General features: G+C 72.9%; 35 protein-coding genes and 1 riboswitch (1 of these 36 running past the window's edge). Of the genes, 26 read left to right on the forward strand and 9 right to left on the reverse strand.

Annotation, left to right across the window (positions count from 1 at the left end):
* The 4 genes from KUM39_RS15600 to sucD form a co-directional block, all read left to right on the forward strand.
* Positions 1-2,228: the 3' portion of a DUF5682 family protein gene (locus KUM39_RS15600; RefSeq protein WP_308288146.1), read on the forward strand. It extends 286 nt beyond the left edge of the window; 2,228 of the gene's 2,514 nt are visible here — the last part of the coding sequence; the start codon falls outside the window, past its left edge; its stop codon occupies positions 2,226-2,228.
* The gene (locus KUM39_RS15605) at positions 2,225-3,397 is read left to right on the forward strand and encodes a VWA domain-containing protein (protein WP_217786237.1); all 1,173 of its coding nucleotides are present in this window, start codon (positions 2,225-2,227) and stop codon (positions 3,395-3,397) included. The genes KUM39_RS15600 and KUM39_RS15605 overlap by 4 nt, the downstream gene beginning before the upstream one ends.
* A gap of 531 nt (positions 3,398-3,928) precedes the next feature.
* Positions 3,929-5,107 (forward strand): ADP-forming succinate--CoA ligase subunit beta, encoded by a 1,179-nt coding sequence (gene sucC, locus KUM39_RS15610; protein ID WP_217786238.1) that lies wholly within the window; start codon positions 3,929-3,931, stop codon positions 5,105-5,107.
* Positions 5,108-5,134: 27 nt separating this feature from the next.
* On the forward strand, positions 5,135-6,019 hold the full coding sequence (gene sucD / locus KUM39_RS15615) for a succinate--CoA ligase subunit alpha (protein ID WP_217786239.1): 885 nt from the start codon (positions 5,135-5,137) through the stop codon (positions 6,017-6,019).
* Between the two features lie 120 nt (positions 6,020-6,139).
* On the opposite strand, the gene KUM39_RS15620 is transcribed toward sucD, so the two are convergent.
* Positions 6,140-7,222 (reverse strand): helix-turn-helix domain-containing protein, encoded by a 1,083-nt coding sequence (locus KUM39_RS15620; RefSeq protein WP_217786240.1) that lies wholly within the window; start codon positions 7,220-7,222, stop codon positions 6,140-6,142.
* 113 nt (positions 7,223-7,335) lie between these two features.
* Between KUM39_RS15620 and KUM39_RS15625 the strand changes: the two genes are divergently transcribed.
* Positions 7,336-9,012, forward strand: coding sequence for a cell division protein PerM (locus KUM39_RS15625; RefSeq protein WP_217786241.1), 1,677 nt, complete (start codon positions 7,336-7,338; stop codon positions 9,010-9,012).
* Between the two features lie 90 nt (positions 9,013-9,102).
* On the opposite strand, the gene KUM39_RS15630 is transcribed toward KUM39_RS15625, so the two are convergent.
* Entirely contained in the window at positions 9,103-9,834 is a 732-nt protein-coding gene (locus KUM39_RS15630; RefSeq protein ID WP_217786242.1) for a DUF4839 domain-containing protein, read from the reverse strand.
* 137 nt (positions 9,835-9,971) lie between these two features.
* Between KUM39_RS15630 and KUM39_RS15635 the strand changes: the two genes are divergently transcribed.
* Positions 9,972-10,256 (forward strand): DUF7336 domain-containing protein, encoded by a 285-nt coding sequence (locus tag KUM39_RS15635; RefSeq protein ID WP_217786243.1) that lies wholly within the window; start codon positions 9,972-9,974, stop codon positions 10,254-10,256.
* Here the strand turns inward: KUM39_RS15635 and KUM39_RS15640 are convergent.
* Both KUM39_RS15640 and KUM39_RS15645 read right to left on the reverse strand, forming a co-directional pair.
* A complete protein-coding gene (locus KUM39_RS15640; RefSeq protein WP_246620188.1) occupies positions 10,184-11,359 on the reverse strand; it encodes a protein kinase family protein in 1,176 nt (391 codons plus the stop codon). The two genes, KUM39_RS15635 and KUM39_RS15640, sit on opposite strands and share 73 nt — an antisense overlap.
* Positions 11,360-11,532: 173 nt before the next feature.
* Positions 11,533-12,312 carry a hypothetical protein gene (locus KUM39_RS15645; RefSeq protein ID WP_217786244.1) on the reverse strand — a complete coding sequence of 260 codons (780 nt, stop codon included), beginning with the start codon at positions 12,310-12,312 and terminating at the stop codon, positions 11,533-11,535.
* A 292-nt stretch (positions 12,313-12,604) separates the two neighbouring features.
* On the opposite strand from KUM39_RS15645, the gene purN reads away from it, so the two are divergent.
* A complete protein-coding gene (gene purN / locus KUM39_RS15650) occupies positions 12,605-13,243 on the forward strand; it encodes a phosphoribosylglycinamide formyltransferase (RefSeq protein ID WP_217786245.1) in 639 nt (212 codons plus the stop codon).
* Entirely contained in the window at positions 13,240-14,820 is a 1,581-nt protein-coding gene (purH, locus tag KUM39_RS15655; protein ID WP_372455763.1) for a bifunctional phosphoribosylaminoimidazolecarboxamide formyltransferase/IMP cyclohydrolase, read from the forward strand. Before purN ends, purH begins: the two co-directional genes overlap by 4 nt.
* A gap of 70 nt (positions 14,821-14,890) precedes the next feature.
* Here purH and KUM39_RS15660 read toward each other — a convergent pair whose 3' ends face one another.
* On the reverse strand, positions 14,891-15,526 hold the full coding sequence (locus KUM39_RS15660) for an RDD family protein (RefSeq protein ID WP_217786246.1): 636 nt from the start codon (positions 15,524-15,526) through the stop codon (positions 14,891-14,893).
* Between the two features lie 287 nt (positions 15,527-15,813).
* On the opposite strand from KUM39_RS15660, the gene KUM39_RS15665 reads away from it, so the two are divergent.
* From KUM39_RS15665 to KUM39_RS15705, 9 genes are all read left to right on the forward strand, one after another.
* Complete coding sequence (locus tag KUM39_RS15665; RefSeq protein WP_217786247.1) at positions 15,814-16,671, forward strand: bifunctional methylenetetrahydrofolate dehydrogenase/methenyltetrahydrofolate cyclohydrolase; 858 nt, start codon at positions 15,814-15,816, stop codon at positions 16,669-16,671.
* Positions 16,672-16,831: 160 nt separating this feature from the next.
* Complete coding sequence (locus KUM39_RS15670) at positions 16,832-17,284, forward strand: DUF3017 domain-containing protein (protein WP_308288147.1); 453 nt, start codon at positions 16,832-16,834, stop codon at positions 17,282-17,284.
* Between the two features lie 211 nt (positions 17,285-17,495).
* Positions 17,496-18,779, forward strand: a complete 1,284-nt coding sequence (locus KUM39_RS15675) for a DUF2690 domain-containing protein (RefSeq protein WP_217786248.1) — start codon at positions 17,496-17,498, stop codon at positions 18,777-18,779.
* A 382-nt stretch (positions 18,780-19,161) separates the two neighbouring features.
* Positions 19,162-20,151, forward strand: coding sequence for a malate dehydrogenase (locus KUM39_RS15680; RefSeq protein WP_217786249.1), 990 nt, complete (start codon positions 19,162-19,164; stop codon positions 20,149-20,151).
* Between the two features lie 284 nt (positions 20,152-20,435).
* Positions 20,436-21,956, forward strand: coding sequence for an aldehyde dehydrogenase family protein (locus KUM39_RS15685; protein WP_217786250.1), 1,521 nt, complete (start codon positions 20,436-20,438; stop codon positions 21,954-21,956).
* Between the two features lie 151 nt (positions 21,957-22,107).
* The gene (locus KUM39_RS15690) at positions 22,108-23,640 is read left to right on the forward strand and encodes a GMC family oxidoreductase (RefSeq protein WP_217786251.1); all 1,533 of its coding nucleotides are present in this window, start codon (positions 22,108-22,110) and stop codon (positions 23,638-23,640) included.
* Positions 23,637-24,722, forward strand: a complete 1,086-nt coding sequence (locus KUM39_RS15695) for a quaternary amine ABC transporter ATP-binding protein (RefSeq protein ID WP_217786252.1) — start codon at positions 23,637-23,639, stop codon at positions 24,720-24,722. Before KUM39_RS15690 ends, KUM39_RS15695 begins: the two co-directional genes overlap by 4 nt.
* Positions 24,722-26,701 (forward strand): ABC transporter permease, encoded by a 1,980-nt coding sequence (locus KUM39_RS15700; protein WP_217786253.1) that lies wholly within the window; start codon positions 24,722-24,724, stop codon positions 26,699-26,701. Before KUM39_RS15695 ends, KUM39_RS15700 begins: the two co-directional genes overlap by 1 nt.
* A gap of 154 nt (positions 26,702-26,855) precedes the next feature.
* On the forward strand, positions 26,856-27,737 hold the full coding sequence (locus KUM39_RS15705; RefSeq protein ID WP_246620206.1) for an ABC transporter substrate-binding protein: 882 nt from the start codon (positions 26,856-26,858) through the stop codon (positions 27,735-27,737).
* A gap of 117 nt (positions 27,738-27,854) precedes the next feature.
* On the opposite strand, the gene KUM39_RS15710 is transcribed toward KUM39_RS15705, so the two are convergent.
* Complete coding sequence (locus KUM39_RS15710; RefSeq protein WP_246620189.1) at positions 27,855-28,373, reverse strand: carboxymuconolactone decarboxylase family protein; 519 nt, start codon at positions 28,371-28,373, stop codon at positions 27,855-27,857.
* A gap of 46 nt (positions 28,374-28,419) precedes the next feature.
* On the opposite strand from KUM39_RS15710, the gene pdxR reads away from it, so the two are divergent.
* The gene (gene pdxR / locus KUM39_RS15715; protein ID WP_217786256.1) at positions 28,420-29,841 is read left to right on the forward strand and encodes a MocR-like pyridoxine biosynthesis transcription factor PdxR; all 1,422 of its coding nucleotides are present in this window, start codon (positions 28,420-28,422) and stop codon (positions 29,839-29,841) included.
* Between the two features lie 67 nt (positions 29,842-29,908).
* On the opposite strand, the gene KUM39_RS15720 is transcribed toward pdxR, so the two are convergent.
* Both KUM39_RS15720 and KUM39_RS15725 read right to left on the reverse strand, forming a co-directional pair.
* Positions 29,909-30,544: a class II aldolase/adducin family protein gene (locus tag KUM39_RS15720; protein ID WP_217786257.1), complete on the reverse strand. Its 636-nt coding sequence runs from the start codon at positions 30,542-30,544 to the stop codon at positions 29,909-29,911.
* 19 nt (positions 30,545-30,563) lie between these two features.
* Positions 30,564-31,529 (reverse strand): sugar-binding transcriptional regulator, encoded by a 966-nt coding sequence (locus KUM39_RS15725; RefSeq protein ID WP_217786258.1) that lies wholly within the window; start codon positions 31,527-31,529, stop codon positions 30,564-30,566.
* A 217-nt stretch (positions 31,530-31,746) separates the two neighbouring features.
* Here KUM39_RS15725 and KUM39_RS15730 point away from each other — a divergent pair, with 217 nt between their 5' ends.
* From KUM39_RS15730 to KUM39_RS15750, 5 genes are read left to right on the forward strand one after another with little or no spacing between them, the layout of a single operon-like run.
* Positions 31,747-33,066 carry an MFS transporter gene (locus tag KUM39_RS15730; protein ID WP_217786259.1) on the forward strand — a complete coding sequence of 440 codons (1,320 nt, stop codon included), beginning with the start codon at positions 31,747-31,749 and terminating at the stop codon, positions 33,064-33,066.
* A gap of 55 nt (positions 33,067-33,121) precedes the next feature.
* Entirely contained in the window at positions 33,122-34,690 is a 1,569-nt protein-coding gene (locus KUM39_RS15735) for an FGGY-family carbohydrate kinase (RefSeq protein ID WP_217786260.1), read from the forward strand.
* 35 nt (positions 34,691-34,725) lie between these two features.
* Positions 34,726-35,754: an NAD(P)-dependent oxidoreductase gene (locus KUM39_RS15740; protein WP_217786261.1), complete on the forward strand. Its 1,029-nt coding sequence runs from the start codon at positions 34,726-34,728 to the stop codon at positions 35,752-35,754.
* A gap of 41 nt (positions 35,755-35,795) precedes the next feature.
* Positions 35,796-37,313, forward strand: a complete 1,518-nt coding sequence (locus KUM39_RS15745; protein ID WP_217786262.1) for an aldehyde dehydrogenase family protein — start codon at positions 35,796-35,798, stop codon at positions 37,311-37,313.
* Positions 37,310-38,581, forward strand: coding sequence for an MFS transporter (locus KUM39_RS15750; RefSeq protein ID WP_217786263.1), 1,272 nt, complete (start codon positions 37,310-37,312; stop codon positions 38,579-38,581). Before KUM39_RS15745 ends, KUM39_RS15750 begins: the two co-directional genes overlap by 4 nt.
* A 20-nt stretch (positions 38,582-38,601) precedes the next feature.
* Here the strand turns inward: KUM39_RS15750 and KUM39_RS15755 are convergent, their stop codons facing one another.
* The gene (locus tag KUM39_RS15755) at positions 38,602-39,456 is read right to left on the reverse strand and encodes a DMT family protein (RefSeq protein ID WP_217786277.1); all 855 of its coding nucleotides are present in this window, start codon (positions 39,454-39,456) and stop codon (positions 38,602-38,604) included.
* Between the two features lie 199 nt (positions 39,457-39,655).
* Here KUM39_RS15755 and KUM39_RS15760 point away from each other — a divergent pair, with 199 nt between their 5' ends.
* From KUM39_RS15760 to KUM39_RS15770, 3 genes are all read left to right on the forward strand, one after another.
* A complete protein-coding gene (locus tag KUM39_RS15760; protein ID WP_217786264.1) occupies positions 39,656-39,994 on the forward strand; it encodes a hypothetical protein in 339 nt (112 codons plus the stop codon).
* 2 nt (positions 39,995-39,996) lie between these two features.
* Positions 39,997-41,184, forward strand: a complete 1,188-nt coding sequence (locus KUM39_RS15765) for a glutathionylspermidine synthase family protein (protein ID WP_217786265.1) — start codon at positions 39,997-39,999, stop codon at positions 41,182-41,184.
* Between the two features lie 68 nt (positions 41,185-41,252).
* A riboswitch (ZMP/ZTP riboswitch) is annotated at positions 41,253-41,339 on the forward strand.
* A 32-nt stretch (positions 41,340-41,371) separates the two neighbouring features.
* Positions 41,372-42,841, forward strand: coding sequence for a glycine hydroxymethyltransferase (locus KUM39_RS15770; RefSeq protein ID WP_217786266.1), 1,470 nt, complete (start codon positions 41,372-41,374; stop codon positions 42,839-42,841).
* Positions 42,842-43,093 lie beyond the last annotated feature (252 nt).

Consider the following 43,093-nt stretch of genomic DNA (forward strand, 5'->3'; position numbering starts at 1 on the left):
CGATCCGCTGGGCGCTCGACCACGGCGTCCCGGCCCGCTTCATCGACCTGCCCGCGACCCACACGCTGGCCCTCCAGGGGGACGACGGTCCGGACGAGGCACCCCCGGACGCGGACGCGGACGCGGATGCCGACACCGCGCCCGGCCCCGGCGACCTCGCCCTCGACCCGCTCGCCGTGCTCGCGGAGGCCGCCGGGTACGACGACCCCGAGCGCTGGTGGGAGGACGTGGTCGAGCACCGCGGCCCCGGCACCGGCGACCCCTACGCGCCGTTCGCCGCGCTGGAGGAGGCCATGACGGCGCTGCGCGAGCGGTACGGCGACGGGGGCCGCCCGCGTGACGCGGTGCGCGAGGCGTACATGCGGCTCCAAGTGCGCACCGCCCGCAAGGAGTTCGGGGACGCGGTCGCCGTGGTCTGCGGTGCGTGGCACGTGCCCGCGCTGCGCGCGCGGGTCACCGTCACCGCCGACCGCGCCCTGCTCAAGGGGCTGCCCAAGGTGAAGGCCGACCTGACCTGGGTGCCCTGGACGCACCGGCGGCTGGCGCGGGCCGGGGGATACGGCGCGGGGATCGACTCGCCGGGCTGGTACGGGCACCTGTTCCGGGCGCCGGACCGGCCGGTCGAGCGCTGGCTCACCAAGGTGGCGGGGCTGTTGCGGGAGGAGGACCGGATCGTGTCCTCCGCGCACGTCATCGAGGCGGTGCGGCTGGCCGAGACGCTCGCCGCCGTACGCGGGCGTCCGCTGCCCGGTCTGGGCGAGACCCTGGACGCGGTACGGGCCGTGCTGTGCGACGGTTCCGACGTACCGCTGGCGCTGGTGCGGGACCGTCTGGTGGTCGGGGACGAACTGGGTGAGGTGCCGGACAGCGCGCCCGCCGTACCGCTCCAGCGGGACCTGGCCCGTGAGCAGCGCCGCCTGCGGCTCAAGCCCGAGGCGCTGGAACGCGAACTGGAACTCGATCTGCGCAAGGAGACCGACGCGGGCCGCAGCAGGCTGCTGCACCGGCTGCGGCTGCTCGGCGTCGGCTGGGGCGAGCCCGTCCGTTCGCGCGGGAGCACGGGCACCTTCCGGGAGACCTGGCGGCTGCGCTGGGAGCCCGAGCTGTCGGTGCGGGTCGCGGAGGCGGGCGTGTGGGGCACGACCGTACTGAGTGCGGCCACCGCCAGGGCCGGGGCGGACGCCACCGGTGCGGACTCCCTCGCCGGGGTCACCGCGCTCGCCGAGCACTGTCTGCTCGCCGCGCTGCCGGACGCCCTGCCCGTCGCCATGCGGGTCCTGGCCGACCGCGCCGCCCTGGACGCCGACGTCGGCCACCTCGCCCAGGCCCTCCCCGCCCTGGTCCGCTCCCTGCGCTACGGCGACGTACGCGGCACCGACACCCGTGCCTTGGCCGAGGTCGCCGCCGGACTCGCGGAACGCGTCTTCGTCGGCCTCCCGCCCGCCTGCGTCTCCCTCGACGCGGACGCGGCCCGCGAGATGCGCACCCATGTCGAGGCGGTGCACACGGCGGTGGGCCTCCTCACCGAGACCCTGGCCTCCGCCCCGGAAGCCGATGCGTACGGCGAGGGCGCCCGGAGCGTCCCGGCCCCGGCGTCCCCGAGCGAGGGCCCACCCGGCACCGGCACTCCGCACCACGACCTCCGCCCCCGTTGGCGCGGCGTCCTCCGTGCCCTCGCGCACCGGGACACCGTGCCCGGTGTCGTACGGGGCCGGGCCGTGCGGTTGCTCATGGACGAGGGGGAGTTGGAGAGCGCCGAGGTGGGGCGGCTGATGGGGCTGGCCCTGTCGCCCGGTACGGCGCCGGGGGAGGCCGCCGCCTGGGTCGAGGGGTTTCTGGGCAGCGGGGGCGGGACGCTGCTGGTGCACGACACACGGTTGCTGGGGCTGGTGGACGCGTGGCTGACCGGGGTGACGGCGGAGGCGTTCACGGACGTACTGCCGTTGCTGCGCAGGACGTTCGCCGCGTACGAACCGACCGTGCGGCGCACGCTCGGGGAGCTGGTGCGGCGCGGCCCGGCGGACCCGGCCGCCCCCGCGCGGACCACGGACGGCCCGGCCGGGTTCGCCGCCGAACCGGACACCGCCCGCGCCGACGCCGTACTCCCGGTGCTGCGGCTGCTGTTGGGCCTGGAGCCCGGCGACCCGGAGCCGTACGGACCCACGCACCCGGCGCACCCCGCGCCGTACGCACGGACACACGACGACCTCATGGGGGTGGGCGCATGACGACCGGACCGACCACGAGCACCGGTCCCGCCGACGAACGGCTGCGGCGCTGGCGGCTGGTGCTGGGCGGGGAGCGGGCGGACGGCACCGGGCACGCGCTCGCCGGGCGGGACGCGGCGATGGACGGCGCGCTCGCCGCGCTGTACGGCTCGGGCGGCAGGGGCCGCCAGGAGGGCGGGCGTTCGGCGGGCCTCGGGGCGTCCGCGCCGAGCGTGGCCCGCTGGCTCGGGGACATCCGGAGCTACTTCCCGTCCTCCGTGGTCCAGGTGATGCAGCGCGACGCCATCGACCGGCTCGGTCTCGCCGCGCTGCTGCTGGAACCGGAGATGCTGGAGGCGGTGGAGGCGGACGTCCATCTGGTCGGCACCCTGCTGTCGCTGAACAAGACGATGCCGGAGACGACGAAGGAGACCGCGCGTGCGGTCGTGCGGAAAGTCGTCGAGCAGCTGGAGAAGCGGCTCGCGTCCCGCACCCGTGCCACCCTCACCGGCGCCCTGGACCGCAGCGCCCGCGTCAGCCGCCCCCGCCACCACGACATCGACTGGAACCGCACGATCGCGGCCAACCTCAAGCACTACCTGCCCGAGTACCGCACGATCGTGCCGGAACGCCTCGTCGGGTACGGGCGGGCGGCGCGCTCGGTGAAGAAGGAGGTCGTCCTCTGCATCGACCAGTCCGGCTCGATGGCCGCGTCCGTGGTGTACGCCTCGGTGTTCGGCGCGGTGCTGGCGTCCATGCCCTCCCTCAGCACCCGGCTGGTCGTGTTCGACACAGCCGTCGTGGACCTCACCGACCAGCTGGACGACCCGGTGGACGTCCTGTTCGGCACCCAGCTCGGCGGCGGCACCGACATCAACCGGGCGCTCGCGTACTGCCAGTCCCGTATCACCACCCCCGCCGAGACGGTCGTCGTCCTGATCAGCGACCTCTACGAGGGCGGCATCCGGGACGAGATGCTGAAGCGGGTGGCGGCGATGCAGGCGTCCGGGGTGCGGTTCGTGACCCTGCTCGCGCTCTCCGACGAGGGGGCACCGGCGTACGACCGGGAGCACGCGGCGGCGCTGGCCGCGCTCGGCGCACCCGCCTTCGCCTGTACCCCCGACCTCTTCCCGGACGTGATGGCCGCCGCCCTGGAGAAGCGCCCGCTGCCGATACCGGACCCGCGCTGACCCCCGCCGCGGGAGCCGTCGCCGACGCCACCCGGTGATCCGGGTCCCGCCCTGTGACCCTGTGACCCGTACATGTCGCGTAGCGGCCCGGTGGCCGGGGCATACGGCTGCTGGGTGCGGCAGGGCCCTCATTGGGGTGGGGGCCGGGCCGTTCCAGGGCCCCCGAGAGGGGGTCCACGGAGGCCCCGCCGGGCCAACCCCAGCCCGGTGGGGCCTCGTGGGAGGCGCCCACCCGAGCGGCCCCGCGACGCCGACCGAGCCGCCGACCGCCGCGCCCCCCGAGCGGCGTGCGCCGAGCATCCGCGCGGCACCCCGTGTCACAAACCGCGGCATCATGTGACAGGTATCACCGCTCAGGTGCGACCCGCGATTTAGAGGCCCCCCGGTCACAGGGATAACCTGCGAGACGGACATGCCGCGCGCTCGGACACCGTGTGCGCATCCCTTGTGACACAGCGGACGTCACGTTGCCCTTCGCGGCACGCCCACGCATCCAACGAACCGCGAGATCACTGATAGGGACGGAAGCGCGTGGACCTGTTCGAGTACCAGGCGAGGGACCTCTTCGCCAAGCACGATGTACCGGTGCTGGCCGGTGAAGTCATCGACACGCCTGAGGCGGCGCGCGAGATCACCGAGCGGCTCGGCGGCAAGTCCGTCGTCAAGGCGCAGGTGAAGGTCGGTGGTCGTGGCAAGGCCGGTGGCGTCAAGCTGGCCGCGTCCGCGGACGAGGCCGTCGCCCGTGCGACGGACATCCTCGGCATGGACATCAAGGGCCACACGGTCCACAAGGTGATGATCGCCGAGACCGCCCCGGAGATCCTGGAGGAGTACTACGTCTCCTTCCTCCTGGACCGTGCGAACCGCACCTTCCTCTCCATCGCCTCCGTCGAGGGCGGCATGGAGATCGAGGAGGTCGCGGCCACCCGTCCCGACGCCGTCGCGCAGACCCCGATCGACGCCATCGACGGGGTGACCCCGGAGAAGGCCCGCGAGATCGTCGCCGCCGCGAAGTTCCCGGCCGAGGTCGCCGAGAAGGTCGCCGACGTGCTGGTGAAGCTCTGGGACACCTTCATCAAGTCCGACGCCCTCCTGGTCGAGGTCAACCCCCTGGCGAAGGTCGCCTCCGGCGACGTCATCGCGCTCGACGGCAAGGTGTCGCTCGACGAGAACGCCGAGTTCCGTCACCCCGAGTACGAAGAGCTGCACGACAAGGACGCCGCCAACCCGCTGGAGGCGGCGGCCAAGGCCAAGGGCCTCAACTACGTCAAGCTCGACGGCGAGGTCGGCATCATCGGCAACGGCGCGGGTCTCGTCATGAGCACCCTGGACGTCGTCGCGTACGCCGGTGAGGAGCACGGCGGTGTGAAGCCCGCCAACTTCCTCGACATCGGCGGCGGCGCCTCCGCCCAGGTGATGGCGAACGGCCTGGAGATCATCCTCGGCGACCCGGACGTCAAGTCCGTGTTCGTCAACGTCTTCGGCGGCATCACCGCGTGCGACGAGGTCGCCAACGGCATCGTGCAGGCGCTGAAGCTCCTGGAGGACCGCGGCGAGAAGGTCGAGAAGCCGCTCGTCGTCCGCCTCGACGGCAACAACGCCGAGCTGGGCCGGAAGATCCTCACGGACGCCAACCACCCGCTCGTGCAGCGCGTGGACACGATGGACGGCGCCGCCGCCAAGGCCGCCGAACTGGCCGCCGCCAAGTAAGCACTCAGGACGAGGACACCAAGAACAATGGCTATCTGGCTCAACAAGGACAGCAAGGTCATCGTCCAGGGCATGACGGGCGCCACGGGCATGAAGCACACCAAGCTCATGCTGGGTGACGGCACCGAGGTCGTGGGCGGCGTCAACCCGCGCAAGGCCGGTCAGACCGTGGACTTCGACGGCACCGAGGTACCCGTCTTCGGCACCGTCAAGGAGGCCGTGGAGAAGACCGGGGCGAACGTCTCGGTCATCTTCGTGCCCGAGAAGTTCACCAAGGACGCCGTCGTCGAGGCCATCGACGCCGAGATCCCGCTGGCCGTCGTGATCACCGAGGGCATCGCCGTGCACGACACGGCCGCCTTCTGGGCGTACGCGGGCAAGAAGGGCAACAAGACCCGCATCATCGGCCCGAACTGCCCCGGCATCATCACGCCGGGCCAGTCGAACGTCGGCATCATCCCGGGCGACATCACCAAGCCGGGCCGCATCGGCCTGGTCTCGAAGTCCGGCACGCTGACGTACCAGATGATGTACGAGCTGCGCGACATCGGCTTCTCGACCGCCGTCGGCATCGGTGGCGACCCGATCATCGGCACCACGCACATCGACGCCCTCGCCGCGTTCCAGGCCGACCCCGACACCGACCTGATCGTGATGATCGGTGAGATTGGCGGCGACGCCGAGGAGCGCGCGGCGGCCTTCATCAAGGAGAACGTGACCAAGCCGGTCGTCGGCTACGTCGCGGGCTTCACCGCGCCCGAGGGCAAGACGATGGGCCACGCGGGCGCCATCGTCTCCGGTTCGTCCGGCACCGCCCAGGCGAAGAAGGAGGCCCTGGAGGCCGCCGGTGTCAAGGTCGGCAAGACGCCGACCGAGACGGCGAAGCTGGCCCGGGAGATCCTCAGCGCCTGACCGCGCGTCGCGCCCCGCGCGCACCGCGTACGACAGCGGGCCCGCACCCTCCGGACGAGGGTGCGGGCCCGCCGTCGTACCGGACGAGCGCCGGACGGGTGCCGGACAGGGGGCCGGGGCTCAGCGCGGTACCGGACGCACCCGTTCCGGGCCGTTCGCGTCCGACCGGTGCAGCTTGCCGCGCAGCGCCTGCTCGGCGGCGGACAGCGGGCCGAGCGCGGCCGGTGCCGGGACCCCGCCGACCGCCTGGGCGGGGGCGATCGGCGCCTCGTAGTGGGTGGGCGCGGTGCGCAGGGTGAGCGTGGTCGCGCCGATGATCGTGACGGTGAACGCGATGGCCGACCGGGTCCAGAACACGTTCCGCCGCTCGCCCACCGTGCGGACGGTGCGCGGCCGGGCGGCGCGCAGCCGCTCCCGCGCGGCCAGTTCGGTCAGCCGCCGGTGCAGCAGCGCGGTGTCCGCCAGCTCCGGCAGGCTCAGCGCGACCGCCTCCCGCGCGCGGGTGAGCCGCCCGGCCGCCGCCGGAGTGCTCGCCTCCGTCTCCGCCGCCGTCTCGGGGAGGTCCAGCCCGACGCCGTCGTAGAGCACGAGCGTGCGCCGGTACGACGGCGGGAGCTTGAGCAGTACGTCCATCAGCGCGCGGTCCGCCGGGTCGGCGGGCGGCGGCTCGGGGTGCCGGTGGCTGGGGCGGAAGCGGTGCCAGGGGGAGAGGGCGCACTCGTACGCCTCCGCGCGCACCCAGCCCGCCGGGTCGCGGTCCCGGGCCACCTCGGGCCAGCGCTGCCAGGCGAGTTGGAACGCGCGCTCCACCGACTCGCGGGCCAGTTCCCGGCGCCCGGTGAGCAGGTACGTCTGCCGGACCAGCGCGGGGGCGCAGAACGCGTAGAGCGCGTCGAAGGTCTGGTCGGCCGACAGCCCCTCCGGGGTGGCCAGCGAGGGGGGCGCGACCGCGAACCGGGCCGCCGGGGTGTCGTCCTGACCGGTCGTCGCCGGTCCGGAGGGTCCGGCGTGGGCGGCGAGCACGCGGGCGTACGCCTCCCCGAGCGGACCTCCGGGGTTGCTGCGCCCCCTCTCCCACGATCGGATGGTCGCACGGGTCACGCCGACGCGGTCGGCGAGCTGGGCCCGCGTCAGCGAGGCGGCCTCGCGCAGCCGTCGGCGGTCCTCGGGCCCCGGCACCGGGCCGTTCTGACTGTCCGTCACAGTACGGCCCTCCGTGTGAATAGGTACATAATCATATATTTAGCGACACATCGGAGGTTCGCACGTTACGACCGGAAAGCGCGTGTCGTTGGGAGCATGGCCCGGTGACCCTGATGACCGTTCGCCGACCCCCGCTGTCGCTCCTGCTCCGTCGTCTGCGCGACCGTTCGCCCGGATTCGGCACGAGTCTGCTGAACGGGGCGGTCGCCGCCGGGCTCGGGCTCGGCTCGCTCGCCGTGCTCGTGCTCGCGCTCTGGATCAGCTCGCCGTACCCGGACAGCGGTCCGACCGGCGCGCTGCACGTCGCCGCCGGGCTGTGGCTGCTCGCGCACGGCGCCGAACTCGTCCGCACCGACACGCTGTCCGGCGCCCCGATGCCGGTCGGGGTGACCCCGCTGCTGCTGCTCGCGCTGCCGGTCTGGCTGCTGTACCGGGGCGCGCGGGACGCCACCGACGCCTCCGACGAGCCCGGCGGCCCGCCCCCCGTCCCGGCCCGCACCGCCTGGAGCGGCGTCGTCACCGGCTACCTCGCGGTCGGCCTCGCCGCCACCCTCTTCTGCGCGGGCGGCGAACTGCGCCCCGACTGGCCGATGGTGACGCTGTGTCTGCCGCTGGTCGCGGCGGTCTCGGCGGCCGCCGGGGTCTGGTCGGCGTACGGCCACCCGCGCGAACCCGTCCTACGGCTCCTGCGCGTCCTGCCCGCCGGGCCGCGCGCCCTGCTGTTCGGCACGGACGCGCGGGCCCGGCTCGGCGGGACGGTACGGGCCGCGGGCGCCGGGGTGACGGCGCTGGTCGGGGGCGGCGCGCTGCTCGTCGGCGTCTCCCTCGTCCTGCACGGCGGCGCCGCCCGCGTCTCCTTCCTCCAGCTCACCGAGGGCTGGACCGGCCGCTTCGCCGTCCTCCTCCTCGGCGTCACCCTCATCCCCAACGCGGCCGTCTGGTCCGCCTCCTACGCCCTCGGCCCCGGCTTCACCCTCGGCAACGGCCACCCGATCACCCCCTTCACCTCCGACCCGGCCCCCCTCCTGCCTCCCTTCCCGCTCCTGGCGGCGGTCCCGGACCGGGGCACGGGTACGGCCCTGAACTGGGCGTCCGGTGTGGTCCCGCTGGTCGCGGGACTGGTCCTGGGGTGGTTCGTGGCACGGGCGGCCGTACGGGGTGCGGGGGACGGGGCACAGTCGGCCGCACAGGGTGCGGGGCGCGGGACGGTGGGAGGGCGGGGGGCGTCGGAGCGTCCGCCCGCACGGCCGGTGGTGCCCTGGTCGATGGGCCGCACCCTGAGCGTCCTGCTCCTCGCCTCCCTCACCGCCGGGGTCTGCTTCGCCACCCTGACCTGGCTCTCCGGCGGCGCCCTCGGCACGGCGGCCCTCTCCGGCTTCGGCCCCCACTGGTGGGCCGCCGGGGGCGCGGCCTTCGCCTGGTTCACCACCACGGGCCTCCCCCCGGCCCTCCTGGTCCGAGCCTGGCGCCTCCGGGGCCACCACCCCGAACACACCCCCGTCCCACCCCAGCAGACGCCCACCCCCCCGTCCCCCTCCCCGGCCCCGCTTCCCCCGACCCCCGAGGACCTCGACGCCTACGACTTCCTCCCACCCCCGGAACCGTCCTGGCCGGACACCCCCAGCACACCCAGCGCGTGGGAGGCGCTGAAGGAGGCGGCGAAGACACCGGCGGCGGAGACACCTCCGGGCTCCGGGGAACCGGAAGCACCGGGCAAGCCGGAGGAACCCTCGAAGCAGCAAGCTGCGCAGACGGTGCCGGAGCCAGGAGAGGGCGAGAAGCGGGAGTAGAGGATCAGCCTCTTCCCGAGAGCCCCCGTACGCCTCGCGCGGGCCGGTCGCGTTGACGGCGGCGCGAGCGGTGCCCGCCGGTCACCTCGACTACCGGATATGCGTCGAGACCGGTTCGAGGAAGAAGAGGCACTGCTTCGCGTTGAATTCGCCCACCTCGGCGACAAAGCGGAACCGGTCGCCCGCGTGGACGCCGGAGGGAATCTCCGTGCCGGTCAGGTTCAGGTCGAGGATATTGACGTCCTCGTACTTGAAGGCCGGGCCTGTCACTGTCTTCGGTCCCTTGTCGCCCGGGCCCAGAAGAAAGTCGTAGCGGGTGTGATAGTCACCGTGGGGCGCCATGTGCACGATAGAGCCGTCGAATGCGACCGTCCTCCCCGTGTACTTGGTGGCGAAGTCCGGGATCGCGCTGTCACAGGAGTCCGGAGTCTTCAGCAGTGCCGCCAACTCCCGGTTGTTCTGAGACGTGATCACCTCAGCGGCAGCAGATCCGGGCGTGGCCGGAGACGGCGAGGCGGAGCGTTCCGCGTTCGCAGTGGCCGCCCCGGGCTTGTTCGACTCGCCCTCCTTCGCACCGCTGTCCTCGAACGCCGCGGCCACGCCGATGACAATGGCCAGGATGACGAGGCCGCCGACCGCGGTGCCGATCAAGAGCCGCGGCAGGGGCTTCTTCGGTCGGCGGAAGTCGAGGGTGGAGCGCAGCCTGCCCTGGGTTTGTTCCACGAGCTCCCAGCCCTCGTTCCGCATCTTCGAGATCACCAAGCCGTCGGTGCCGCGAACCGTCTGCACCGTCTTGTACTCGTACGTGATCTCTTCGGCCATGTGGCTCCGTGCCCCCTGAATGAACTGCTCGTATCAACTGCCCCGCGAGCATAAGGGACTTGGTTTCGCGGGGGCTTGTGGATGAGGGGCGCCGGACGGCGCAGGTCAGGCCATCGCCTGCTGATAGCTTCGCGTTCGTGATCGTGTATCCGCTGTGGCATGTCGGCCATCAGAACGAAGCCGGAGAGGACGGCTCGACAGTGCACGTCGATGAGAGCGGTGTGTTCTGCGACGAGTCGGACGGCGACGACGTGAAGCTGCTCGGTATCTACTCAACCCGCGATCGGGTTGAGGAGCGCATGCGGCAGGCTCAACTCCTGCCAGGTTTCCGTGATGAGCCGGAGTGCTTCTACTTCGACGCCTGCGAGCTCGATGAGGACGGTTGGACCGAGGGTTTTGTTCGAGTTCCGCCGGGTGAGTAGGCCGATGGGCGCAGCGGTCCGGAGGGCTGCGGGGCTGATGATTCGCCCAGGGTCCGGCGGATCTCGGCTGTGGGGAACGGGGTGCGTTTGGTCTTGGTGATGAGGCGGTGGGCGAAGTCGTCCATGACGGCGGCGGACGAGGCGTGGCGGTCGATGATCGCCGTGATCGCGGGGGGAACGTCGTCGGGGCGGCGGCCCGCGATCCATTCGCGCAGGAAGGTTCCGAGTTCCGTGTCGCCGAGGACGGTCGGGGGCAGGTGGTGGCGCAGGAGATGCCAGGGCGCGTAGCAGCGGTCGTACACGAGGTGGTCGTCGAGGAAGGCGGCTTCCTGGGGCGAGAGTTCGTAGTGGCGGCTGAGAGCGAGTCCGAAGTCCGCGAAGTAGACCTGTCGGCCGTCGGTCAGCAGGTTGGCGAAGTGCGCGTCGAAGTGCACCAACCCGCGTGAACTCATGAACTCGGTGCCCCGCGCCAACGCGTCCTCCACCCACAGGTAGGGGGAGTCGCCCGCCGGGTCCGGGCCGACCGCTTCGCGGGTCGCGCCGAGCCAGCCCGCGAGTGTCCGAGGTACGTGCTCCAGAAAGAGCACCAGGCTGGAGGAGGACTTTCCGATGGCCGCCAGCCGTTGGCGTACGGCGGGGGACCCCTCCCAGTGCGCGACGGCTCCCTCCATGCCGCCGAACTCGTCGGCGAAGTCGGCGGGAGGCCGGTCCGGCAGAACCCGCCAGTGGTACATCAGCGGGAAACCGGCGAACTCGTTCCTCAGCACCCAGGCGCTGGTCATGACGTGCGCGGCCAGCTCACGCCAGGCCCCGAACCCCGCCGACCCGACGCCGTACTGATAGTGGAGAGGGAGCCCGAACAGGTTGGCGGTCGAGCGCACGTGCTCCGAGCGCAACTCGATGTCCGTCAGCGGGACGCGCTTGATGAAGACGGGCGTCCCCGCGACCTCCATCTCGGTCCGTCTGCCACCCATGCCCGAGCCCAGGACCGGCGCGGCAGCCACCGCTTCACCGAGCCTGCGGTCGCTGAGCAGCGAGAGCTCCGCGCCCACTGCCGCGTAGGCGGAGAGGCGTGCGGTGGACAGTGGCACGTGTTCACGCATCGGTGGCTCCCGCCTGGCATCGCGCCGACCGCGCCGACCGCTGTGCACCGTGCCGGGCGGCCCGGCGTGACGTACTGAACGGGCGAGTGGGCCCCGCGAACCCCGCAACCCTGCGAACCCCGCAACCCCGCGAAACCCGCAACCCAGCGGACCCCGCAACCCACCCACCGGACCTAGCTGTTGTTCACTCCCAGAACCCCCCGCAACTCCTTCGGCAGAAGGGTTTCGCAGGATTGCTTGGACTGTTGGGTGAGGGCGTCGTTCACGCAGGTGAAGTAGTCGCGGTAGGCGAGTTGGGCGGCGAAGGTGGTGGCCACCATGAGGAGGGCGAGGGAGGCGGTGACGATGCCGCCGATGGCCGCGGTGGACTGCGGACGGGTGTCCTGGGCGGCGGCGGGGGTGCCGGTGCGGGGGGCCGTGGTGTCGGACTTCGGGCTCGGCTTGGCGCGCAGGGAGCTGATGCCCCAGTAGAGGGCGAGGGCGCCGAGGAGGAGGGCGACGTAGGACCAGCCGAAGAGGACGAAGAAGACGGACCACATGCCGGAGAGCAGGGCGAAGCGGGCGCGGCGCTGGACCGGGTCGGTGGGGTCCCAGCGCGTGGACGGGCCGGGGGACTGCTTGCCGCCGGGGCCCTCGGGGGTGCTGCCGGGGCGCTGGCCGAAACCGCCCGTCGAGCGGCCGGGCTGGCGGTCGCTCCACTGACTGCCCCAGCCCGCGGTGCCGTCCTCGCCCTCGGGGTGCCGGGGGCGCCAGGGCTGGTCGGGGGAGCCCTCGGGGGGCGGCGCGAACGGGTTGTCGTCCTGCCGGTCGCCACCGCTGCCGTCGCCGCCCCGGTCGCCGTTCGGGGTCTCGGGCGGTGAGGAGGGCCGCTCGCGCAGCAGGACGGCACCCCGCTCGGCGCCCGGCAGCGGGCGCGGCGGGAACGTGAGGAGTCGCGGACTGCGATCGGGCATCAAGTGAACGTCTTCCCCTGGGTGACGTGAGCCGCCGGTGAGAGCTTCCACCCCGTGAACGTGCCGCGGGGCCGCCGCGTTCCCGGGGACCGCTGCTTCCTGTGCTTGGTGATTCCCTCCGAACGCTACCTTCCGGCCACGCCCCCGTCCCGCCGGGTCCTTCCGGGGTGCCGGTATCGTTGCGGGCGGTCGGCCGCTTCGTAGACTTCCCCGTCCCGCGGGGTGCGACGCATTCGTGCGAACGCACAAAGCGGCAGGCCGGACGCATCCGTTCCGCAGAAAGGGCCCCATCGTGGCCGCCACCCCCGCAGGCCGAGCGGTCCGGCGCCTCGTCGTCCTGGTCTCCGGTTCCGGCACCAACCTCCAGGCGCTGCTGGACGAGATCGAGCGCACCGGCGCCGAGGAGTACGGCGCGCGGGTCGTCGCCGTAGGGGCCGACCGGAGCGGTGTCGAGGGGCTCGCCCGCGCCGAGCGGGCCGGGCTGCCGACCTTCGTGTGCCGGGTCCGCGACCACGCCACCCGCGCCGAGTGGGACGCGGCGCTCGCCGCGCACGTCGCCGCGTACGAGCCGGACCTCGTGATCTCCGCCGGGTTCATGAAGATCGTCGGCAAGGAGTTCCTGGCCAGGTTCGGCGGGCGCACGGTCAACACGCACCCGGCGCTGCTGCCGAGTTTCCCCGGTGCCCACGGCGTCCGCGACGCGCTCGCGTACGGCGCGCGGGTCACCGGCTGCACCGTCCACTTCGTGGACGACGGCGTCGATACCGGTCCGGTCATCGCCCAGGGCGTGGTCGAGATCCGGGACGGCGACGACGAGAGCGCGCTCCACGAGCGCATCAAGGAAGTCGAGCGAAGGCTGCTCGTCGAGGCCGTGGGGCGGATCGCCCGCAACGGCCACCGCATCGAGGGACGAAAGGTGATTATCCCGTGACCGCCACCGCCGTGACCGCCACCGAGACCAGGAGGCCCGTCCGCCGGGCGCTCGTCAGCGTCTACGACAAGACCGGCCTCGAAGACCTCGCGCGCGGGCTGCACGAGGCGGGCGTGGAACTCGTCTCCACCGGCTCCACCGCCGGGCGCATCGCCGCCGCCGGTATCCCCGTGACCGGGGTCGAGGAGCTGACCGGCTTCCCCGAGTGCCTGGACGGCCGGGTCAAGACCCTGCACCCCAAGGTGCACGCCGGAATCCTGGCCGACCTCCGCCTCGACAGCCACCGTGCGCAGCTCGCCGAACTCGGTGTGGAGCCCTTCGACCTCGTCGTCGTGAACCTCTACCCGTTCCGCGAGACCGTCGCCTCCGGCGCCACCCCGGACGAGTGCGTGGAGCAGATCGACATCGGCGGCCCCTCGATGGTCCGCGCCGCCGCCAAGAACCACCCCTCGGTCGCCGTCGTCACCAGCCCCTCCCGCTACGCCGACGTGCTGGCCGCCGTCCGCGACGGCGGCTTCGACCTCGCCGCCCGCAAGCGGCTGGCCGCCGAGGCGTTCCGGCACACCGCCGCCTACGACGTCGCCGTGGCCGCCTGGTTCGCCGACGGGTACGCCCCCGCCGACGACTCCGGTTTCCCCGACTTCCTCGGCGCCACCTGGGACCGGGCGCACACCCTGCGCTACGGCGAGAACCCGCATCAGCCGGCCGCCCTGTACGTCGAGCCCGGCGCGAGCGGGCTGGCCCTTGCCGAGCAGCTGCACGGCAAGGAGATGTCGTACAACAACTACACGGACACCGACGCCGCGCGCCGGGCCGCATACGACCACGACGAGCCGTGCGTGGCGATCATCAAGCACGCCAACCCGTGCGGGATCGCGGTCGGCGCGGACGTGGCCGAGGCGCACCGCAAGGCGCACGCCTGCGACCCGCTGTCCGCGTTCGGCGGGGTCATCGCGGTGAACCGGCCGGTCAGCAAGGAGATGGCCGAGCAGGTCGCGGAGATCTTCACCGAGGTCATCGTGGCGCCCGGCTACGAGGAGGGCGCCCTGGAGGCGCTCGCCACGAAGAAGAACATCCGCGTCCTGAGGGCCGACGGCGGCCCGGCCGACCCCGTCGAGGTCAAGCCGATCGACGGCGGTGTCCTCGTCCAGGACGCCGACCGGCTCCAGGCCGAGGGTGACGACCCCGCGCACTGGACGCTGGCCAGCGGCGACGCGCTCTCGGAGGCGGAGCTGGCCGAGCTGGCGTTCGCCTGGCGGGCCTGCCGGGCGGTCAAGTCCAACGCCATCCTGCTCGCCAAGGACGGTGCCTCGGTCGGCGTCGGCATGGGCCAGGTCAACCGGGTCGATTCCTGCAAGCTCGCGGTCGAGCGGGCGGGCGAGGAGCGGGCGCGGGGCGCGTTCGCGGCCTCCGACGCGTTCTTCCCCTTCCCCGACGGACCCGAGATCCTCATCGACGCCGGGGTGCGGGCCATCGTGCAGCCGGGCGGCTCCATCCGTGACGAGCAGGTCGTGGAGGCGGCGCGCAAGGCGGGCGTCACCATGTACTTCACGGGGACGCGGCACTTCTTCCACTGAGCCGAGTCACCCCACGGCGAGGGCCGTGCACCCCTGACGGGTGCACGGCCCTCGGCGGTTCCGCCGTCGGCTACTTCTCGACGACCAGCGTGCCCGCGGCCTTGTCGTGCCAGCCCTGGCGGCGGCCCGAGCCGTCCCAGAACGGGGACAGGTAGACCAGCAGCGCGCCGATGCCGCAGACGATGGAGCCCACGAACGGGATGACCCAGCGGAGCGCGGACGAGCCGAGGCCCGGCTTCTGGCCGGTGTCCGCCTTCACCACGCGGATGCCGACCAGCAGCTTGCCGAGCGTGGCGCCGACCAGGCTCACCATCAGCCACTCGTAGAGGAAGGTCACGATCCAGAGGATGGCGATGACCCCCCAGATCTTGCCCATGAAGCTCTGGGTGGCGTCGTTGATGCAGGTGTTGTAGTCCGCCGCGTTCGGGTCGCAGCTCTTGGCGCTGCTCATCAGACTGGAGACGCCGGCCCCGGCGAGCACCGCGTAGACGATGCTGTAGAGCACGGCGTCGATCAGGCGGGCGCCCAGACGGCGGCCCATCGACGCCAGACGCGGACCGCCCGTGGGGTAGCCCGGCTGCTGCGGGTAGCCCTGCTGCTGGGGGTAGCCGTAGCCCTGCTGGGGCGGGACGCCCTGGGGGGCCTGCTGGTAGCCACCGGGCTGCTGCGGCTGGCTGTAGGGGTCGTTGGGGGCGCCGAAACTCATGGCTTGTTTCCTCCGTAGGTACTGCGGGGACGACGCGGAACGCACGGAGGAACGTCAAGAGATGAGCGGTTTGCCCCCCAACCGGACCGCGATACTGCGCCGTTCATCGTCGTGCGGCCGGAAGTCCTTGTCCAGCCCGATCCGTCAGGTGTTGTGCAAGCGCAACATCGTCGATCATGCCGCTACATCCGCGACCGTCCTGTGACGCTCCGGTGCGGGCGTCCCAGGTGCCGGACGACGGGGACCCGGATTGGAACCGGGGGCAGGTCATCCGCGAGGATGGGCCCATGACCGCCCAGATTCTCGATGGCAAGGCCACCGCAGCCGCGATCAAGTCCGATCTGACCGCCCGCGTGGCGGCGCTGAAGGAGAAGGGAGTCACTCCGGGCCTCGGCACGATCCTGGTCGGCGACGACCCCGGCAGCCAGAAGTACGTCGCCGGAAAGCACCGCGACTGCGCCCAGGTGGGCATCGCCTCCCTCCAGCGCGAGCTGCCCGCCACCGCCACGCAGGAGGAGATCGAGGCGGCCGTCCGCGAGCTGAACGAGGACCCGGCCTGCACCGGCTACATCGTCCAGCTCCCGCTGCCCAGGGGCATCGACGAGAACCGCGTCCTGGAGCTGATGGACCCGGACAAGGACGCCGACGGCCTGCACCCGATGAACCTCGGCCGTCTGGTGCTCAACGAGCCCGCCCCGCTGCCCTGCACCCCCAACGGCATCATCACCCTGCTCCGCCGCCACGGCGTCGAGATCAAGGGCGCCGAGGTCGTCGTCGTCGGCCGGGGTGTCACCATCGGCCGCCCGATGCCGCTGCTGCTCACCCGGCGCAGCGAGAACGCCACCGTCACCCAGTGCCACACCGGCACCCGTGACCTCGCCGCCCATCTGCGGCGCGCCGACATCATCATCGCCGCCGCCGGTGTCCCGCACCTGATCCGCCCCGAGGACGTGAAGCCCGGCGCCGCCGTGCTCGACGTGGGGGTCTCCCGCAACGCCGAGGGCAAGATCGTCGGCGACGTCCATCCGGGCGTGCTGGAGGTGGCCGGGTGGATCTCCCCCAACCCCGGCGGAGTGGGCCCGATGACCCGCGCCCAGCTGCTGGTCAACGTCGTAGAGGCGGCGGAACGCGGTGCCGGCCGATAGGGCGCCGGGCACGGCGCCCGCCGACGGGCCCGTGACCGAGCAGACGGCGGGCGACACGGCGGAGACGCCGGAGCCCGTGGCGGAGTCGGCCCCCGAGCCGGCCCCGGAGCCGGGGGCCGGGTCCGGGCGGTCCGAGTCCGGGACCGAGCGGTCCGAGCCGGTGGAGGACGAACCGACCGCGCGGGACGCGATCAGCGCGCCCGACGCCCAGGGGCGGCCCCGGCGCGTCACCCGCCGGTTCCCGCTGTTCACCAAGGACACCGCGCGCCCCGAGGGCGGCGGCCGGGCCGCGCCCAGCGACGCCCCGGCGCCCGCCCGGCAGTGGCCCATGCTGGTCGTGATCGCGGGAGTCGCACTCGGGCTGCTGCTCACCGCGTTCGACGTGTTCCGCGTCGGCATACTCCTGATCGGCGCCGCCATGCTCGCGGGCGGTGTGCTGCGCGGCACCCTGCCCAGCGTCGGCATGCTCGCGGTCCGCTCCCGCTTCACCGACATCGTGACCTACGGCGTCCTCGGCGTCCTGATCGTCCTGCTGGCACTGACGGCCCAGCCGAAGCCGCTGCTGGAGATCCCGTTCCTCAAGGACACGCTGCACTTCACGCTGAAGAACTGAGCGAAGACCCACGGCGTGGCGGACGGCCCGTCCCCTCCCCCGAGGGGGGACGGACCGCCGCCGGGAACCACCCTGGCGTGCGGTGAAGTCCCAGTTCAACGGGGGACGGGACGCTGTGGCACGGAGGTGACCGTTCCGCTACGGTGTCCGCGCAACTCCACGAAGGCCCGTACGGGAGTGGGGCGGCAGGGGGAGAAAATGGGGGAGAACCATGCCTCGGTGGACGGCGCTGCCGGACGAACTGGAGCCGCGCGTGCGGGAGTTCACGGTCGAGCTGCGCCAGCTCGTGGACAGCGGCGGCCTGAACCTGGCCGACCTCGCCGAGCGCAGCGGCTACGCGAAGGCGTCCTGGGACCGCTACCTCAGCGGTGAACTCCTCGCGCCCAAGGGGGCGGTCATCGCCCTCGCGGAGATCACCGGCGCGGGCACCGACCGGCTCACCACCCTGTGGGAACTCGCCGAACAGGACTGGCGCCGCGCCGAGTCGGGGCGCCCGCTCATCGCCGGTCAGCGGCGGTCCCCGGAGGACGGGGACGTGTCCGACGCGGTCAACTCCTGGAACGTGGCGGGGTATCGGGGACCTGCCACGGGGGGCGTGAGCTGGGGCGCGGTGCCGGGCGGGTCCGGGACTTCGGGCGGTTCCGGGGGCTCGGGCGGGTCCGGGACCGCGGGTGGTGCGCGGGGCTCCCGTGGTGCCGGGGGTGTCTCCGCCGGGGGCCGTGGTGCCTCCGAGGGGGCTTCCGGTGCGTGGCCCGAGGTCCCGTCCGGCGCCGACCCGCGTTACCGCACCGGGTCCGTCCCCCTCAGCGGCTCCATCACCGGCCCGCGCAGGCTCGGTACGGTCGGGATACCCCTGCCGCCCGAAGCCGTGTCCGCGCCGAGGACCGTGGCGTCGGGCGCCGACGCCGCCTCCACTCCCGTACCGGCGCCGGGGCCTCGGTCCCCCTCGGCTCCCGCTCCCGGTTCCGCTTCCGCTTCCGGTTCCGGTGACGCCGACAACGGGGGAGTGGGGCGGCGTACGGTGCTGTTCCTCGCCGGGGCGGTGGGGGCGCTGGCCGTGGTCGCGGGGGTCTTCCTGCTCACCGGCCGGTTCTCCGGTACGGACGACCGCGCGGCCCCGCCGCAGCCGCGCAGCGACCGCCCGGCCGTGCCCAGCCCGCCGCCCGGCGTGAAGTGCGCGGGTACGGGCTGCACCGGCCGGGACGCCGAGGTGATGGGGTGCAGCGGCGAGAGCGTGCGCACCGCGCGCAGCGTCGCGGTCGGCGGTGCCGTACTGGAGATCCGCTACAGCGCGCTGTGCCGGGCTGCCTGGGGCCGGGTCACCGGCGGCGGCCGGGGCGACCACGTCCGCATCACCGTCGGCCGCGACCACCAGGACGACACGGCGGGGCCCGGCGAGAGCATCGCGTACACCCCGATGCTCGCCGTCAAGGACGTGCGGCGGGCGAAGGCGTGCGCCACGCTGGCCGACGGCCGGACCGCCTGCACGCCGTGACGGGCCGTCCGCTCCGGGTGGCCGTCCGCGTGGGTCGTGCGCCCGCGCGGTGACCGTGCCACCCGTTCGTGTGGCGATTTCGCGGAGGGGCGCATGCGGTGCCCGACGCGGGGCAGGCGGAAGTAACCCCCACGGGAGTCCGGTCAACCGGTAACCCCCAACCAGGCGGCCCCCGTCCACCTCTCCCGGACGGGTGGCCGCCTCCGGTTCTCGTGCGGCCGTCCGACCCCGTGCCGCCCTGTGGGCCGGGCCACACCACCCCGTACGACCCCGGTCCCGGATGCGCGATAGCCTGACCGGTGGATCTCTCTTGACGCCAAGAGATCGATCATCCACCCAGGGGCAGGGACGCCCCACCGACCGCTGTCCTACGGAGAACGCCATGACCCGCACTCCCGTGAACGTCACCGTCACCGGCGCGGCCGGCCAGATCGGTTACGCCCTGCTCTTCCGCATCGCCTCCGGCCAGCTGCTCGGCGCCGACGTGCCGGTCAACCTGCGCCTGCTGGAGATCACCCCCGCGCTCAAGGCCGCCGAGGGCACCGCGATGGAGCTGGACGACTGCGCGTTCCCGCTGCTGCGCGGCATCGAGATCTCCGACGACCCGAACGTCGCCTTCGACGGCGCCAACGTCGCGCTGCTGGTCGGCGCCCGCCCCCGTACCAAGGGCATGGAGCGCGGTGACCTGCTGGAGGCCAACGGCGGCATCTTCAAGCCGCAGGGCAAGGCCATCAACGACCACGCCGCCGACGACATCAAGGTCCTCGTCGTCGGCAACCCGGCCAACACCAACGCGCTGATCGCCCAGGCCGCCGCGCCGGACGTCCCGGCCGACCGCTTCACCGCGATGACCCGCCTCGACCACAACCGCGCGCTGACCCAGCTCGCCAAGAAGACGGGTACGCCCGTCTCCGAGCTGAAGCGGCTCACCATCTGGGGCAACCACTCCGCCACGCAGTACCCCGACATCTTCCACGCGACCGTCGCCGGCAAGAACGCGGCGGAGGTCGTGGGTGACGAGAAGTGGCTCGCCGAGGAGTTCATCCCCACCGTCGCCAAGCGCGGTGCCGCCATCATCGAGGCGCGCGGTGCGTCCTCCGCCGCGTCCGCCGCCAACGCCGCGATCGACCACGTGCACACGTGGGTCAACGGCACGGCCGAGGGTGACTGGACCTCGATGGGCATCCCGTCCGACGGCTCGTACGGCGTGCCCGAGGGGCTCATCTCCTCGTTCCCCGTCACCACCAAGGACGGGGTGTACGAGATCGTTCAGGGACTGGAGATCAATGAGTTCTCCCGGTCCCGGATCGACGCCTCCGTGAAGGAGCTGGAGGAGGAGCGCGAGGCGGTTCGGGCGCTCGGGCTCATCTGATTTCCCTGTTCTTCGGCGCTTCGGCCCCGCTCCGGGTTCTCCCTGGAGCGGGGCCGCGGTGTTTTCCGGGTGCGGCCCGGTGGGGGTCTCGCGCGGTTCCCCGCGCCCCTCAAAGCCACGTGTCCTATTTGTCATGCCTTGCGTGCTTGTTGGCGTGAGGCGGGGCACTTTCGGCGGGGTGAAGGGCATGGCAGGGGTGGCGTCGGGGCAGGTGCGGGCGGTCTACGGGTGTCGGTTGGGGGTGACACAGGGGCGCGGAACAGGAACGGAAGGCGATAGTGGTCATGGCGGACAGAATCGGGCGGCAGGGTCGGGCGAGCATCCACGTCGGCGGGGAGTGGGTGGAGGCGATTTCCGGCGAGGTCCGGGAGGTGCTGGACCCCGCCGACGGGACCGCGTTCGCCGTGGTGGCGGAGGGTGACGGCAAGGACGCGGAGCGGGCCGTGCTCGCGGCGCGGGAGGCGTTCGACCGCGGGCCCTGGCCGGGCACCCCGGTGGCGGAGCGGGCGGCGCTGCTGCGCCGGGTGGCGGAACTGCTGGTCCGGGACCGCGCGGAGCTGGGGCTGCTGGAGAGCCTGGACGCGGGGAAGACCGTGGCCGAGGGCCTCACGGACATCGACTGTGTCGCGGACGCCTTCCGCTACTTCGCGGACCTCGTCGCCGCCGAGGCGCCGGGCCGGGTGGTGGACGCCGGGTCCCCGGAGATCCACAGCGTGGTCGTGCACGAGCCCGTGGGCGTCTGCGCGCTGATCACCCCCTGGAACTACCCGCTGCTCCAGGCCAGTTGGAAGATCGCCCCGGCGCTGGCCGCCGGGAACACCTTCGTGGTGAAGCCCAGTGAGATCACCCCGATGACCACCATCGCGCTGATCGAGCTGCTGGCCGAGGCAGGTCTCCCCGCCGGAGTCGCCAACCTCGTCACCGGACCCGGCCACACCGTGGGCGCCCGGCTGGCCGAGCACCCCGCCGTGGACCTGGTCTCCTTCACCGGTGGCCTGGTCAGCGGCGTCAAGGTCGCCCGGGCCGCCGCGCCCACCGTGAAGAAGGTCGCCCTCGAACTCGGCGGCAAGAACCCGAACGTGGTCTTCGCGGACGCCTGCGCCACCGAGGACGGCTTCGACACCGCCGTGGACCAGGCGCTGAACGCCGCGTTCATCCACAGCGGCCAGGTCTGCTCGGCGGGCGGACGGCTCATCGTCGAGGAGTCCGTCCGGGACCGCTTCGTCACCGAACTCGCCCGCCGGGCCGGGCGGATCAGGCTCGGCCGGGGCACCGCCGAGGGCGTCGAGTGCGGCCCGCTCGTCTCCGAGCGGCAGCGTGCGAGGACCGAGGAGTACGTCGCCTCCGCGCTGGCCGAGGGCGCCACCCTGCGCTGCGGCGGCAAGCGCCCCGAACCCGCCGACGACCGCCCCGAGTCCGGCTACTTCTACGAGCCGACCGTGCTCGACCACTGCCACCGCGAGATGAGGGCCGTCCGCGAGGAGATCTTCGGCCCGGTCCTCACCGTGGAGACCTTCACCACCGAGGACGAGGCCGTCGCCCTCGCCAACGACACCGAGTACGGCCTCGCGGGCGCCGTCTGGACCGCCGACGCGGGCCGCGCCCGGCGCGTCGCCGGACGCCTGCGCCACGGCACCGTGTGGATCAACGACTTCCACCCCTACCTGCCCCAGGCCGAATGGGGCGGCTACGGCCACAGCGGCACCGGCCGCGAACTCGGCCCCACCGGACTGGCCGAGTACCGCGAGACCAAGCACGTCTACCAGAACCTCGCCCCGAAGCCCGTCCGCTGGTTCACCGGCTGACCCGCCCCCGGCGCCGTACGGCACCCCGCCGGGCGGCACCCCCGTACCGCCGCGTCTCCCCTGCGGAACGTCGGACTCCGGGAGCGGAGGCCCCCACTTCTCCGCGCCCGGTCCCGGCCGTCCTCCCGTCCCCCACAGGAGTAACCACCCGATGCCCGAACACACCTACACGTACGACTACGTCGTCATAGGCGGCGGCACCGCGGGTTCCGTCATCGCCTCCCGGCTGACCGAGAACCCGGACGTCACCGTCGCCGTCGTCGAGGGCGGCCCCAGTGACGTGGACCGCGACGACGTGCTGACGCTGCGCCGCTGGATGGGCCTGCTCGGCGGCGAGCTGGACTACGACTACCCGACCACCGAACAGCCGCGCGGCAACAGCCACATCCGGCACAGCCGTGCCCGGGTGCTCGGCGGCTGCTCCTCGCACAACACGCTGATCTCCTTCAAGCCGCTGCCCTCCGACTGGGACGAGTGGGAGCGGGCCGGTGCCGAGGGCTGGGGCGCGGTGCCGATGGAGGCGTACTACGCCCGGCTGAAGAACAACATCGTGCCGGTGGACGAGAACGACCGGAACGCCATCGCCCGCGACTTCGTCACGTCGGCCGGGAGCGCGCTCGGTGTGCCCCGCGTCGAGGGGTTCAACAAGAAGCCCTTCACCGAGGGCACCGGCTTCTTCGACCTCGCCTACCACCCCGAGACCAACAAGCGGTCCTCCGCCTCGGTCGCCTATCTGCACCCGGTGATGGACGAGCGCCCCAACCTGACCCTGTACCTGGAGACCTGGGCCGACAGGCTGGAGCTGGACGGCACTCGCGCCGACGGCGTCCACGTCACCACCAAGGACGGCGAGAAGCTGCTGCTCCGCGCCCGCCGCGAAGTCCTGCTGTGCGCCGGTGCCGTGGACTCCCCGCGGCTGCTGCTGCACTCCGGCATCGGCCCCCGCGCCGACCTGGAGGCGCTCGGCATCCCCGTCGTCCACGACCTGCCCGGCGTCGGCGAGAACCTGCTCGACCACCCGGAGTCCGTCATCGTCTGGGAGACGCACGGACCGATCCCCGACAACTCCGCGATGGACTCCGACGCGGGCCTGTTCGTACGCCGCGACCCCGAGCACGCGGGCCCGGACCTGATGTTCCACTTCTACCAGATCCCGTTCACCGACAACCCGGAGCGACTGGGCTACCAGCGGCCGGAGTTCGGCGTCTCCATGACCCCGAACATCCCCAAGCCCAGAAGCCGCGGCCGTCTCTACCTGACCAGCGCCGACCCGGCCGTCAAACCCGCCCTGGACTTCCGGTACTTCACCGACGAGGACGACTACGACGCGCGGACCCTGGTGGACGGCATCCGCCTGGCCCGAGAGGTCGCCCGGACCGAACCCCTCGCCGGATGGCTGAAGCGCGAGGTCTGCCCCGGCCCCGAGATCCTCGGGGACGCCGAACTCAGCGCGTACGCCCGCAAGGTCGCGCACACCGTCTACCACCCGGCCGGAACCTGCCGGATGGGCGCCGCCGACGACGAACTCGCGGTGGTGGACGCCGAGTTGCGCATCCGGGGACTGGAGGGCATCCGCATCGCCGACGCGTCGGTCTTCCCGACCATGCCCGCCGTCAACCCCATGATCGGAGTGCTCATGGTCGGAGAGAAAGCCGTCGATCTGATCGGAGGCGACGCCCGATGACCCTCACCGTCCCCACCCGCAAGCCCCCCACCGGCGACGACAGCACCCCCGTGTTCTCCGTGGACGGACTCTGGAAGGTCTTCGGCCCCAAGGCCGACACCGTCCCCGCCGACCCGGAGCTCGCCGCCCTCGACCCGGCCGACCTGCGCGAACGCACCGGCTGCACGGCCGCCGTCCGGGACGTCACCTTCGACGTACGGCGCGGCGAGGTCTTCGTCGTCATGGGCCTGTCCGGCTCCGGCAAGTCCACCCTGGTGCGCTGCCTGACCCGGCTCATCGAGCCCACCGCCGGGACCATCGCCATCGACGGCGAGGACGTACGCGCCATGAACCCGGCCCGGCTGCGCGAACTGCGCCGCCACCGCGCCGCGATGGTCTTCCAGCACTTCGGCCTGCTCCCGCACCGCACGGTCCTCGACAACATCGCCTACGGCCTGGAGATCCAGGGCATGGGCCGGGCCGAACGCCGGGAGCGCGCCGCCGAGTTCGTCGCCAAGGTCGGCCTGGACGGCATGGAGGGCCGTCGGCCCGGCCAGCTCTCCGGCGGTCAGCGGCAGCGCGTCGGACTCGCCCGCGCGCTCGCCGTCGATCCCGAAGTCCTGCTGTTCGACGAGCCGTTCAGCGCCCTCGACCCGCTGATCCGGCGGGACATGCAGGACGAGGTGGCCCGGCTGCACGACGAGGAGGGCCGCACGATGATCTTCATCACCCATGATCTCGCCGAGGCCCTGAAGCTCGGTGACCGGATCGCCCTGATGCGTGACGGACGCGTGGTCCAGCTCGGCACCCCGGAGGAGATCGTCTCCTCCCCGGCCGACGACTACGTCCGCGAGTTCGTCCGGGACGTACCCCGCGAGCAGGTCGTCACCTGCCGTACCGCCATGCGGCCCGCCGATCCCGGCGAGAGCGCCGAGGGGCCCGCGCTCGCCCCCGACGCCACCGTCTCCGACGCCATCGAGGCGGTCGCGCGCGCCGGGGCGCCCGCGCGGGTGATGGAGCGCGGGCGCTGTCTCGGGGTGGTGGACTCCGAGCGGCTGCTCGCGGTCGTCGCCGGAACGGAGCGACGCGAGGAGGCCGCGTGATGGCCGGACTCACCTCCGCCGCCGTACTCCGCCCGGCCCTGCCCGGCGCCCTCCGGCGGCCCGCCGTCCGCAAACTCCTCGCGCTGGCCGTGCTCGCCGCCGTCCTGGTGCCCCTCGCGCACGCCCGCTGGGGCGGCGGCGCCTGGCCGCACGCGCTCACCCTGGACTTCACCAAGCCGCTCGGCGGCGCCAGCGACTGGATCGTGGACAACCGGGACAGCAACCCGGTCTTCCTGTACTTCCTCGGCTACCTCAGCAACGCGGTCGTGATCTCGGTACGGGCCGTCTACATGACGCTGCTCAACGCCGGGTGGGCGGGTGTCGCCGCGCTCGGTGCCCTGGTCGCCTGGCGGTTCGGCGGGCCGCGGCTCGCGCTCGGCACCGGTGCCGCGTTCCTCGCCTGCGGGGTGCTCGGCATGTGGGTGCCGACCATGCAGACGCTCGCGCTGATGGTCGTCGCCGTCCTGGCCTCCGTCGCGTTCGGCGGGGTGCTCGGGCTCGCCGCGGGACTGTCCGACCGGATGGACCGGGTACTGCGCCCGGTGCTGGACACCATGCAGGTGCTGCCCGCCTTCGCGTACCTGCTGCCCGTGGTCCTCGTCTTCGGCATCGGCGTGCCCGCCGCCGTCCTTGCCACCGTCGTCTACGCCGCCCCGCCGATGGCCCGGCTCACCGCGCTCGGCCTGCGCGGCGCCGACCCCGAGGTGCTGGAGGCCGTGGAGTCGCTCGGCGCGACCGGACGGCAGCGGCTGCTGACCGCTCGGCTGCCGCTGGCCCGCAGGGAACTCCTGCTCGGCCTCAACCAGACGATCATGATGGCGCTGTCCATGTCGGTCATCGCCTCCGTGATCGGCGCGGGCGGCCTCGGTGACCGCGTCTACCAGGCGCTCGGCTCCGTGGACGTGGGTTCCGCGCTCGCGGCCGGGGTCCCGATCGTGCTGCTCGCCGTGGCGCTGGACCGCGTGACGGCGGCGGCGGGCTCGGACTCCGGTGCGGGCTCCGACTCCGGCCGTTCCGGCGGTGCGCCGGGCCGGTCCCGGACCATCGGTTGGCCGTACGCCCTCGCCGTGACCGTCGCCGTCGCGCTGGCCGCCCGGCTGCTCGGCCGCCTGGAGTGGCCCGACGGATGGACGCTGCCCGTCGCCGACCCGGTGAACCGGGCCGTGGACTGGATGACCGGCCACCTCTACTCCGGGGTGCCGGTGGTCGGCGGCACCGCCGACTGGGCCGGGCACTTCACCACCTGGGTGCTCGACCCGGTCCGCTCCGGACTCCAGTGGCTGCCCTGGTGGGCGCTGCTGCTCCTGGTCGGCGCGCTGGCCTGGCTGATCGGCACCTGGCGCACCGCGCTCACCGCCGTCCTCGCGCTCGCCGCGATCGGCGTGCTCGGGGTCTGGCAGCCGTCCCTGGACACGCTGTCCCAGGTGCTGGCCGCCGTCGCCGTCACCCTGGTGCTCGGCTTCGCCATCGGCATCGGCGCCGCCCGCAGCGCCCGCCTGGAACGGGTGCTCCGCCCGGTGCTGGACGTCTTCCAGACCATGCCGCAGTTCGTCTACCTGATCCCGGTCGTCGCCCTGTTCGGCGTGGGCCGCGCGCCCGCCGTCGCCGCCGCCGTGGTCTACGCCCTCCCGGCGGTCGTACGGATCACCGCGCAGGGACTGCGCCAGGTGGACGAGGCCGCGCTGGAGTCGGCGCGCTCGCTCGGCGCCACCGGCCGCCAGCAACTCTGGCAGATCCAACTCCCGCTCGCCCGGCGGTCGTTGCTGCTCGCCGTCAACCAGGGGCTGGTGCTGGTGCTGGCCGTCGTCATCGTCGGCGGTCTGGTCGGCGGCGGTGCCCTCGGCTACAACGTGGCCTTCGGCCTCGCCCAGGGCGACCTGGCCACCGGCCTCGTCGCCGGTGCCGCCATCGTCTGCCTCGGCCTGATGCTCGACCGGGTCACCCAGCCCGCCGTCCGGCGCGCGAAGAAGGGAGCGTGACATGCGCATCCGTACGCCCTCCGTCCGTACGGCCGTGATCCGTACGGCCGTGATCCGTACGAGGTCCGTCCGCGCGGCCGTGGCCCGTACGGCCGTTCCGGTGGCCGCCGGGGCTGCCGCGCTCGCGCTGCTCGGCGGGTGCGGCGCGGCGGACATGACCAAGCAGGCGTCCCCGTTCGCGGGCGCGCGCGGCTCGAAGACGGTCACCCTGTCCGTGCAGTCCTGGGTCGGCGCCCAGTCCAACGTGGCCGTCGCCCAGTATCTGCTGGAGCACGAACTCGGCTACCGCGTGGACACCGTGCAGGTGGACGAGGTGCCCGCCTGGGACGCGCTCAGCCAGGACCGGGTGGACGCCATCCTGGAGGAGTGGGGCCACCCCGACCAGGTGCGGAGGTACGTCACCGACAAGCACACCGTCGTTCGCGCGGGCGACCTCGGGGTCACCGGGCACATCGGCTGGTTCGTGCCGACGTACCTCGCCAAGGAGCACCCGGACATCACCGACTGGCGGAACCTGAACAAGTACGCCTCGCTGTTCCGCACCCCGGAGAGCGGCGGCAAGGGCCAGATCATGGACGGCTCCCCGTCCTACGTCACCAACGACCAGGCCCTGGTGAAGAACCTGAAGCTGGACTACCAGGTCGTCTTCGCCGGTTCCGAGGCCGCCCAGATCACCCAGATGCAGCAGGACGCCAAGGAGCACAAGCCCTTCCTCAGCTACTGGTACACCCCCCAGTGGCTGTTCAAGAAGGTCCCGCTCACCGAGGTGAAGCTGCCGCCGTACAAGGAGGGCTGCGACACCGATGCCGCCAAGGTCGCCTGCGGCTACCCGCACACCAGGCTCCAGAAGTACCTCAACGCCGGGTTCGCCCGGTCCGGCGGCCGGGCGGCGGCCTTCCTGAAGAAGTTCCGCTGGACCACCGAGGACCAGAACCAGGTCTCCCTGATGATCGCCGAGGAGAAGCTCTCACCGCGGACGGCGGCGGAGAAGTGGGTGAAGGGGCACCGCTCGGAGTGGGAGGAGTGGGTGCGGTGAGGGTGCGGTGAGGAGGGGTGCCGGTGCCGGGGGAGCGCGCGGGGAGTGCGCCGGGGGCCGAGGCACCGGTGCGGGTGCCCCCGAGCCCGTCCCTCCCCGGGGCACGCCCGCGCGTGCTCACCCGTGCTGTCCCGGTGTGTAGTGGCCCGGCACCATGCGGGTCGTCACCGCGAACCGGTTCCAGGAGTTGATCACCGCGATGGCGGAGATCAGCTGCGCCAGCTCGGCCTCCGCGAAGTGCGCGGCGGCCCGTGCGTACACCTCGTCGGGGACGAAACCGTCGGTGAGCACGGTGACCGCCTCGGTCAGCTCGATCGCCGCCAGCTCCTTCTCGGTGTAGAAGTGCCGGGACTCCTCCCAGGCGGCGAGCTGTACGACCCGCTCCACGCTCTCACCGGCCGCGAGCGCGTCCTTGGTGTGCATGTCCAGGCAGAACGCGCAGTGATTCAGCTGCGAGGCGCGGATCTTCACCAGCTCGTACAGCTTGGGGTCCAGGCCCCGGCGGGCGGCCGTGTCCAGGCGGACCATCGCCCGGTAGACCTCGGGGGCGTGCTCGGCCCAGGCCAGACGGGGGGTGTGCTCGGGGGCGTACGGGCCGGTGCCGGGGGTGCGGGGGGTTTCCCGTGTGGTGGTCATGGTTCGACGGTAGGACGCGGGCTGCCCGGGAGTATGGTCCAGTTCCATGCCGATTCCTTGGGCCAATTCGACGGGCGGGGACGGGGCCGCCGGGGTGGATCTGCACCTCGAAGCGGTTCCGGGCGCGGGCGGGCTGCGCCGGGGGCTGACCGACGCGCTGCGTGACGCGGTCCGTACCGGCCGCCTCGCCCCGGACACCAGGCTGCCCTCCTCCCGTACGCTCGCCGCCGACCTTGGTATCGCCCGCAACACCGTCGCCGAGGCGTACGCGGACCTCGTGGCGGAGGGGTGGCTGACCGCGCGGCAGGGGTCGGGCACGTGGGTCGCCGCGCGTGCGGTGGGGGTTCCGGGCGGCGCGGCCGGGGCGCCCGGCGCGGCCACCCCGCCCCGCGCACCCGGCCCGCCCGTGCACAACCTCGTCCCCGGTACCCCGGACCTCACCACGTTTCCGCGCGCCGAGTGGCTGAGGGCCGCCCGCCGCGCGCTGGCCGCCGCCCCGCACGACGCGTTCGGCTACGGCGACCCGCGCGGCCGTCCCGAACTGCGCGCCGCCCTCGCCGGATACCTCGCACGGGCACGCGGTGTTCGCGCCGACCCGGAGCGCATCGTCGTCACCGCCGGGTTCGCGGGCGCGCTGCGGCTGCTCGGGGCGCTGCTGCGGGCGCGGGGCGCGCGGACGGTGGCCGTCGAGTCGTACGGCCTCGACGTGCACCGGCGGCTACTGGATGACGCGGGCCTGACGACGCGACCGCTGCCGTACGACGAACTGGGCACCGACACAAGGCCGTTGACGGACGAGAGGGCCGTACTCCTCACCCCCGCCCACCAGTTCCCGATGGGCGCCCCGCTGCACCCCGACCGGCGGGCCGCCGTCGTGGAGTGGGCGCGGCGCGGCGGCGGGCTGGTCCTGGAGGACGACTACGACGGGGAGTTCCGCTACGACCGCCAGCCCGTCGGCGCGCTCCAGGGGCTCGACCCGGAGCACGTCGTCCACCTCGGCACCGCCAGCAAGGCGCTCGCGCCCGGTCTGCGGCTGGGGTGGATGGTGGTACCGGAGCGGCTGGTGGGGGAGGTGCTCGCGGTGCTGGGTGCCGGGGACGCGTGCGGGGTGCTGGACCAGCTGACGCTGGCCGAGTTCATCGGTTCCGGGGCGTACGACCGGCACGTCCGCGCGGCTCGGCTGCGGTACCGGCGGCGGCGTGACGCGTTGGTGGGGGCGGTGGGGGAGCGGGTGCGGGTGCTCGGGGTCGCCGCCGGGCTGCATGCGGTGCTGTGCCTTCCCGAGGGGTCCGAGCGTGCCGTTCTCCAGGCCGCCGCCTGGCAGCGGCTCGCCCTGCACGGGCTCGCCTTCCACCGGCATCCCCTGGCTTCCGGGCCGGTGCCGGACGCGCTGGTCGTCGGCTACGGCACCCCCACCGACCGGGGGTGGGCGGGGGCGCTGGAGGCGCTGTGCAGGGTGCTGCCCTGAGGTGTGCCCTGCGGACACGCCCCCTCCCCGGAGCGGAACCGTACTCCGGGGGATCGCGGGGGAGCGCTCACGCGTGGTGCAGCGCGGCGAAGCTCTCCGGGGGGAACGTCGTGTCCTGGTCTCCCAGCGCGAGAGCCCGGTAGGTGGCGGTCGCGGCCTCCTCCAGATTCATGATGCGGCGGAACGCCATGCCGATGTCCTCGGCGTGCGCGGAGCAGCCGTGGTGGGACTGGATGACGCAGTTGTGCGTCCTGGCCTGTTCGGCCGTGGTGTCGGCGAGTTCGTCGGAACCGTTGGGGTGGTACGGGACGGTGCCGACGGAACGCACGTAGTACGCGTGGTCCAGGGAGATGAGCCGGACCTGGTGACCGAGGGCGTCGAGAAGGACGGCGTGCTGGGGGTGGAGGTGTATGACGGCGTTGACGTCGGGCCGTTCCTGGTACGTGCGCTGGTGCAGTTTCCACTCGCTGGAGGGGTGTTCGGCCCCGCCGGTGACGTCCCCGGCCAGGCTCATGACCGTGAAGTCGTCCTTGTCGAGCCGGTCCAGCCAGGTGCCGGCGCCGGTGACGACGAAGGTGTCGCTGCCGGGCAGCCGGGCGGAGAGGTTGCCGCCGCTGGCCAGGACGAAGCCGCGTTCCACGGCCAGTCGGCCCACTTCGGCGAGCTGGGTGAACAGACCCTCGACTGTGGTGGGGTGTTTCATCGTGTTTCCTCTGCGTGTGTCAGGCCGTCACGGGTGTGGTGACGGGGCGGTTGAGAACGGCGCGGGCGCTGTCGATGTCCGTGATGACGATGTTGACGAGCCCGGTCTCCAGCGCGGTGAACAGCGGAAGGTGCTTCTCGGCGCCGCCCGCGATGCCCACTCGGGTGGGGATCGCCCGCATCTGCTCCAGCGTCAGTCCGATGACGCGCCTGTCGATCGGTCCCTCCACCGCCCGGCCGTCCGCGTCGAAGAAGCGGGCGGAGGCGTCTCCGACGGCCCCGGCCTCCCGGAGCGTGGCGAACTCGGCCTCGCCGACCGAGCGGCGTAGTGCCTGGGCGACGCGGGCCGTGCTGCCGATGCCCACGACGAGCGCGTCGGCCGCGGCCGCGACGTCGAGCGTGCCCTGGACGTCGTCGAGCCCGCTGATGGCGGCCGCGGCCTCGGCGGTCGTCGCCAGCAGCGGGGCGGGCAGGTGGTACGCGGTGCCGCCGACGACGCGGGCCAGGGTGGTGGCCACCTCGTGCGGGTTGGCGTCACTGGAACGTCCGCCGCGGCTGCCCGCCAGCGGCACGACCTCGACGGCCGTGTCGGAGTGGTAGCGGAGATGGGCGACGGCCGCCGCGACCGCCGTGCTCATGCCCACCGCGACACGACGGATGTGCGGGAGGACCGAGGCGAGGGCCTCCGCACCGGTGACGCCCAGTGAGGAGGGCGACCGCTCCTCGCCGCGCCCGAGACCGGGACACACCCACGCGCTGTGCAGGCCGAACCGGCTGACGAGGGCCGCCTCGGTGTCCGCGAAGGGACGTTCGTCGCTGTGGACGGTGATCTCGACCACGCCCGCCTGCCGGGCCTCGGCGAGCACCCTGGTCACCTTCACCCGCGACAGGCCGAGAAGGTCCCCGATCTCGGCCTGCGTGAGTCCGTGGTCGTAGTAGAGCCGGGCCACCTTGCCGAGCAAGGGATCGTGAGCATTTGTTCGCACCGATGCACCTCCGTTCGTCATGATGCCCGGCTGCACCGAGGAGTGCAAGGACGCCTGTGCGGTGCGGGCCGCCCTCGGCGGGTGCGGGAGCTGCGAACCATAGCCGCACTTGCGTCCAAGAAGCGGGACGCGGACCTTGACAGCATGGACGGCGGAGTCATGATGAATGAGCACTCGTTCGCCGAGTGAACAAATGTTCAGGCTCAAGGAGGAGTCCATGACGATGCAGGACGGCCTGGCGCAGCCGCGGAGCCGGTGGACGCGCGCCCTGACGAACCAAGGGATCTCCCGGGTCCTGCTCTGGGGTTTCGTCGCCCTGATGCTCTTCATGGTCGGCGACGGAATCGAACTCAGCTTCCTCTCCACCTACTTGGAGGAGCGCGGGTTCAGCGGGAGTCAGGTGGCCGGACTGTTCACCGCCTACGGCATCGTCGTGGCGGTCGCCGCCTGGCTGGCGGGCGCACTGGCCGAGGCATGGGGCCCACGCAGGGTGATGCTCATCGGAGCGGGCCTGTGGATCGTGCTGGAAGTCGCGTTCCTGACCCTCGGCGTCATGCAGCAGAACTACGCGGTGATGATCGCGACCTACGCGATCCGCGCCATCGGCTACCCGTTCTTCGCCTACGGGTTCCTCGTCTGGGTCACTATGGAGACACCCGACGCGGTCATGGGCAAGGCCGTCGGCTGGTACTGGTTCTTCAACGCGATGGGCCTGGGAGTCATCAGCGGCTACTTCGTGGCCGCCGCCGTGGACCCGCTCGGAGAACTGGCCACCCTGTGGGCGTCGCCGGTGTTCGTCGCGGTCGCCGCCCTCATGATCGCGGTGCTGGTGAAGTCCCGGGCCGGTGCGCGCAGGGTCACCCGTGCGGAGACCGTCGAGGGACTCAAGCGCGGCATCGTCATCATGAAGGAACGGCCCAAGGTCGGGATCGGCGGCGCCGTCCGCCTCATCAACACGATCTCCTACTACTCGTTCGCCGTGTTCCTCAACGTCTACATGGTCAAGACGATCGGCTTCAGCCAGTCGCAGTGGTCCTCCATCTGGGGCACCATGCTGGCCGCCAACGTGGCCGCGAACCTCATCTCCGGCTACGCCTCCGACCGCTTCGGCCGCATCAACGTCATCGCCTGGGGCGGCGGAGCGGCCACCGCGATCACCGTCCTCGGGTTCTACTACCTGCCGCAGGCAGTCGGCGCGAACTACGTCGCCGTCATGATCCTGGGCATCGTCTACGGTCTCGCGCTGGGCATGTACGTCCCCCTGTCAGCCGTCGTCCCGCTGCTGGCCCCGCAGCACAAGGCCGCCGCCGTCGCGGTCCTCAACCTCGGCGCCGGCCTCAGCAACTTCGGCGGCCCGGCCGTCGCGGCGCTGGTCGCACCGCTGGGCGTCGCACCGGTCGTCTGGATACTCGCCGCGCTCTACGTCGTCGGGATCTTCCTGACCTTCCTCCTGCGGGAGGCGGGCGTCGAAGCACCGGGACACCGTCCGCGGACCGATCCGGCTCCCCCGGTGGTCACCCCGGCCGTCTCCGAATGACGCGCCGCGGATCCGCCGGAGAAACCGAACGGGGCAGGCAGGCAGGTGGGCAACGATGAGAAGCCGAGTCCAGGCCGTGCTGGGCATCGACGCCGGTACGACCTCGGTGAAGTCCGTCGTCATCAGCACGACCGGTGACGTGCTCGGAGCCGCCAGATCGACGGTCCGTATCCGGCGGCCCCAACCGCACCGCGCCGAACAGGACATGGGCGAGGTCTGGTCCGCCGTCGCGCAGACGATCAGCGCCGCCCTCGCCGAAGCCGGTGACGTCGAGCTGCTCGGGCTCGGTGTGACGGGCCAGGGCGACGGCGCGTGGCTCGTGGACGCCGACGGACGTCCCGTCGGACCGGCCGTCCTGTGGCTGGACGGCAGGGCCGCCGGGCGAGTGGCCCGGTGGGAGACCGACGGGCGCGGGGAACTGATCCGCCGCACGACGGGCTCGGCCCTGTTCCCGGGCGCCCTGCCCGTCCTCCTCGAAGAACTCCAGGACAGCGATCCCGGCCTGCTCGACCGCGCGGCGACCCAGCTCAACTGCAAGGACTGGATTCGCTTCCGGCTCACCGGAGTAAGGGCGACGGACGCCTCCGAGGCCTCCCGCACCTACCTGGACGTCGCCACCGGGCGCTACTCCGAAGAGCTCATCGACGGCCTGGGCCACGCCGGGTTCCGCCGACTGCTGCCACCCCTGTGCCCACCCGACGCCGTGTCCGGCCGCGTGACCGAGCGCGCGGCACGGGAAACCGGCCTGCCCGTCGGTCTGCCCGTGGCGACCGGCCTGGTCGATACCCCGGCCGGCGGCGTCGGCCTGGGAGTCGTCGGGCCGGGCGAGGTGTACGCCATCCTCGGCACCACCGCGTTCGTCGGCGCCGTACAGGAACACGTCACCGCGCCCGGCGACGTCCCGCTCATCACACTCAACCTGGGCCGGGGCACCCACGTCATCGAATGCCTCGCCCCGATGAACGGCACCCCCAACCTCGACTGGGCACGCGAGGCCACCGGTCTGGCCGCGCTGGAATGGTCCCAGATCGAAGACCTCGTCACCGCCGCTCCCGCCGGAGCCGGGGGAGTGCTCTACCTGCCCTACGGAGGCGTCAGCGGCGAGCGGGCGCCGTTCGTGGACACCGCGGCCTCGGCGGCGTGGCTGAACATCACCGTACGCACCACCCCCGGAGAACTGCTGCGCGCCGTCTACGAGGGCATCGCCCTGTCCCTCGGCGAATGCATGGAGGTGCTGGGCGTCACGACCGACGCGACGGTCCGGCTCTGCGGCGGCGGGGCGCAGTCGCCGGTCGTCTGCCAGATCGTCGCCGACGTGACCGGCCGCCGCATCGTCCGCTCCACCTTCGCCGAACTCGGCGCCCGGGGGGCAGGCGCCCTGGCCCTCGTCGCCGTCGGCGCGGCACCCGACCTGGCCGCCGCGCTGGACCGGTTCGGCGACGACGCCCAGACCTTCGAACCGGATGCCGGGCTACGGCCCCTGCACGACGCCCAGGCCCAGGTGTTCCGCGACGTCCGCGACGCCGTACGGCACCACTGGCCGACCCTGCGGGCGACGCGGACCGCCGCACACACCGCCGACACCCGCCCCGCCACCACCCGACCCCCGACCTCTGACCTCTGACCTCTGACCCCTGACGAAGAGAACAAGGAGTACCCGTGCCGAACGACACCACCCGAGGCGACCGACCGCTCCTGCTGGTCACCGCCCCCTTCGACCCCGCCCGCGCCGCACAGCTCGGTGACGTCTTCGACGTCGAACTCGTCGAGCCCTCCCTCGCCGGGACCTCGCTGGCCACACGGGGTCTCGACCAGGAACTGGCCCGCGCGACCGCACTCGTCTGCGAGGTGGACGTCGTCGATGAGGCCACCCTGGACAAGGCACCCCGACTGCGGGTCGTCGTGTCCTGCCGGGCGAACCCGGTCAACGTGGACGTGGACGCGTGCACCGCCCGCGGGATCGCCGTCCTGACCACCCCCGCCCGCAACGCCGACGTCACCGCCGACCTCGCCTTCACCCTGCTCCTCATGACCGTCCGGCACACCGGCAGGGCCGAACGCTGGCTGCGCGGCGGTGCGTGGAAGGCGGAGGACGTGTTCGAGCCCTACTCGGCCTTCCGCGGCATCGGGCTGTCCGGACGCACCCTCGGCATCCTCGGCGGAGGTGCCATCGGGCGCCGGATGATGCGGCGGGCCCGGGCCTTCGGCATGAACGTCGTGGTCCACGACCCCTTCCTCCCCTCCGACGCGTTCGGCGACCAGGCCCGCGTCGTCGGACTCGACGAGGCGCTGTCCACCGCCGACATCGTCACCGTCCACGTCCCGCTGGCCGAGTCCACCATCGGAATGATCGGCGACCGGGAGCTGCGCCTCATGCGTCCGGACGCCTACCTGATCAACGCGGGACGCGCCGCGGTGGTCGAGGAGGACGCCCTCGTCGGCGCACTCACCGAGGGACGGATCGCCGGAGCCGGACTCGACGTGTTCTGGACCGAGCCGCTCCCCGCCGACCATCCGCTGCTCGGCCTCGACAACGTCACCGTCACCCCCCACATCGGCGGCGCGTCCGACGACGTCGTCACCGAACACTCCCGGATCGCCGAACGCGGACTGCGCGCGTGGGTGGCCGGCGAGCGGCCCCCCGCCATCGCCAACCCCGCCGTCCTCGACTCCGCCACCGCACGTTGAGCCGCCCCCACCCCACCGCAACGCCCCCAGGAGGGCCCGACATGAGTGTCACCGAGGACACCGGCACCGCACCCGGCCTCAGCCCCGCCCTGTCCGCTCTGCTCCAGGCCCCGCCGCGGCTCCTCATCGACGGCGAGATGGTGCCGGCCGACAACGGCGGCACCATCCCCGTACTGAACCCCGCCACCGGCCGTCAGATCGCCACCGCGGCGGCGGCGGGCGTCACCGACGTGGACCGTGCCGTACGGGCCGCGGCTGCCGCGATGGAACCCGGTGCGCCCTGGCGACGGATGAGCGCCCTCGACCGGGGCCGCATCATCGGGCGCTTCGCCGCACTGCTGGAGACCCACGCCGACGAACTCGCCGACATCGAGGCACTCGACGGCGGCAAGGTACGCGACTCCGCCCGCCGGAACGACGTCGAACTCTCCATCAACCACTTCGCGTATTTCGCAGGGTGGCCCAGCAAGATCGAGGGCAACACCATTCCGGTGTCCGTACCCGACACCCTGGTGCGCACCGAGCGGGAACCCGTCGGGGTCGTCGCGCAGATCATCCCCTGGAACTTCCCCCTCCTCATGGCGGCCTGGAAGATCGCCCCCGCGCTGGCCGCCGGATGCGCGATCGTCCTCAAGCCCGCCGAGAACACCCCGCTCGTCGCGCTGCGCCTGGGCGAGCTCGGCCTGGAAGCCGGACTGCCCAACGGCGTGCTCAACATCCTCCCCGGCTACGGACCGGAAGCGGGTGAGGCACTCGTCGAGCACCCGCTCGTGGACAAGGTCGCCTTCACCGGTTCCACCCGCGTCGGCATCCACCTGGCGCGGAAGGCCGCCGCGCAGGTCAAGCGCGTGACGCTGGAACTCGGCGGCAAGAGCCCGAACATCGTCTTCGCCGACTCGCCCGTCGAAGAGGCCGTGGCCGGTGCGGCATCGGCGATCTTCTCCAACTCCGGCCAGTCGTGCAGCGCCGGTTCACGCCTCTACGTCGAACGCTCGCGCTTCGACGACGTCGTGGCCGCGCTGTCCGAACGGGCCGACAGCATGCGCGTCGGACCGGGCCTCGACCCGAGCACCGACCTCGGCCCGCTCATCAGCCGTACTCAACTCGACCGGGTCCGCGGCTACATCGACGGCGCACTCGGCGCCGGGGCGACCGCTGCCGCCGGAGCCACGGCCCCGGCCGGTGTCGATGCGGACGGCTACTTCCTGCGCCCCACCGTGCTGACCGACGTCGATGACACGATGCCGGCGGTACGCGAGGAGATCTTCGGCCCCGTCGTCGTCGCCCAGCCCTTCGACTCGCTCGAAGAGATCGCCGCCCGGGGCAACGACTCGCCCTACGGTCTCGCGGCCGGTATCTGGACCCGTGACATAGCCCGCGCGAACCGCCTGGCGAAGCTCCTCAAGGCAGGCACCGTCTACATCAACATGTACGGGGCCACCGACGCGGCGGCGCCCTTCGGCGGGTTCAAGACCTCGGGCTACGGGCGCGAGATGGGCCACGCGAACCTCGAGTCCTACCTTGAGACGAAGACCGTATGGACCAGCCTGTCGATGTGAGCGCCACCGTGGGCTCGCCCCGGGCGCCGGCCGCCGTCCGCAGGGACCCCCGGCCGCGCCCGGGGACCGTCGTACGCCACGTCACGCTCGGAGCGCTCGTCCAGGTCCTCGCCCTGAGCACCTGGTACGCGACCTCGGCGGTGGCGCCCCAACTGGCCCGGCACTGGAGCCTCGGCGCGGGCGAGGTCTCCTGGCTGACGAGCTGCGTCCTGCTCGGCTTCGCGGCCGGGGCGCTCACGCTGGGGCTGCTGCGCGTCGCCGACCGGACACGCCCCTCGCTGCTGCTGCCGCTGGGCGCGCTGACCGCCGCCGTGTGCACGGCGCTGCCCGCGGCACTCCCGATCGGATTCGTGCCCACCCTCGCCCTGCGCGTCCTCACCGGAATGGCCCTCGCGGCGGTGTACCCGCCCGGGATGAAGGCCGTCGCCTCATGGACGCTGCACCGCCGAGGTTCCGCGGTCGCCCTGGTCGTGGCCTCCCTGACGCTGGGCAGTGCCCTTCCGCACGCACTCCGTACCCTCCCGCTGCCGGGCTGGCGAAGCGTCCTGTTCCTCTCGGCGGCCGCCGCGGCACTGGCGGCCGCCCTCGCGGCCACCACGCGAACCGGCCCGCACACCGGCCACACCACCGCCCCGCGCACCGGCGCCGCCCTGGAGCTCTTCCGCGACAGACGCCAGCGGCTCGTCACCGTGGCCTACCTGGGGCACATGTGGGAGGTCTACGGCCTGTGGACCTGGGCCGTCGCACTGCTCGCCACGCTGCCCGGCTCGGGCGGGCCCGTCCTCGGCGTCCCGGGCTGGGGCCCGTTCCTGCTGATCGGCGTGGCCGGAGCACTCGGCTGCTTCGCCGCGGGTTCCGCCGCCGACCGATGGGGCAGGGTCCGCGTCACCAAAGTGATCGTCACTGTCTCGGCCGTCTGCTGCCTCCTCGCCCCGGCGCTGCCCCGACTCCCCGCCACCCCGACCGCGGTGATCCTGCTCGTCTGGGGCGCGTCGGTGATCGGAGACTCCCCGCTGTACTCCGCCCTGCTCGCCGACTCCTCCGACCCGGCCACCGTGGGCACGGCCCTGACCGTGCAGATGGCGCTGGGCTACTCCCTGGCGGCGATACCGGTCCTGTTCCTGCCCCACCTGGCCGCGCACATCGGATGGCCCTGGGCCCTGCTCGCCCTGACGCCCGGACCCCTGGCCAGCGCCCTGAGCCTCCGCCGCCTGCGAGGACTCGACGCCGTGGTCGCACCGGCCACGCCGAGATCATCCCGCCCGTGACCAGCGGTGACGGACAACCCTCAGCGTGACGCGTGCTCCGGTTCCGGGGCCTCTCCGAAGCGGGCCAGGGTCAGGGCGCCTGCCAGGGCGACCGCGAAGCCGAGGGCCGCCAGCCACGCCAGGCCCGGGCGGGTGGTGTCGCCGAGCCAGCCGACGCCCGCCGCCGCCGGGGCGAGGGTCTCGCCGAGGACCATCCCGGCGGTCGCGGTGGTCACCGAGCCCCGCTGGAGGGCCGAGGTGAGGAGGAGGAAGGCGGCGCCGCCGCCGAGGAGGAGGGCGTAGAAGGCGGGGTTGGTCAGCAGCGCGGCCGGGCGGAGGGTGTCGATCAGGCGGACCGCGACCTCCACCACACCGAAGCCGAACCCGGAGCCCAGGCCGAGGACCAGGGCGCGGGTCCTGCCCGACAGGTGTTCGCCAAGCGGGCTCAGGAGCAGCACCCCCACCGCCACCCCCACCAGCAGATACCCCAGCCAGGGCGGGCCCGGACGGTGGCCCTCCTCTCCCGAGGCCAGCCCCAGCATCGCCAGGCCCGCGCAGACGACGCCCACGGCCGCCCACTCCACCCCGCTGAGCCGCACCCGCAGCAGCCGTGCCGCGACCACCGCCGTCACCGCGAGACTCGCCGCCAGCGCCGCGCTCACCGCGTAGATCGGCAGCGAGCGCAGGGCCAGGATCTGGAGGACGAACCCGGCGCCGTCCAGGCCGAGACCGACGACGTACCGCCACTGCCGTACCGCCCGCAGCAGCAGGGCCGCGTCGCCGCCCGGCCCGGCCAACCCGCCCGCTCCGGCCTCGCTCCCGGCCGCCCGCGCGGCCATCGCCTGGAGCACCGTCGCCGTACCGAAGCAGACCGCCGCCCCCAGGGCGCACACCATTCCAAAGAGCACGAACGCGACTGTAGGCGACAGCCGACGCCCGGCCGCAGCGCGCCCCCGCGCCTGCCCCCGCTCCTACCCCCGGCCGCCATCGCGCCCGCTCCGCCCCCGGTCGCCTCCCCGCCCCCGCCCCTGTCCACCTCGCCGCCCCCTCCCTAAGCTGAGCCCCGGACATCGTCATCACCACGGGGGACCACTCATGGCCAATGCGCGCGGGCGCATGCGCTCCACCACGGTCGTGCTCGGCGGGATGGGCCTGCTGGCCACCGCGCTGACCGCCTGCTCCAACGCGCCGGACAAGCGGTGCGTGGACCGGGACAGCTACCGGACGGACAAGGGCTACAAGATCGTCTCCGACCGCAACTGCGGCAGCGGGGGCGCGAACGGCGTCTGGTACTACAAGGGCAGCAAGAAGGGTTCCTGGGTCAACGGAGGGTCCTTCACCGCGCCGCGCAAGGGTTCCGGGGGGTCCTCGGGCGGCCACTCCGGGGTGCACCGGGGCGGGTTCGGCGGCGGGCACGGCAGCTCGGGCGGCTGAGCGTGCGGCGCCACACCCTCGACCCCCGCCCCGACTGGCAGCGCACCGTCGAGGCGCAGGGCCTGGTGTACCCGCTCACCCGGCACCCGGACGGCACCCTGCGCCCGTACTGGGACGAGAGCGCGTACTACGCCTTCGACCTGCCCGAGATCGAGGCGCTGGAGGACACCGTCGCCGAGCTGCACGCCATGTGCCTCGCGGCGGCCGAGCACATGGTGGCCGAGAACCGCCTCGCGGACCTCGGCATCACCGACCCGCCGCTCGCCCGCGCCGTCACCGAGTCCTGGCACCGCCGGGCCGAACTCCCCTCCCTGTACGGCCGGTTCGACCTGCGCTACGACGGCACCGGCCCGGCCAAGCTGCTGGAGTACAACGCCGACACCCCGACCTCGCTGGTGGAGGCCGCCTCCCCGCAGTGGTTCTGGATGGAGGACCGCTTCCCCGGCGCCGACCAGTGGAACTCCCTGCACGAACGCCTCGTCGCCGCCTGGCGCAGACAGGCCGCGCTGCTGCCGCCCGGCGCGCCCCTGCACTTCGCGCACTCCAGCGTGGACGAACTCGGCGAGGACCTGATGACGGTCGCCTACCTGAAGGAGACCGCCGAACAGGCCGGGCTGGACACCGACTGGATCTCCGTGGAGGAGATCGGCTGGGACACCCTCACCGGCCGTTTCGTGGACCTCCGGCTCCGCTTCATCCGCAGCGTCTTCAAGCTGTACCCCTGGGAATGGCTGACCACCGACTCCTTCGGCGGGCACGTCCTGGACACCCTGGACAACGGCGGCGGCACCGGCAGCACCCTGTGGATCGAACCCGCCTGGAAGATGCTGCTCAGCAACAAGGCGTTGCTCGCCGTCCTCTGGGAGCTGTACCCCGGCCACCCGAACCTGCTCCCCGCCCACCTCGACGGCCCCCGCGACCTGCCCGCCACCACCGGCTGGGTCGCCAAACCCCTGCTCGGCCGCGAGGGCGCCGGGGTCACCGTCCACCCACCGGGCACGCCCGCCGCCGTACGCGACGACGAACCCTGCTGCTACCAGGCGCTCGCCCCGCTCCCCGCCTTCGACGGCAACCACGTCGTCCTCGGCGCCTGGGTCGTGGACGGCGAGCCCGCCGGACTCGGCATCCGCGAGTCCTCCGGCCTGATCACCGACGAGTACGCCCGCTTCCTCCCGCACGTCATCCGCTGAGGCCACCGCACCGGCGCCGCCCGCATGGTGGACGTCCCGTCTCATCGGCGCCGCAAGGGTTACGCTGGCCGACGGGCCGTGACTGGCGCGCTGGGATGGGACGGACCATCGGGGAGCGGCCCGCGCAGACAGTGCCGTGCGCCTGGGCCGAACCGTGTACGCCGTACGCCCACGTCCGGAGGTCCCGATGCCCGAGAACCCCGCCGAGGCCAACGCGCTGGCCCGCACCACCGAGTCCACCGCCTTCCGCGCCGCCCTCGACGCCGTACGCGCCGTCGAGCCGCGCGTCGCCGACGCCATCGGCCAGGAACTGGCCGACCAGCGCGAGATGCTCAAGCTGATCGCCTCGGAGAACTACGCCTCCCCGGCCACCCTGCTGGCGATGGGCAACTGGTTCAGCGACAAGTACGCCGAGGGCACCGTCGGCCGCCGCTTCTACGCGGGCTGCCGCAACGTGGACACCGTGGAGTCCCTCGCCGCCGAGCACGCCCGCGCGCTCTTCGGCGCCCGGCACGCCTACGTCCAGCCGCACTCCGGCATCGACGCCAACCTCGTCGCCTTCTGGGCGGTGCTCGCGGACCGCGTCGAGGTGCCCTTCCTCGCCGAGGCGGGCGCCCGCCAGGTCAACGACCTCTCCGAGGCGGACTGGGCCGAGCTGCGCCAGGCCTTCGGCAACCAGCGCATGCTGGGCATGTCCCTGGACGCGGGCGGCCACCTCACCCACGGCTTCCGTCCCAACATCAGCGGCAAGATGTTCGACCAGCGGTCCTACGGCACCGACCCGGCGACCGGGCTCATCGACTACGACGCGCTGCGCGCCCAGGCCCGCGACTTCCGTCCGCTCGTCATCGTCGCCGGGTACTCCGCGTACCCGCGCCTGGTGAACTTCCGGGTCATGCGGGAGATCGCGGACGAGGTCGGCGCGACCCTGATGGTGGACATGGCGCACTTCGCGGGCCTGGTCGCGGGCAAGGTCCTCACCGGCGACTTCGACCCCGTCCCGCACGCCCAGATCGTCACCACGACCACCCACAAGTCCCTGCGCGGCCCCCGCGGCGGCATGGTCCTGTGCGACGACTCCCTCAAGGACCAGGTGGACCGGGGCTGCCCGATGGTGCTCGGCGGCCCGCTGCCGCACGTCATGGCCGCCAAGGCGGTCGCCCTGGCCGAGGCCCGGCAGCCCGCCTTCCAGGACTACGCCCGGCGCGTCGTGGACAACTCCCGCGCGCTCGCCGAGGGCCTCACCCGGCGGGGCGCCACCCTCGTCACCGGCGGCACCGACAACCACCTCAACCTCATCGACGTCGCCGGTTCCTACGGCCTCACCGGCCGCCAGGCCGAGGCCGCCCTCCTCGACTCCGGCATCGTCACCAACCGCAACGCCATCCCCGCCGACCCCAACGGCGCCTGGTACACCTCCGGCATCCGCGTCGGCACCCCCGCCCTCACCACCCGTGGCCTCGGCACCCCGGAGATGGACGAGGTCGCCGCCCTCATCGACCGCGTCCTCACCACCACCCAACCGGGCACCACCAAGTCCGGCGCCCCCTCCAAGGCCGCCCACGTCCTCGACGCGAAGGTCTCCGAAGAGATCTCCACCCGGGCGGGCGACCTGGTGGCGGGCTTCCCCCTCTACCCGGAAATCACCCTGACCTGACCCACCCCTGGGGTGCGCCGACCTGACAGGGGCGCGGGAAATGCGCGCCCGACAACGCACACCGGCCCAGGAAAGGGGCGCGGGGAACTGCGCGAGAGCCCCCACCGGACCCGCGCCCGACAACGCACACCGGCCCAGGAAGGGGCGCGGGGAACTGCGCGACAAGCCCCCACCGGGCCCGCAGTTCCCCCCCCCCCCAAGCCCCCCCCCCCCCCCCCCCCCCGCCCCCCCCCCCCGCCCCCCCCCCCCCCC

Origin of the sequence: Streptomyces corallincola (genome assembly GCF_019104725.1) — a bacterium.
Taxonomy (GTDB): Bacteria; Actinomycetota; Actinomycetes; order Streptomycetales; family Streptomycetaceae; genus Streptomyces; species Streptomyces corallincola.

Excerpts from the sequence above, each read along its gene's own strand:
- KUM39_RS15605 (WP_217786237.1), top strand. The coding sequence starts at position 2,225 with ATGACGACCGGACCGACCACGAGCACCGGTCCCGCCGACGAACGGCTG.
- sucD (WP_217786239.1), top strand. The coding sequence starts at position 5,135 with ATGGCTATCTGGCTCAACAAGGACAGCAAGGTCATCGTCCAGGGCATG.
- KUM39_RS15625 (WP_217786241.1), top strand. The coding sequence starts at position 7,336 with ATGACCGTTCGCCGACCCCCGCTGTCGCTCCTGCTCCGTCGTCTGCGC.
- KUM39_RS15630 (WP_217786242.1), bottom strand. The coding sequence starts at position 9,834 with ATGGCCGAAGAGATCACGTACGAGTACAAGACGGTGCAGACGGTTCGC.
- KUM39_RS15640 (WP_246620188.1), bottom strand. The coding sequence starts at position 11,359 with ATGCGTGAACACGTGCCACTGTCCACCGCACGCCTCTCCGCCTACGCG.
- KUM39_RS15645 (WP_217786244.1), bottom strand. The coding sequence starts at position 12,312 with ATGCCCGATCGCAGTCCGCGACTCCTCACGTTCCCGCCGCGCCCGCTG.
- KUM39_RS15660 (WP_217786246.1), bottom strand. The coding sequence starts at position 15,526 with ATGAGTTTCGGCGCCCCCAACGACCCCTACAGCCAGCCGCAGCAGCCC.
- KUM39_RS15665 (WP_217786247.1), top strand. The coding sequence starts at position 15,814 with ATGACCGCCCAGATTCTCGATGGCAAGGCCACCGCAGCCGCGATCAAG.
- KUM39_RS15675 (WP_217786248.1), top strand. The coding sequence starts at position 17,496 with ATGCCTCGGTGGACGGCGCTGCCGGACGAACTGGAGCCGCGCGTGCGG.
- KUM39_RS15680 (WP_217786249.1), top strand. The coding sequence starts at position 19,162 with ATGACCCGCACTCCCGTGAACGTCACCGTCACCGGCGCGGCCGGCCAG.
- KUM39_RS15685 (WP_217786250.1), top strand. The coding sequence starts at position 20,436 with ATGGCGGACAGAATCGGGCGGCAGGGTCGGGCGAGCATCCACGTCGGC.
- KUM39_RS15690 (WP_217786251.1), top strand. The coding sequence starts at position 22,108 with ATGCCCGAACACACCTACACGTACGACTACGTCGTCATAGGCGGCGGC.
- KUM39_RS15695 (WP_217786252.1), top strand. The coding sequence starts at position 23,637 with ATGACCCTCACCGTCCCCACCCGCAAGCCCCCCACCGGCGACGACAGC.
- KUM39_RS15700 (WP_217786253.1), top strand. The coding sequence starts at position 24,722 with ATGGCCGGACTCACCTCCGCCGCCGTACTCCGCCCGGCCCTGCCCGGC.
- KUM39_RS15705 (WP_246620206.1), top strand. The coding sequence starts at position 26,856 with ATGACCAAGCAGGCGTCCCCGTTCGCGGGCGCGCGCGGCTCGAAGACG.
- KUM39_RS15710 (WP_246620189.1), bottom strand. The coding sequence starts at position 28,373 with ATGACCACCACACGGGAAACCCCCCGCACCCCCGGCACCGGCCCGTAC.
- pdxR (WP_217786256.1), top strand. The coding sequence starts at position 28,420 with ATGCCGATTCCTTGGGCCAATTCGACGGGCGGGGACGGGGCCGCCGGG.
- KUM39_RS15720 (WP_217786257.1), bottom strand. The coding sequence starts at position 30,544 with ATGAAACACCCCACCACAGTCGAGGGTCTGTTCACCCAGCTCGCCGAA.
- KUM39_RS15730 (WP_217786259.1), top strand. The coding sequence starts at position 31,747 with ATGACGATGCAGGACGGCCTGGCGCAGCCGCGGAGCCGGTGGACGCGC.
- KUM39_RS15735 (WP_217786260.1), top strand. The coding sequence starts at position 33,122 with ATGAGAAGCCGAGTCCAGGCCGTGCTGGGCATCGACGCCGGTACGACC.
- KUM39_RS15745 (WP_217786262.1), top strand. The coding sequence starts at position 35,796 with ATGAGTGTCACCGAGGACACCGGCACCGCACCCGGCCTCAGCCCCGCC.
- KUM39_RS15755 (WP_217786277.1), bottom strand. The coding sequence starts at position 39,456 with ATGGTGTGCGCCCTGGGGGCGGCGGTCTGCTTCGGTACGGCGACGGTG.
- KUM39_RS15760 (WP_217786264.1), top strand. The coding sequence starts at position 39,656 with ATGGCCAATGCGCGCGGGCGCATGCGCTCCACCACGGTCGTGCTCGGC.
- KUM39_RS15770 (WP_217786266.1), top strand. The coding sequence starts at position 41,372 with ATGCCCGAGAACCCCGCCGAGGCCAACGCGCTGGCCCGCACCACCGAG.